A 57,671-nucleotide genomic window follows, 5' to 3' on the forward strand; every position below is an offset into this window, starting at 1 on the left:
GACAAGGGGTCATTGCTTCAATGTGGTACAAAGAAAAATCTAGTGCTAATTGATCTGCTTGATCCTTTGAATTAATGACCACTCTTTTTTGCTTCCAAAAATCCTGCCATTTGATAGTCGTACTATTTCTTAAATTATCATAACCCTCTGATAAATATTTCTGTACAGTATTAACACTAGCAGCAGAAGGTTCTTCCCGTAACATATCATTAGAGGTATAAACTGAGCTAATCTTTGAAAACTCAACAGTTCGGTCAACTACGAGATCTTGTGTAATCGAGGCTAGAAGTTGATTATTCAACGTAAAATATGAAACTTCACTCTCATCAGGAGTTACACAGCATGTTGCGATAGCAATTTTATGTTTAGTCTCTGTAGTTTGATAAACACCATGCATAATTCTATTATCCATGATTCTTACTAATTCTTCTGTAAGTTCATTCTTTTGTTGACTGACACACTCCGCATTAATACCTGTTTTTATTTTAATCTTGGCATTACAATCTAAAGCTGTGACAGTAATTTTTGAAGCAAGTAAATGTAAATCATCCTTTGAAACAAAACGCTGAAACAAAAAGTGGAATCGATTTCCATCATTATTCTTCCAAATTAACTCTCTTATTAATTCGCCGGTCATCATATTTAATTTTCGATCATAAAATGTAAATTGACCAGTTGCATTCGAAAAAATATCACCATTTATTTCAATTTCCATTCCAATTAGATCTGGAAGATTCACAATCTTTGTCGTTTGACTTGGAGATAACTGATTATAGATTCCTGCTATATACATCCCCCTAGTTTGTCCTTCATAGTCTTCTTCATGACAAGATCTTAAACCTAAGTAACCATTACCTAATGCCATTAAACTTGCATATTTATTAATTAATTGCTCGTCAAATTCTTTTTCAGAAATCATATTTACTTCATTCATATCGTTAAAATCTCACCTTTATAAAAATTCATATAGTAAAAGTTTGCAATAAATCTTCTTATTTTAAACTTGATATTATAAAAAAATAGTGGTTGATTTGTTAAAAATAAGATTACTGACAATAAAAAAAATCGTGTCACTGTTTCCAACACGATTTTTCATACAGTTCTTTATTATTTTTTTGCGAGGGTTAATTGCCAAGATACACCATATTTATCATTCACCCATACAAACTTTTCACTGAATGGATATGATTGCAAAGGCATTAATACTTCACCGTCTTGACTTAATTGTTTGTATGCATTTTCAATTTCTTCATTTGTTTCACAAGTCACATATAATGAAACAGCTGGTGTAAACGTAAATTTATGTTTAACGGTACTATCAATGCACATAAATTGTTGGCCGTTTAATGTGAAAGTAGCATGTATTACTTTCCCTTCAAACTCACCCATATCTGCTCCATAACGCTTAATATTCACAACCTCTGAATCGTTAAAAAGTGACATATAAAAATTCATTGCTTCTTCTGCTTGTCCTTCAAACATTAAAAACGTTGTAATTTTTTGCATTAAAGTCAACTCCCTTTTCATTTATATTAAAAATTCATTGCTTAAACAATCTTAGTTTATAGTGATTTCATTTCTTCGTTTAATTTGTTAAAAATACTGTGAAGATCCTCTTTAGAGATTGTTGAATATAAATCTCCAATACTAATCTCGCAATAACAAACTTCCTCATTAACTGGTCTTAAGTTACCAGTAATACCAATTTTTGTTTCTTCATGAATAGATTGTAGTATGATTTTAACCTGTTCAATCGGAGCATTAAAATGGACATGAAACATATTAGAAACAGGAATAGTTGGTACAGTGTTGATTGCTTGGCAACTATTAAAGAATTTGGCTAACTCTACTGCATCTTCATAGTATTGCCCCATCTTATTTGCTCTTTGATCAAAATAATAATTTGCACTTATTATGTAAGGATAAAGACTAATTAAATCTCCTCCATGTCTTCTTTTCCAAACTTTCGATTCGCCGATAAAATCTCGGTCACCAGCAAGAATTGCTCCCGCTACTCCCCCGATGCCTTTATAAAATGACATATAAACACTATCAAATAAGCTACATAATTCAGAAGCTGTCTTCTTATAGTATGGGAGAATTTCCATTAATCTAGCACCATCTAAATGCAATTTAATTCCCTTTTCACGGCAGTATGAAGAAATTGATTCTAGTGTTTCATATGATGGTAGTTGTCCACCAATTTCTCGTTGTGGTAATTCTAGTAATAAACAAGAGATTTCCTCATCCATTGCTAAAACATCCTCTAACTCAATAACACGACTTTTATCTGCTAGTAAAATAGGCTGTATATTATGTAGTTTTTTCAAACCATCTTCTTCATGAATTTCTAAATGTGATAAAGGATGATAAGCAACTTTATTAATTCCTTTTTGATCACACCAAATTCTTAATGCGATTTGCTGAGCCATTGTTCCGCTAGGAAAAAACACTGATGATTCTTTACCTAAAAACTCTGCCATTTTTTCTTGAAAATCTTCAATAAAATTCCCTGCTCCATAAAGATCGCTTTCTTCACTACCATTGAAGTCATTTAGAGCATCCCTTAGTACTTGAATATTTCTAAATCCATTACCCACTAATTGTTTGTTTGTATTTTTAAACGATTCTATAAAAGGATTAATGTTTTTCAAATTGAAATCTTCCTTCCGACTATTAAATTTACTCTTAAACACTTAAAAAAATTCTATATAAAGACCAATAAATCCTTGAATCTTATAAAATTAGTAATTTAAACGATAGACTAAAAATCTTTCATTTTGATTTTTCATATAAGCATCTGCTAATAGAATCTCTTGTTTTAATTCAAAAGCAGTCTGGTTTTCTAAAAAATAAATATAATCATCCGAACTATAATACAAAATGATTTCAACATTTCTTTTTGTTTGCTCAACTGAAATTAAAATATTATTTACGATATTCATAAAAATTTGGATTGAAAATGGATTAAAAAAATAGAAACAATTATCTAATGGATTAATTTGATAATCTTCAGCCAAGCAGCAATAAAACAGAATCTTGTCTTCATTCACCTTTGATTTCTTTATGTAATTCTTTTTATTCTCAACAGCCTGGTTATAATATTTTTCATTCATTTCAATTCCAACAACAGTAGCATTAAATAAACTATTTATATAGAAATTTAATCTTCCTTTACCGCATCCAAAATCAACTATTCGGTCATTGCTTGAGGGCATGTATTGTTTAAATAGTTGTTGTAAAGCGCTATAAGGTGTTGGCTCATATCGATGATAATGAAAAGATTCATTAAATCCTTTTTGCTCTCCCTCTGTTTTTATATTCAGTAAGTTATCATAATACTTATCGTCCATTTTTCCACGACCATTCGAACTAATATTTTGTAAGTATCTTTATCATACCGTTTCTAAATAGTTCAGTCTAACCATACAAAAAGAAGCGTGTTTTAAACACGCTTTAACTTAAACTTCTTACCCGCTCCAATATATTGTAATAACGATAGATCGTCTTCAATAATCCCTATTACATTTACTTTCTCATCGCTTGGTAGATTAGTAAGCATAATTTGTAGCTCTCCTCCATATCTGCCATATAATTCATTATCGATAGTAATAGAACCCCTGTTTCTTATGATCGTATTTACTGGTTTTAGACTTTTCTCGCCAAAGCTACCGTATAATCTAGATTCCATTGATCGAATACAATCGCGTGCAGGGTCTTCGCGATTGGTGTGGACTTGCTCCACAATGGAAAGGGTTTCTTCCTCTTGTGTATACGGTCTATATCTTAATTCAATAAAATCCTTTGTTTTTGAAAGAGCTTCCATCGTATCTATTTTTATGCTAATATCACCAACTAAAACTTTATCAATGTAACAGTTTTGAGTTAGGTCTAAGTAAGCTAGCAGAGGATTAATTCCACGATGTTTTTCTAATGTTGGGAGTCCTTTAAATAGTGGTCCTCTCATTTCATCATTTCCTGGAATAAATGCCATTGTTGAAATACCAGAGTTTTTTAACCATTTGTTTTTTTCGATTAAATAAGTTGTTGCTAATCCGGTTTCTGGGCGGGGATAAAAATTATGCCAAGCCTCTACATTTTTAGTTTGTAATCCGTATTTCAGCAATTCATCTAAAAATGCAGGCGTAAGTGTACTAGCATTAAGAGCAATTTTCATTTCTTTAGAAAGATCTGCTATTTGTTTTTCATCTAATCCGTAATCTACTCGTAGTCCAGTAACACCCCATTTTTGTAATTCGCTGACGTTTGAGTAATCTAACCCTAAATGTGTAAGTGACTTTGCTGAAATATCTGCCATAAGCTCCATTCCATTTTTCATCGCATCTTTACCAAGTAATTGAAGAAGTGTTTTATAAGTCGAAGGGTCATCCTCTGGTATGTGTAATGACGTAAATATTGAATGAAATCCATTTTTTTTAGCTATTTCGATATATTTTTTATTCTTCTCAATATTTTTTTCAGATAAATAGATTGATATACCTAGCATAGTCTTTCCTACTTCCTACTATTAGATTTATACTATTTGGTTATCATTTTAAACTTTCGAAATAAAAAGTCAACACAATCCATTATATACACGAAATTATATTTCATATTAAAGTAATATATTCTTAGTTTGTCTAGTGGTTTCCTATTAATCACTTAAAAACAAAAAAGAAAGACAACATTAAGTTGCCTTTCTTAAGTTCATTATTATTTATAAACTACGATTGATCCAACTGATTTGTCAGTAGATTGACCATTAACACGAACTTTTAAACCATAGTGTCCGATGTTACGACCAGCATCTGGTAAGAATGCATTATTATAGTCTTTGCTATCATTAAATAAAGAGATGCCTTCTTGACTTGGAGAATTCAGTTTTTCTCCTGTAGAATAAGCAATGTTATAACCTGATGTCGGATTTAGTCCGAATGCTGCATCCGCTACATGGAAACGAGAACTTGCTTCAGCGCCATAGTTCCATAATAAATTCGTATCGTCGTGAGCATCAACAACACCTAAGAATCCATCACCTGGGTGAATACCTGACCAGTTTTCTGTAAAGCTATCATCAACATACCATACTACTAAACCGCCATCGTAGCTCATTAAAGAGTTTCCGCGTTTAATATGAGCTAAACCTTCGTCAGCACCTTTATGGTTACGCCACTCTAATAAGTAGTAATGATTTGCATATTTATTTCCATCGAATTTTGAAAATCCTTTTAATGTGAAAGGAGAAGTTGCATTTTCAGCACCATCATCAACAATTGTTGCACCATCTGCTACTACTTTAATATTATCAGCAAAGAATCCAATATTTGAAGTACCCCAGTCAGTTGCAGAACGTAAGCGAAGCTGAATTTTCTTACCTTTATATGCTGATAAATCAAAGCTTTGTGCTTCCCATCCATTTGATTTTCCAGTGAAACCAGGCATTGAATTTAAGATTGTTGGATATCCTTCAGCTACAACATCACTTCTAGTGTGAGTGTTTCCTAATGATTTCCAAGTTGCACCATTATCAGTTGAAACTTGAACAAATGCGAAATCCCATTGTTCTTCCATATCGTACCAAGCGTCAAAAGTTAATGTTGCTGAAGATTTTCCTGTTAAATCTACATTCGTTACCATGCTGTTATCCATTTCGTCTGCTTGTCCACCCCAGTATTCATAAGTGCCAGCAGCCGGTTTATTGACTGGTAAAACTTTTTTCGGTAAATTCACTTGAACAGCTTGGTTGTTTTGGCCAAGTGGTGAATTTGCTTGATCTAATAAGAATTGAGTACCTTTTGTCGATACATCTTCCCAATTTACTACAGTTGGGTTAGTCCATTTTCCACCTAAAGTTGATTGGAAATATGATTTTGCCCAAGGAGAGAAACCTGTTGGCTCTGTTCCAGGAATTGTTCCTGCCCAAGAACCAGCTGACATGATTGACCAATATTCAACAGCTTCACCAGCACCAGAGTAAATTGTATCATACTCATCTGGTAATCCTAAATCATGACCATATTCGTGTGCAAATACACCTGTTGCACCGTCTTCTGGCATCATTGTATAGTCATAGAATCCTGGTAAGCCACTACCAAGTCCATCTGGATCTACAAATTTAGCAGAACGGTGAGACCAAATTGCATTGTCTCCTTGTGCTCCACCGCCAGCTTCTTGTCCCATACCTGAGTGGATGATTTGAAGGTGATCAACTAAACCATCTGGCTCCCAATAGTTACCGTCTCCATCTAAATCATGTGGATCTTCTAAATCGTAATCTTGTAAAGGAACGCCTGCAGCTTTTGCAGCAGCATAAGCATCAATTACTAATTGTTTTGATCCACCTGGTGTTACGTTATCATGTCCAGTTTTAGAATCTTTTCCGTAATATGCTGCAGTTCCTGGTACTTTTAACCAGCCATATGCTTTACCATCAACTGTATAAGTTCCACCAGATTGTTGTTCATAATATTGTTTTTGTGAAAGGAAATTTTCTCCATTTGGACCTTTCACACCATTTTTACCAAAAATCATATCTTCATAGTGTTGTTGAGTAAAATCTGGGTACCAGTTGTCTGTTTCATTCTTCTTAATATTGTTATGAGGTAGATCAGAAAACTCTACCATTAATGTTAAAAGTTTACCCTTCTTTTGAATACCTGGTGAAGCTGACTCTTGAACTGGATCAGGAGTACCTTTTAATTGACCATTTTTCTTACCGTTTCCGTGTAATAGGCCATTATTGAAGTCTTTAAATTCACCGTGTTTAGCAGCATCTGCTTTTTTTACTTTGCTTGCAATTGGATCTTTTTCTGTTACTTGATCCGCTTGACCTTTAACCGCTAAATAACTTTGTAATGCAGCTTGTTTCTGTGCTTCAGAAGCATTAGCAGAAACTACACCACGTTTAACTAATGCAGCTAATAACTTTTCGTCATTAACTAACGATAAATCTAAAGTACTTTTTGAATGCTTAGCTAATGCACTATGTACTTTACTTAAGCTTTCAGATGATGCTGTTTTTAATGGAATCCCAGAAAATAAAGTTCCGGCAACCATTACTGATGCAAAACTAGTTACTACAAACTTGTTCAAAATAAGCCCCCCTTAATAATTTTCAAAGTACATTTTAATAATATTCTAAAAATTCTTAGGATTATAGAGGGTTTTATTCATCAAATACTTACAAAATTCATAATATTTTTACAAATTTTTTAATTTACCACATAAAAGTACGTCGAATTTCGTCAGTTTTTATAACTTGCTTTTTTATAACATCTATCTTTAGTCTTATATTAATCTTTTTAACTAGTTTTTATAATTAGCACTTTAGAATTATTAAAATTGAATTAAAATATAAAATTTAAAAATAATACATGTAATTGTAACTATTTAATGTAAATTTCTCTTTTCAAATTTTGACATTTTTTTCCTTATCACTATAACAAAAAAGAAGATAAGTAAATTTTTTTTTACCTATCTTCCTTGACTAGATTCAGATTACCTTCTTAATTTTCCTGCTTCTTCACTATACTCATGAAGTTTACTAGATACTTTATTACCGATTCGATTAAAGCATATGACATATAATGAATCGATTATATTTTGTTGTGCCATTTTAGAGGCTATACTTCCTATTCGAATATCTTGTTCCATATCAGGTGTGCAAAGCTTGATATCAGCTTCCTTAAATAACGGAGACTTGCCAAGCTTTGTAATCGCAATGATCGTTGCTCCCTTTTTCTTAGCAAAGCGAGCAAGCTCTAATACATCCTTAGTTTTCCCAGAATTAGAAACAGCTACAAAAATATCGCCTTCTTCCATATGACCTACTAAAGTGATCACCATATGGAAGTCAGGGGACATAATCGCATGGTAGCCAATTTTCCCAAATTTATATGCTCCGTCCATAGCTGATACGGCTGAACCGCCTACTCCATAAAATATAATTTTCTTAGCTTTTACAATTTCTTCGGTTGCTTTATCTAATTCTCTTTTATCTAGAGTTGATACCGTCGCTTCAATAGCCGCTTTATTTACATAAGTTACTTTATTAAATAAATCATACGGTGTGTCTTTCTTATCCATTACAGAAAAATCATTAATATTCATTTCAGCTACAGTCAAATCTCGAACTAATGCTATTTTAAAGGCTTTAAAACTACCAATTCCAATTGTTTTACAAAATCTAACAACACTTGCTTCGCTAGCTCCAGTATTGTTAGAAATATCTTTAGTCGTTAAGTTGGGGACAATTTCAGCATGCTCCATTATATAAACAGCGATTTTCTTTTCGGCTTGCGTAAATCGATCCATATAATTTTCAATTTTTGATAAGATTGTTAAATGTTTCATTTACTAAACACCTTTCTGCTAAAAAACATACAAAATACTATTATTCTCTATTATGAACCAAATGTTTAGAAAATCATATTAATAACCAAATTAATGTTGTTTTTTAGTACTTTTTACATTTAAAAACTTATAAAAAATAAAAAAGTGTAGGAAAAATTCTTCCTACACTTTTTTTATCGTTATTGCTGTACAGTAACTGTTTGTGGTTTTACTGATACTTTAAAACCATCTTTACTAGATACATCCGCAGATATTGTATACGTACCATTTGGAACACTTGCTTCTGGAGTCCATTTTAAATGGATTTCATTTTTATCTTGTACATCCATTGAATCAATTACATTACCATTTGCATCTTTAACATAAATTTTCCAATTTACATTGTTATTTGCAAATGCATTGATTCCTGCAGGTGTTTTTGCATTTACATTTTTATTCGGAGACACACTGAAGTAGCTAACAAGCATTCCTTCGTTAATATAAGAAGGGTCTCCCCAAACTGTATAACTTTGGTTTAGTGCATAATCTGCTCCTAATACTACAACACTCTTAGGCTCTTCTTTTACTAGAGTAGATGTTTCACCTTGAGCCAATGGCTTATACTTGCCGTTATACCAAACAATCGCACCATTAAAGCCACTTCCAGCATCATCCGCTTTGAACGAGATTTCGTATTGTCCATTTTTAGGTGTTACTTTTATATCCGAAACAACTGGAGCAACTGAGTCAATATGCAATGGAAGTTTTACGATTTGTGGCTTAGCACCATTATAATCAAGCGTTGTTTTGATTACATAGTTATAAACGCCATCTTTCACCACTTGACCATTTTGATCTTTCAAATCCCAACCATATCCAGTATTCAAATAGTCTCTAAAAGACATAATGTTTTTACGGAATTTCCATGGCTTACCAGTATATTCACTAAAATCACCTAAGTATTGTAGTAATTCACCTTTATCATTTTCTACGTACATTTCAGTTTTAGCTAAGTTACGTAGTACTGTAAATGATGGATATACTTCTTTCAATGGAGTATTAGGAGACATTACAATTCGATCCATATTAAAACTTCCTGTTCTTGGATCATAACCTAATGGGAATACCCCTTCTGCTCCTATTTCATCATTCCAAAGAGTTGTATAGCCTAAGAATGCATCTTTCTCATATGCTGCTGGATCAATGTTTTTTGGTTGATCCCATTTTCCATAATACCCCATGTAAGGAACTGATAACGGAACTGCTGAATCGCTATTATTTCCAGAAGGAACTAAACGTACATAACCCTCGACAAATGAACCGTCTTTTAAGCTTGATGGAAGTTGAATCTGAACATCAAGATTTTTTTCTTGTCCCGGTTTAATTTTTAATGTTTTTCCTACTGTGCTTGTTACTGTTTCACCATTTACAGTTGCCTTAGCACCTTGTACACGCTCACTTTTTAATGTTAAAAATTCTTTTGAATCTAACTTCCCATCATTGTCTAGGTCAAATTCTTTTGTTTCTCTGCCATCTGTATATACATCTACATACACTTGATACTCTAAATCTTTTACATTCAGATTTTGAAGCGCTTCTGCATTTAATTTGAAGTGAATATTATTATTAACTTCTTTTAATGCAACTGCTCCTGCTTGCTCAAGTGGCGTTTTCTCTCTTGTCACAAGTACAGGCGTTTTAATTGCATTTTGAATTTGCATTAGACCAGAGCCTTGTACACGAGGTGAATATGGTACTTCATTATTCGTACTAGGATCTTGAATTAGTTTAGAAGTATTCATTAAAGCAATTTTTGCTTTTAAAGCTGTACTTTCCGAATGTTTTAATCCTTTTTCATATAGTGATTGTAATACTAATGCCGAACCACCAGCAACATGTGGTGATGCCATCGATGTACCACTCATTACCTCATAGCTATTACCTGGTATCGTTGAGTAAATATTTCCTCCTGGTGCAGATATTTCAGGTTTAAAGTCTAATGTATGTGGAGCCCCATAGGAAGAAAAATATGACATCGTATTCTTATCTGGGTTATCAACATATACCCCTTTAGACGGTTTCATTTTTACAACATAACCACTTTTAAACTTAGTAATTAATTCATTCCCTATCGCTTTACTTGTTGTAGCTGCCTGAACATTAAAATAAGGACTCCAATAAACTAATGGATAGTCGACATCTACATCAGCTGGAACAAGAATGATTGCTTTTGCGTTCTTTTTCTTCGCTTCAGATTGAATATAATTGTAAGTAGCATATCTTTCATTTGGTTTTGCTATAACAATTTTTCCTGTTAAGTCAGGAAGATTTTTGAAGTCAGCCGTTTTACCTTCTCCAACATATACCATTTCATATGATTCTAATGGTGATAATACTTTTGATAGGTTAAAGTTATATTGTGATTGGTCTTGGTATGGAAGCTGTATCCCATTTTCCTCTTTTAGCGTATTCATATGTATACTTGAATTTTCATATGAAGCCACAGATATCGCAAAAGGACTTACACCTGGTTCCCCAACTGTACCAATATCCGGATTTTCAGCATATGGTTTTAAAGAAGATTGTAGCAAATTATTTTTTGTACTATAAGCAGAGTTTCCACCCGCGACGATTACAAGCGTACCTTGCTCAGTTGCTTCACGTATTACTTTTTGAATTGGATCATCTTCTTCACTAACAAATCCTGAGTCGGTACCTAAACTCATATTAATAACATCTGCGCCCATCGTTACAGCGTGCTCGATACCTGCTATGATATCATCTTCATACGCACCACCGTTTCCGTTATCAGAGAATACTTTTTCTGCTAATAACTGAACGCCTGGAGCAATACCTTCCACACCATCATTAGACTCATCTCCGTTTGCACCTACTGTACCAGCAACATGCATTCCATGCTCATTCCCGGCAACACGCGGAATAACATCTGTATCATGATCTGCCCAGTCATAACCTGTTGGAACTTTATCGCTATACCAAACATCTCCTACACTTGTTTCTGCAAGTTTGCTTTTAATGTTATCTTGATTCCATTTTTCTTTTGCTTTCCCTTTATCAGTGATTGTCATGTCTTTATGTGTATAGTCAATACCTGTATCGACAATTCCTACTAACAATCCTTCTCCTTGATATCCGTAACTTTGCCAAACTTTTTGAGCTTGTACTAATTCTTTACTTGCTCCCATTGAAGGTTGGAACTTTCTTGCAATATGTACATTCGTCACGCCTGGTGTTTGTTGAATTTCTTTTAAGTTACGATATTCTGTCTCCAAACTAAAACCATTAAATCCTTCATAAAAGCGTTGATTTATTTTAGGTACGGATCTTTCCTTTGAAATCTTTGAAATGACTTGATCTTGTTTTTCTTTAAAGCGCGCTTTTTTAGTTTGAGTAGATTCATCAGAAGTTGTTGGTTGTTCAACCTCAACGATTACGCGAACTTTTTCATTTGGTTTATAAGCATGAGCATCATTTAAACCCTTATAACCGAATGGGTCTACAGCTTCTTCCCCAGTTTGTTTTTGTTCTTCAGCAAAAATCTTTTGACCCTGCTTTGCAATCTCATCTAAACTTGGAGCCGGCACTTGATTTTCATTTGTTCCTTCAGCAAATCCAGTTGATGTAAATAACATTGAAGCTAAAGTTGTCGTTGCAAGGACTTTGTAAGGAAAGCTTTTTTTCTTTTTCATCTTTAATCTCCTCTACAATAAACTTTAATGTTCTGAATCTATTAAAAATAGATTCAACCAAACTGATTTAATTAATTGCTAATGCTTTACTAAGAAACTTGATACTAGTTTAATTTTAATTACGTTGCCCCTATAATCATATTGGGTTATTCAACCGGACTTTTGGCATATTCAATTTGGAGAGAACTTAAAGAATTCAAGTAGAAAAAAAGTGGATTTTGACATATTCAGTCGAGGATGTTCGAAAAAATTTTATTAACTTGGGAAAATTGTATTAATTAGGTTATGACAAATTGTAGTTATATTAGTTTGTATTAGATAAAAAAAGCATTTTGCCATTTTCAATTGGGGTCATTATTTTATGAATAGGTAAAAATATGCTATTAAAAGTAATCTGAACAATCAGATTTTACCATCTTTACGACAAACTTCTACTTATTTTCCACCTGAACATTGGAAGGTTTGGTAAGTTGATAGATAATGAAGCATTTTTGTGTAAAAATTGTTTTTAGCTTATCAATGAAGTAGATTTCAGAAAAAAATACTTCAATATAGGAAGTATTTCAATGGTATCAGATGCACTTTGATTGTTTTGGATGTACTTTTTGGTTATGCTTTTGTTTTAATTGCTGTTTATTTGAGGTTCCAAGATTTTAATTGCCATTTCCCATTTTTAATTGCGATTACACGAATTTATTTGCCATTTCCCATTTTTAATTGTGATTACACGAATTTATTTGCCATTCCTCATTTTTAATTGTGATTAACGAATCTATTTGCCATTTCCCATTTTTAATTGCGATTACATGAATTTATTTGCCATTCCTCATTTTTAATTGTGATTACACGAATTTATTTGCCATTTCCCATTTTTAATTGTGATTACACGAATTTATTTGCCATTTCCCATTTTTAATTGCGATTACACGAATTTATTTGCCATTTCCAATTTTTAATTCCTCCCCTAACGATTAATACAATTTCCCATCTCAAAAAATCAGAATTTTTCATACAATTTACAATTCTTAGTTTGTTAAATTACCTTTTTTTGGATAGAATGGATTTGTAGGCTTTTAAAGTCTTAATACATAACATTAGGAGTGAAAAAAATGCCAATCGATGTTTATTTAAATTTTAATGGTAATACACGTGAAGCAGTTGAATTCTATGCGTCTGTATTTAACACAGAAACACCAAAAATTATGACTTTCGGTGAAGCACCCCCAAATCCAGAATACCCACTACCTGAAGAAGCGAAAAATTTAGTTATGCATACTAGACTGAACATTAGCGGTAGCAATGTTATGTTCTCTGATACTTTCCCTGGTTTCCCTTTTAACCAAGGTAATAATATTCATTTATCTTTTTTAAGTGAGGACTTAGAAGAACTTAGATCTGTCTTTACTAAATTAAGTGATGGCGGTAAAGTAGAAATGGAACTTCAAGAAACATTTTGGAGTAAAGCTTATGGTAGCCTAACAGATAAATTCGGGATTCATTGGATGTTTAATCACGGTACTGGTGAATTTTAAATTATAGATAAAAAAAGGAAATGAACCCTGTTAATAGGATTCATTTCCTTTTTTTACATATTTCTACTACACTTCCTCATTTGAGAAATCTCTCATCTTGCTCCTAACTCTATATTTCTTTTCATTCAGAATATTTACTATATAATAAAGTATATTTCTAGTTCTCTAAAAGTAGGTGAAATTTTATGCAAATACTATTAAAACGATTATCACAAAATAGAGAAAAACTTAGCCAGCTTGAAAAACAAGTATTGGATTATATTTTACAAAATACGGATTATATTACGAAGCTGAATCTTGATGAATTATCAAAAGAGCTTTATGTATCTACAGCAACAATTAGTAGAACATGCCAGCAATTAGGCTTTCGTGGGTTTCAAGATTTAAAATATACCCTTTCAATGGAAACAAATAAAGTTCAAAGTCCAGTTTCCTCTACCTCCTATCTACTTAATACTCATATAGAGAGAATGAAAGAAGAAATGGAAAAAACATTGGAATATATTGATGAAGAAAAGATTAAACTAGCTGCTAATTATCTAAAGCAAAGTACACATGTAGAAATATTCGGAGTTGGTAACTCCCTTCCCGCTTGTGTCGACGCTTCTAGAAAACTCATGTTTGCAGGAAAGTTATGTAATGCGCGAACTGATTGGGACGAGCTACGTAGTGCTGCAAATAGTTTAACTGAAAATGATTTGGCCATACTAGTTTCATTTAGTGGGGAGACTTTACATATGTTAGAATTTGCCCATATTTTAAAGAAACGGAATGTTAAAACGATCGCCATAACTGGCAGCCACTCAAATCGTTTACAAAAAGAAGTTAATCTATCTCTTCAAGCTTATATTACAAGCACATACTTTGGTGAGCTTGATATGACATCAAGGTTTCCATTAAGTATGGTACTAGATTTCATTATTATTGCCTATTTAAACGAAATGAAAATATGTTAGGTATTTAAAAGAGACAGAAGTCGTCAATTACCAGACCACTACTGACTCTTTTTCTTTATGAACTTATTAAGCTACTTAAAGTAAGCAATATACAAAAAATGTACACGCTTACATAAACACCTCAAACGGTTGTTAAACAATTTTGCCGTGAGTATTCTTAAGACATAATAAAAAACGAAGGAGCTAAAAACATGGCAAAGAAGAAGTCCGTTAAATCACAACTTTGGGAATTTTTTCAAGGGCTAGGTAAGACCTTTATGGTGCCTGTAGCATTATTAGCCTTTATGGGTCTTATATTAGGGATCGGAAGCTCATTTACTAGTCCGACAACTATTGAGACATTCCCATTTTTAGGAAACTCCGTACTCCAAGTTATTTTTAGCTTTATGTCCACTATTGGTGGATTTGCATTTTCATACTTACCAGTTTTATTTGCAATGGCAATTCCGTTTGGACTTGTACGATATGAAAAAGGTGTCGCTGCTTTCTCGGGATTTGTTGGTTACGTCATCATGCACTTATCGATTAATTTTTATTTAACAGAAACAAATCAATTAGTAGCGGTAGATAAAATGCGCCAAGCTGGTCAAGGTATGGTTATGGGCATTCAAACAATTGAAATGGGCGTATTAGGCGGTATCATCGCTGGTATTATTGTCTATTTATTGCACAACCGCTTTTATAGTATTAAACTTCCAGATGCATTTGCATTTTTTGGTGGTGCTCGCTTTGTTCCAATCATAACGACACTTGCATTATCAGTTGTTGGGATCATCATTCCGATGATCTGGCCGATTTTCGCAATTGCTATTACAGGAATCGGAAGTTTAATTCAAAAATCTGGCGTTTTCGGGCCATTTTTATTCGGTGCTGGTGAGCGTTTACTACTTCCATTTGGTCTTCACCATATTTTAGTTGCAATGATTCGATTCACAGAGGCTGGTGGTACTGAAGTCGTTAATGGTCAAACGGTTTCAGGAGCTCTAAATATTTTCTATGCACAATTAAAAGCCGGTGCTCCGATCAGTCCATCAGCGACAGCATTCTTATCTCAAGGAAAAATGCCAACATTCATGTTTGGTTTACCTGCAGTAGCGCTTGCGATTTATCATACTGCCCGTCCAGAAAATCGTAATAAAATTAAGGGGTTATTAATCTCTGGTGTTATTGCAACTTTTGTAACCGGTATCACTGAGCCAATTGAATTCTTGTTCTTGTTCGTTTCTCCACCTTTATATTTCATCCACGTTATTTTAACGGGTCTAGGTTTTATGGTAATGGCTTTATTACATTTAACAATTGGTAACACAGATGGTGGAATATTAGACTTTATTATCTTTGGCGTTTTACAAGGAGTAAAAACAAAGTGGTATCTTGTACCTGTAATAGGGGCAATTTGGTTTACCGTATACTATTCAGTTTTCAGATATGCAATTTTGAAATTTAATTTAAAAACTCCTGGTAGAGAAGAAAAAATTGATGATCAACAAGGTGAGGAACCATTGGTGAAAGGCACAAATGCCCAAGCATTAAAAATTCTCACTGCTTTAGGTGGCAAAGAGAACATTCAATCACTAGATAACTGCATTACAAGATTAAGACTTGTTGTAGATAATATGAATATAGTTAATGAAAAAGTTCTAAAGGATTGTGGTGCACTTGGTGTTGTAAAGTTAGACGAACACAATTTACAAGTCGTTATTGGTCCACAAGTTGGTATTCTTAAAACACAATTAGAAAAATTATCATCTTAAATAAATTGGGGTTGTACGAAATGAAATACAAATTTGATCAGATATTTGATCGGACCGGTACTTATTGTACACAGTGGGACTATATTGAAGATCGATTTGGAGTGCCAGATTTACTACCATTCTCGATTTCAGATACTGACTTTCAAAGTCCAGATGAAATAATACACGCTATAGAAAAAAGAATGAAACACGGTATATTTGGCTATACGCGATGGAATCATACTGAATTTAAAGAAGCAATTATAGATTGGTTTCGTAATCGATTCTCTTGTGAAATAAAAAAAGATTGGATTGTTTATAGTCCAAGTGTCATTTATTCAATTTCAAAACTAATCGAATACTTGACGAATGAAGGTGATCATGTCGTTATCCAGACTCCGGCTTATGACGCTTTCTTTAAAGTCATTCAAGATAACAATCGTTTCATTTCTGACAATCAATTAATCTACGAAAATGGCAAGTACCGAATCAACTTTAAAGATTTAGAACAGAAACTATCTCACGAGCGTGCCAAGGTCCTTCTACTGTGTAGCCCGCATAACCCTACAGGACGTGTTTGGACAAAACATGAATTAGAAATAATTGTTGGCTTATGTAATAAACATAATGTATTTATTATTTCAGATGAAATTCATATGGATATTGTACATGATCCTTATTCCCATAGTCCTATTATAAACACTGGCAGTGACTTGAGAAATGTGTGTATATGCACTTCCGCGAGTAAAACGTTTAACACTCCTGGACTAGGTGGATCATATATGATTTTACCTAATGAAACGTTAAAACAAGCTTTTCTTTTATCATTGAAAAATCGAGATGGCCTTTCATCCGCAAGTATTTTTGGGACGTTAGCGACAATTGAAGCCTACAAAACTTGTGAAGAGTGGGTTGATGAATTGACTGAATATATTCATGATAATTTAAAAACAGTAGAAGACTTTATTAACGAACAACTTCCGAATCTTAAATTTACAGTGCCAGAATCAACATACCTAGCATGGATTGATATTTCCGGGCTACCTTTTTCTAGCGAGCAATTACAACATGCACTTGTTCATCATGCAAAAGTTGCCATCATGCCCGGTGAGACCTATGGTGAAGTTGGTAAAGGATTTATCCGTATGAATATTGGATGTCCCAAATCTAAAATGATTGAAGGATTAAATCGTCTAAAAAAAGCAATAGATTACTTAGAAAGTAATACCGAATGTTGAAATATAAAATGGTCAATAGGGAAACGGACATTAAATTGAACTTATTTATGAAGAAATGATCATTTTTGGGATGGTTTATTAATGGTTTTAAATGTTAATATAGTAATGATTTTTTTCAGAAGTTAAAATATTATGATCTAATTTTTAGAAAAACAAATTCAGTTGATTAGTTTAATTAAAGTTCGTATTAGTTGACCTACAAGCTGATTAATACACAACAGTTAGATTACTCTAGGTAAAAGCTATTTGATTAGGGTTTATTGCAGACTTTTTTTATGATTAAGTTGATTGGAACGGAAGGGTGCTCGACTCCTATGGGATTAGCGGGAAGGCTGAGACCCCGCAGGCTTGCCGAGGAGGCTAAAGAATCTCGCCCCATGGAAAGCGAGCCATCCTGTAGTGGAAATCAACATCACGCTAATCCTCTTAGGAAATTTGGTAATTTAATTGGCAAGGATGTTTTTCAACAGCGTGGATTACTTAGAACGTAATAATTAATTAACTTAATGACCCTCTAAAGTAGAAGATTAGTAAACTACTTTTAGAGGGTTTTTCATTTTTAGAAAATACTTAAAAATCCCTTATTCAATTTTGTGAACAAGTAGTTATTAATGAGCAGATTAACATATATTCTATTAAGTCGCTTTTTTTAGAATATAAATTAGGGAATTGTTAGAATGACATCCACTAAAGTTATTAAGCCATTCTCAATGAACTGGTATGTCTTACTTTCGTTTGCTGTACTTGCTGGAATTAGTCAAATGCTTTGGTTAAATTTTGCACCTCTAATTTCATATTTAAAATCGCATTATGAAGTTTCAGAATCAGATATTAATTGGTTATTAATTGTATTTCCATTAATTTATATCGTATTTTCTATTCATTCAGGTAAAGTAATAGATCGAGCTGGCTATCGATTTAGCATTTTTCTAGGTGGCATTTTCATGTCAGTTTTTTCTACTATTAGAATTTTTGATTCAAGCTTCTCGTTTTTACTAATTGGTCAAATAGGAATTGCGATTGGCCAACCTTATATTTTAAATGCAATATCAAGATTAGTAGTTGATTGGTTTCCGAAAAATAAACAAGCTACCGCCACTGGCATAGGTACAGTCGGTATGTTCGTCGGTATGGCAGTAGCCTTAGCAGGGACACCGCTTCTTGTAGATCTGTTTGGATTCCAAGCCACATTAGTCATCATGGCAATTATAACTATACTTGCAACACTCGTCTTTTACTTCATCGGTCATCATAATTCAGATTTCAACCGAAATTCCAGTACTTCAGGAAGTTTTAGTACTACATTTAAATTATTGAAAAATAAAAATCTTTTACTACTAAACATTGTTTCCTTTCTAGGCTTAGGAGTCTTTAATGGACTAACATCCTGGCTTGAACAAATCTTAAAACCGTACGGAATTTCATCAGAACAAGCCGGAATTATAGGAGGCACGGTAATAGTCGGTGGCATTATTGGTTCGATCGTTATCCCGCTGTTTTCAGATAAAATTGGTAAAAGAAAGCCCTTCTTATTAGTCACTATAATCGGCTCCCTACTATTAATCTATCCTGTTTGTACTTCAGGGAATTTTACTGTTCTAATTGTAATAGGCAGTGTACTTGGATTCATATTTTTACCAGCCTTTGCTTTGCTATTGTCTGCTACAGAAGAGCTAGTTGGTGACAAAGTTTCCGGTGAAGCTACAGGACTACTTTTAATGGCAGGGAATTTAGGAGCTGTTATTGTAATTGGAGCAATGCAGCTAATTAAAGGCGAGCAGACAACGTGGAATCATTCAGTTTTTTTCATGCTAATCTTAATGCTTATTGGATTTTTCCTTATGATTTTATTTAAAGAAAGAGCTTGTTTGGTAGTAGATAACAAGAAAAATGCTAACGAACATAAGTAAAAAAAGCATTGGAATCCATATATTCCAATGCTTTTATAGTTAAATTAAGACTTAAATTCTATTTTCTCCAAATATAACCCACCCGGATCTGCAAGATTACTCACTTGAGCACGATCCTTTAAGTCAATTATTTTTGATATATTTTCAGCTTGTAGTCTACCTGCTCCAACTTCAATTAGTGTTCCTACGATTTTTCTTACCATATTGTATAGGAAACCATTTCCGCTTATTCTTATTTGAAGAAATCCGTCTGTCTTTTCAAAATCAATCGAGTAGATTTCTCGTACCATCGACTTCTTTTTAGATTTGGCATTTGAGAACGCTGTAAAATCATGTTCACCTAAAAAGTACTTGGCTGCAGCCTTCATTTTTTTAAGATCTAGTTTCTCTTCTACATGCATACTATATTTGCGCATAAATGGATTCGTATATTCCTCATTCCAAATTTTATATATATACGTTTTTGAACTAGTATTATATCTTGAATGGAAACGGTCAGATTCAATCGAAACTTCCTTTATACTAATATCTCTAGGTAAATAACGATTTAAATAACTTTTAATTTCGATTTCAGGCAGGTTCTCTTTTATTTTAAAATTAGCAACCTGTTCAAATGCGTGTACACCTGCATCAGTTCGACTACTTCCAATAATTTCAATTTCTCTTCCTACCATTTCTGATAGTACATTCTCAATTTTACCTTGAATTGTATTTTCACCATTACCAAGCCTTTGCCAGCCTTTATAACGGCCTCCATCATATTGAATGACTAATTTATAATTGTTCATCTCTTGCTCCTTTATCTAACTCTATGTATGTACTATTTTGTCTTTAACGTTAAGATTTTAAAGTACTTATCTTTTTTACTTCCTGCTCTTAACACTTTACCACTTTTTTATTACATATCCTATTTTTAGCCTATTGGCTCTAAGTTCATAACTTTTTTCACTTTTTCACAAACTACTTTAAGACTATATAGTAGAAATAAGACATTTTACATTATACTAATAGTAACAATTTTTAAGGGAGTTTGACATGGTACTTGATGAGTTGGCACTAAAGATTATTAATGAAGTTAGAAAGTTAATACATGAAGATATCATTATTATTAATACAGATGGCATCATAATAGCAAGTACAGACCCAGCACGAACTGGCACATTTCATGAAGGCTCATTAATTGCAATTAATGAAAGAAAAACATTCACAATCACATCTGATGATGAAAATCGTTTAAATGGTGTGAAGGCTGGAATTAATCTTCCTATTTATTTTCAAAATGAAATAGTCGGAGTAATTGGCATTACAGGAAATCCAGAGCAAATTTCCCCTTTTGGAGAAATGCTTCGTAGAATGACAGAATTATTGATTAGAGAAAACTATTATACAGATCAAATTGATTTGCAACAAAGAACGCTTGAAGCGTTTGTATTTGATTGGATTCAAGATATTGAGTGGGATGATTATTTTTATGAACGTTCTACTATGCTAAATATCGATTTAAATTATATTAGGCAGGTTATTATTTTTGAATGGGAAAATACCAAAATGGTCCCAATCGATACAAGACAACTAATAATTGATTTGGCGAATCGTAATAAAGATGACGTATTTGTTCGTTGGGGCAATAATCGAATTGTATTTTTGATGAAAGTTGACGATACGAATAAAGATATTCATATACTACAAAGAATACATGATTTATATGAGATCATAAAAAGTCGATTAAACTCACCCATTTCTGCAGGCGTTGGGCAACAAATCTCTCCAAAACAATTGCATCAATCATATCATCAAGCGGATCGAGCATTAAAAGTTGCATTAAAATCAAGTTCAATTATTTTTGATGAAGATTTAACAATTGATTTAATTCTACAGGAACTTTCACAAGAGATTAAGAAAACATTTATAGAACGGACAATTGCACCTTTATTAAGTGAAGAAGATTTATTTATTACAATCAAAGAGTATTTAAATCAAAATCAATCTCTTAAAAATACCGCACAATCCTTACATATTCATATAAACACACTTCTATATCGCCTAGGTAAAATTACTGAATTAACGAAATTGAATCCAAAAGATATCCAAGATTTAGTTAAATTGTATATCGGAACATACCTACTAGATGATTCTACAAAAAAACACCGATAAATGGTGTTTTTTCTGTATGTTCCTCTATAGTAAATTCATCTATTTACTCTTTATACTTGAATTAAGATAATGGGGGGAATTTATTTATGATTACAAATGACATTGCACAAAGTTTCATAGCAATTGTTGGAAAAGAAAATTATGATGATTCAAAAGTGGAGAGACTCGTATATTCTTACGATGCTACACCAAATTTGCAAGCTCTTCCGGATGCAGTCATTAGTCCTCGTTCTACTAAAGAAGTATCCGAAATCGTTAAAATATGTAACGAAAACCACATTCCAATCGTTCCTAGAGGTTCTGGAACGAATTTATGCGGTGGTACTTGTCCAACAGATGGCGGTATCGTGATCTTATTTAAACACTTAAACAATATTCTCGAGATAGATGAAGAAAACTTAACAATTACAGTTCAACCTGGTTTAGTGACTCTTGATATGATCAATACAATCGAAGAAAAAGGTTTATTTTATCCACCAGATCCAAGCTCAATGAAAATTTCTACAATTGGTGGAAATATTAATGAAAATTCAGGTGGTTTACGTGGATTAAAATATGGTGTAACACGTGATTATGTAATCGCACTTGAAATCGTATTAGCAAACGGAGACATCATTCGAACTGGTGGAAAGCTAGCAAAAGATGTTGCTGGATATGATTTTACTCGTTTATTTGTTGGTTCTGAAGGAACTTTAGGTATTATTACCGAGGCTACATTAAAGCTTATTCCGATGCCAGAAACGAAAAAAACAATGCTTGCATTATATGATAGCTTGGAAGATGCAGCCAAAACGGTTTCTAAAATTATCGCTAATAAAATTATTCCTACTTCCCTAGAATTTATGGATCAACCTACACTAGAAGTTGTTGAAAACTTTGCGCAGATTGGGCTACCAACCGATGTAAAAGCTGTCTTATTAATTGAACAAGATGGTCCTAGTGAAGTTGTAAACAGAGATATCGAATTAATAAAATCAATTTGTCAGCAAGAAAAATGTATTTCAGTTAGCGTAGCTAAGTCCGAAGAAGAAGCAGTAGCATTACGTACGGCTAGACGCTCTGCTCTTTCAGCTCTTGCACAATTAAGACCAACAACAATTTTAGAGGATGCGACTGTCCCTCGTTCTAAAATTGCTGAAATGGTCTCTGCAATTAATGTGATTGCTGAGAAACATAATGTAAAAATTTGTACATTCGGTCATGCAGGAGATGGAAATCTACACCCTACTTGTCCTACGGATGCTCGTAATCACGAAGAAATGGAACGAGTAGAAATGGCATTTGCAGAGATATTTGAAAAAGCAATTGAACTAGGTGGCACGATTACAGGTGAACACGGTGTTGGAATCGTAAAAGCTCCTTATCTAGAATTAAAGCTTGGTAAAGAAGGCATTAACGCAATGCTCGCTGTCAAATCAGCTTTAGATCCGAATCATATTATGAACCCAGGCAAAGTCTTTGCAAAAGACAGTCGTAAAAGAATGGTGGTGTCAAAATGACAACACTTCAAGAACAACAAGCTATCGGACAACAATTTAAAGAGCGTATGAACGAAGACGAGCTTTTAAACTGTATGCGATGCGGTTTTTGTTTACCGAGCTGTCCAACATATATTGAATCCGGTCAAAAAGAATCACACTCACCACGTGGTCGCATCGCTTTAATGAAAGCAGTAACGGATGGATTAATTGAACCAGATGAAGATGTGGAACGTACACTTGAGCTTTGTCTTGGATGCCGTGCATGTGAGCCTGTTTGCCCTTCTGGTGTGAAATACGGTCATCTACTAGAAGAAGCTAGAGATATTATTGCTCAACACAAAAAACATTCACTCCCTGCACGAGCTGTTCGTAAAGTTGTATTTAAAGAACTTTTCCCGCATCAAAAACGTATGAGACTTGCAGTTGGTTTATTAGGTTTATATCAACGAACAGGCCTTCAAGTCGTAGCAAGAAAAGCTGGTATTATGAAGTTGATCCCAAACAATTTATCTGCAATGGAAAAGGTTTTACCAAAGGTCCCTACTATGAAACAAATGAAGTCACGCCCTGACTATTTGCCACCATTAAAAGAAAAAGTAAAGAAGGTTGCATTTTTCTCTGGATGTTTAATGGATACAATGTTCTTAGAAACAAACAATGCAACGATGAAGCTTTTACAATTAGCTGGTTGTGAAATTGTCATACCAAAAGACCAGGCGTGTTGTGGTGCATTACATGGTCATAGTGGTGAAAAGTCCATTGCAAAAGATATGGCAAAGAAAAACATCGAAGCCTTCGAAAATCTCGGAGTAGATTATATCATTACAAATGCAGGTGGCTGTGGTGGTTTCCTAATTGACTATGATCATCTTCTTAAAGATGATCCAAATTGGAAAGATCGAGCTCTTGCGTTTAAAAATAAACTAAAAGATATATCAGAAATTCTAGTAGAAGTTGAGTTTCATAACAAAGTGAAATTAAGTTTACCAGAACAAATTATTACGTATCAGGATTCATGCCATTTAAGAAATGTCATGAAAACCGCTTCTGCTCCAAGAACATTATTGAAGTCAATTCAAAATATATATTATCACGAAATGAAAGATGCAGATCGTTGCTGCGGCTCAGCTGGTATTTATAATATCGTCGAATCCGAAATGTCAATGCAAATACTAGATTACAAGATGAAACAAGCAACAAAAACACAAGCTACTACAATTGTAACTGCTAACCCTGGATGCTTATTACAAATGAAGCTAGGTGTAGATCGAGAGAATCAATCAGAACATATGGAAGTTGTACACATAGTTGATTTACTTTTAAAAGCCGCTGAATATAAAGCAAATCAATTCTAAAAAAAACACAAGGAAATTAATTTTCCTTGTGTTTTTTATTACCCTACTATACGTTTTGATTTTATAAAATCAAAGGGCCATGGAAAGAATCCTTGGATCCCATGTAAATATTAATGACTTACAACTGTATATTTTGCAGCAGCACTTGTATTTCCTGCTTTATCTTTTGCAGTTACAGAAATAACTGTTCCTTTTTTCTGTGCTTTGATACTAACTGAATAAACTCCACTAGAGTTAGTTGTTGCAGATCCTAATACAGTAGTACCTTTTTTAACTGTCACAATTGAACCTTTTTCAGCTTTTCCAGTAACTTTTAAATCATTGTCGTCTACACGATTAATCGTTGGTTTAGATGGTGGGATTACATCAACGACAGTTACTGTAGTCGCTACGCTTGTATTTCCTGCAGCATCTTTAGCAGTTACCGTTAATTTTGTCCCAGCCGCTTGAACCGCGATTTTCGCTGAAAACGTTCCAGTAGTTGTAGCCTTTACAGTCGCTAGTGTTGTTGTCCCTCTTTTAATCGCAACAGTAGAACCAGCTTCAGCTTTACCTGTTACAACTACATCATTATTATCAACTCTGTTAACAGTTGGTTTTGCAGGCGCAATTACGTCTACAACCTTTGTTGTTCCAGCCACACTCGTATTACCAGCAGCGTCTTTAGCATAAACACTTAACGTTACTCCAGCTTTTTGAACAGGAATCTTAACTGAATAAGTTCCAGTAGATGTCGCTTTTGTAGGAGTTCCTAATACTGTACTACCGTTTTTAACTGTTACAGTAGAATTCGCTTCAGCTTTTCCAGTTACAACTACATCATTGTTATCAACTTTATTTACAGTTGGTTTAGTTGGTGCAATAACATCAACAACTTTTGTTGTCCCAGCAACACTCGTTTTCCCAACAAAGTCTTTAGCATAAACACTTAACGTTACTCCTGCTGTTTGAACTGGAATCTTAACTGAATAAGTCCCATTATATGTTGCTTTTGTAGGAGTTCCTAGTACCGTACTACCGTTTTTAACTGTTACAGTAGAACCGGCTTCGGCCTTACCCGTAACAACTAGATCATTATTATCAACTTTATTTACAGTAGGTTTACTTGGTGCATCATTTAATAATGTATAGACTCCATAATAATCATCTTCGGTATTATCATCGTATTCATCATTATCATCATCCCATGCAACTACATAATATGTACCAGCTTTAGCTTGATAGTATTGTTGTTCAAGATCAGTATCTTCATCATAATCGTAACCTAAATCAATTAGTTTATTATCTTCAACAAAATCTTTTTGATAAATGCCCATTGCTAATACAATATGTTCAGAACCAAAAGCAGATCCACCTAAAGTAATTTTCCCATCGGTAGGTACAACGATTTTATAAAGGTCTACATCATCCAAAGGAAGCAATTGACCGTACATATTTGCTCCAATTGGTAAATCATTTGCTACATCAAAATCATCATTTACTTCTTGTTCGTCCAGTTCTTCAATCTCATTATCTAGAGTAGTATAATTTAATAGATTTATAGATGATTTATTAGTAAAGCCAGTAAGATGTGATTTTAAGTTTAGACCATTAAATGTATGTAACTCCTTTGCACCTTTCGGAAGCAGCTTTTCAACGTGGCTCTCACTGCTTTTCTTTAATAAATTATAATAGTTTCCTTCAGCATGAGCAGTTGTGAAAGAAAATGGTGAAGCTAATAAACCTAAAGTTGCTAAAGATAAAATTCCCTTTTTCATCATAATATTCTTTCCCCTTTGTATTTCGTTCGTTATAGTGAATCTCTTATTAGTATCCTTTAATAATTAGCTATGTGCAATACAAATTTTGCATTATACTAACAAAACTTTATGACCACCAAACAGTGCTCCGGCCAAAGTAATTGGACAACACCAATCACAATAGCCTTTTCCTTTTTTCTGCCTTCCCAAGCAGCTTTCTAATCCTCCTTTGTATTTTTGTTGTTAACCATATTCTACCAACTCACCCTTTCATTTTTTTGAGCACCCAACTGCTCATCATACTAACTGTCTTAAAAATAAAAAGCACAAAGAACTTAGATTCCCTTGTACTTTTTATATAAATTGCCTATCTCCTGTTTTAGCCTTGAACCTTACTTTTATTTTTTTAACGAAGAAATAGCCGTTCTTGTTTGATCGATATACTGAATTGTTTGATCGTACTCTTGTGTCGCGACCGCCATAAATAAAATATCGATGACATGTAGTTGAGCCATCCTTGAAGACGTTGCTCCACTACGAAATGTTGCTTCCCTATGTGGAGAATTAAATAATTTAATGTCCGCTAAGTTTGATACAGAATTGGAACCAAAGCCAGTGATACTAATGGTGTTCACGCCGTTTTCCTTTGCAATTTGAAATGCTTTCTGGACCTCTAGCGTTTCGCCAGAAAATGAAATTCCTACTAAGACATCATTCTCCTCGTGGTTCGCTATTTGAACAGCTAACAAATGCAAATCAGTAAATGCAGAGGTGTATTTTTTTATACGTAAGAACTTTTGTTGTGCGTCTAAGGCGACAACCATTGACCCACCTACACCGAAGAAATAAATATTTCTCGCTTTTGTTAAAGCTTGAACAGCTTCCTCTAAATCACTCACATTAATAATATCACTAGTATCTTTGATAGCCTGGATATTGTTATTCATCATCTTTTTAATAATGGATCCAGTTGATTCCCCTAAATTGATATCTCTTGATCCTACTTCTGTTGTCGTGATAATATCACCTGCAATTCGCAGCTTAAGCTCTTGAAAACCCTTTAGACCAAGTGAACGACATAATCGAATAATTGCAGAATTACTTGTTTGACTTCTTTCTGCAAGTTCAAAAACTGTATATTGAATCGATTTTTCTGGGTTTTCAATTATATATTTAGCTGCTCTTCTTTCAGATGGTGGAAGCTTATACAGCATTTCGTTTAACATGATTAAACCGCCATTTAGTGCATTCATTTAATCTACTCAACTCTCTTTTTATTTATATAAAATGATGAATTATAAAAATCTTTATCCGGCGTTTATTGCTTCTTTAACCGTGTTGACCACATGATTACAACAAAATTATATAGTATAAAATGAAAAATCTGAATCATATTTTGATATGAAATAGAAAAGCGACATACTAGTGAAAAAAATGACTAGTTGTCGCCTTCTAATTAATTTTTTACTACTTTGCTAATAAAACCACTAGCTTTATTCAAACTAACAATTGCTTCATCATAATTCATTCCGGTTAAAATCATAATGATTGCTACTTTCGTTTGATTATTTGCTTTCAGTAAGTAATTACTTGCCGTTTCATAATCACAGCCAGTAGCTTCAACGATTATTCTTTTTGCTCGATCAACTAGTTTACTATTCGTTAATTGCAGGTCTACCATTAGATTTTTATATACTTTTCCAATACCAATCATTGAAGCTGTCGAAATCATATTACAAATTAATTTTTGAGATGTTCCAGCTTTTAATCGTGTAGAGCCTGTCAACACTTCTGGACCATTATCTACTTCAATTTTTTGGAGGGCAACCTCTCCAATTTTTGAATCTTTATTACATGCTACCGCTACAGTTTTTGCCCCAATCTCGTTTGCATACTTTAAAGCACCAATTACATAAGGCGTTCGTCCTGATGCTGCAATACCGATCACAATATCATTTTTTGTAAGTGATATTCGTAATAAGTCTGCCTTACCAAGCTCTTCGCTATCTTCGGCACCTTCAACAGCTTTAATAAAGGCCCTCTCTCCGCCTGCAATTAATCCAATGACTTCACTAGGATTCGTTCCAAATGTAGGTGGACATTCAACTGCATCAAGCAGACCAATTCGTCCGCTTGTACCAGCACCTGTATAAATTAAACGTCCTCCGTTTTGAAATGCTTCAACAACTAGTTGAACTACCCTTGAAATCATCGGAATTTGTTCTCTAACTGCTAGAGCCACCTTTTGGTCCTCTTCATTCATTATATTTAAAAACTCATCAACGCTTAGTTGATCTAAGTTACTCGTACGCTTGTTTCTAATTTCAGTTGTTAAGTTCTCTAACACAATTACACCTCAATCATAAAGCAGGATTTTTTGTACTACCTGTTCTTCCTGTTTTAGCTCACTTAATTATTCCTTACGTGAATTTATTTCTTTCATGGCTAATAGATATCCTCCGAAGGTCGAAGAGATTTCGTTCGTATAAAAGGTTACTGTTGGATAGTGCTCATGAATTGTTTGAATAAACGTTTTCTGAACGACGGGTATTTTACTTAAAATACTTCCTTTTATTGCAACTCTTGGCTCTTCTCGAAGATTTAACTTTTTTATGGCTTGAATCGTCGTTTTCCCAAGAAGTTGACCTGCTCTTTCTAGAACAGACAATGTCATTAAATCACCTATGTTGGCCATTTCAACTATAAATGGAACATGTGAAGCAATCTCGGCTTTTGTATTGTGGTAAATATATTTTTTAAGTTCTTCTGCTTCTTTTAACTGCAATTTTTCCAGCATTTTCAAAGATAAATAACTTAATGGGATACCCTCATCAAATTCCTGTGTAATCTTTTTAAAGATTTCCATGCAAATCCAATATCCGCTTCCTTCATCCCCTAGAAGATGTCCCCATCCGCCTGCCGTTACAGTACGCTCTTTATGTATTCCAATACAAATTGAACCCGTGCCAGCGATTGTTAATACACCACTTTGTCCATTTAGTAATGCTGCATGTGCAATTTGTGCATCATTAACAATTTTAAATGGGATATCAAAAGCATCTTTTAATGCTTTTTCTAAAGGACCCCGGTCTTTCACTCCACCAATTCCAGCAATTCCTAAAAATAAGAACAGGCAATTCTCTTTTGATAAAGGGCTCAAGCAATTTTCAATTGCTTCTATAATGTGATTAATTCCATCTTTTTCATTGATTAGTAAATTACTAAAACCAGAATAACCTTGACTAATAATTTCACCTTCTAAATTATAAGCAATAGCTTCTGACTTCGTTCCTCCACCATCAAGACCTATAACATATTTCACTTAAATTGCCCCCTACCTTCTTTCGTCTATTCTATGACGATATGAATCGATTATTTCTCGGCTAATTTTTTATGTAAACGAATGATATGCTCTATAAGCTTTTGTTCACTCATTGCAGTCATTAAATGATCTTGAGCATGAATCATTAATAGCGACTTTTCACTTGGCTGACCATTTAATTCAGCTTGTATTAAAGTCGTTTGTGTTTTATGTGCATGACCAATTTCTTTATGAGACTCTTCGATTAAGCGATCTGCTGTTTCAAAATCATTTTTTTCCGCAGCCTCTAATGCCTCGTAAGCTAGTGATCTTGCATTCCCACCGTGTGATATAATTTCAAAAATTTCTTGTTCGTTAGTCATCATCATATTCATACTCCTTAATTTTTGTTTTGCTATCCTTATCGAGCTGCCAATTCTTCTTTATAAAATAATGGTAAGTATTCTTTATGAGCATCTAAAAGTGCATCTAGTACATCCTTTGCAGCTTCATCACTCGGAACTAAAGGATTAATCGTTAATGCCAATAATGCTTTATCATAAGAACCAGTAACAGCTGCCTCGGCTCCAACTCGTTCAAATGATTTAATCTGCTGAACTAATCCATTTATTTGAGGTGGTAATTCACCTACTGATATCGGAATTGGACCTTGCTTTGTAACGATACAATTTACCTCTACAGCCGATTCATTCGGAATTCCCTGTATTGAACCATTATTTTGAACGTTTAATACTTGGATATCCTTTTTATCGTTATAAATAGATGTAATTAAGCTACAAGCTGCATCACTATAATAAGCTCCACCTCGTTTTTCAAGCTGAGGCGGTTTAATAGCTAAATTCTCATCTTTATATAATTTAAATAAATCATCTTCCAACTTCTTAACAACCTCTGCTCGAGTAGTACCTGTTTTGAAAGATTCTAATTCTTCGTCTAATATATGTTTCGTTTTGTAATAGTAACGATGGTATGGACAAGGAAGTACACCTAATGACATAAGAAATTCTTTTTGCCATGGTAATGGAGCAATATTTTTCATGGTCATTTGTATTTCTGGATTTGCTAATAGCTCTAAGACATATTCAGTCACTTCTTTTCCATCAACATAAACATGAAGTCCATATACCATATGGTTTAATCCTGCAAAATCAATATGTACACGACTAATATCCACTTCTAACAATTTAGCAATCGTCATTGTCATATTAATTGGTACATTACAAACTCCAATTACCTTTTTATGTTTACTATATCGAAGTAATGCTTCTGTAACCATTCCAGCTGGATTTGTAAAGTTAATCAACCATGCATCAGGACAAAGTTGCTGCAATTCTTCAGCAATTTCAAGTAATACAGGTATTGTTCTTAAACCTTTAAATAGACCACCTGCACCATTTGTTTCTTGACCAATCATACCGAATTGTAAAGGTATACGTTCATCTTTAATTCTTGCCTCAAGTAAACCTACTCGCATTTGAGTCGTTACAAAGTCAGCATCCTTTAGCGCAAATTTTCGGTCTAACGTTAAATGAATTTCCATTGGAACTCCAGCTTCTTTTACCATTCGTTTAGCTAAATTACCAACAATCTCTAACTTTTCCTTCCCTGCTTCTATATCAACTAGCCATAACTCACTTACAGGTAGCTCGTCATATCTTTTAATAAAGCCTTCCACTAATTCTGGGGTATAGCTAGAGCCGCCACCTATTGTTACGATTTTAATACCTTTATTCATGATTATCTCACCTCATAATATTTTAAGAACTCAATATAGTATTCTTTTATAGTGGGAATAACAGAAAATAACTCATTATTGTACAAACAGCCGTAGAAACTAAAATAAATTTTAACGCTTGACTCTTATTCTTGTATTTCCCTTCAAGCTTTAAAACAACAAAAGGCAATCCAATACTACAAGCAATACTATTTGCAATAAATAATGATGTCTGGTAGGCAAATCCTATTTGTTGAAAAAGAGGACAAAGTAATAAATTGATGATTATTACGAGGGAGAAAAATATAATTGCACTTTTATAATTAAACTTTATAAACCAACTAGATTCTTTCAATCTGATCACCCTTTAAATTTAATAAAGAAAGGTCGAACTGTTCTAGAAAACAGTCCAACCTTTTTACTTTTATAATGAAATACTAGTATTTTTTTCAGTTACAGTCTCTACATTTTCTTCTTGTGCAAGCTTATTATCATAAACTTTAAAAAATGGTAAATACACAAAGAATGAAATTGCGATGTTAATGAATACTAGTACAATCGCTCTCCAGTCTCCTCCAGTAGATAAATATGCTCCAATAGGTGCAGGTAAAGTCCAAGGAACCATTATATAAGTAGGTTTTACAAACCCTGCAACAGTAGCAAAATATGATAGTGTTGCTGTAATAAATGGTGTTAATACAAATGGAATAATTAAAATTGGATTTAACACGATTGGTGCACCAAAAATTACTGGTTCATTAATATTAAAGATACCTGGAATAATCGCTGATCTACCAACAGCCTTTGTATACTTCGATTTTGAGAAAAATAACATTGCTAGTACTAGTCCAATTGTTGCTCCTGAACCGCCAATCCAAATAAACCATTGGAAGAAAGTTTCTGGTGCTACGTGAGGAATAGCATGTCCAGCCGCAACCGCTTCAGCATTTTTTGCTAAATATACTTCCCAAAGTGGTCTTGCCACCGTACCAACAATCGAGTCTCCATGAATACCAAAAATCCAGAAGAACGTAATAAAGAATACTGGTACTAATACTCCTCCAAGACTGTCCCCAGCGCTAACTAAAGGAGAGATTGCTTTATCAACTAAAGTATGTAAATCAATTTTAAGCACAACAGTTACTAAAGTTAATACGAATACAACAAAAGCAACAGGAATTAATGATTCAAACGAGCGAGCCACTGATGGTGGAACTGAATCTGGCATTTTAATCGTAATTTTCTTTTCCTTAAAGAACCTCAATGATTCAACAGCAAAGATTGACGTACACATTGCCACGAATAATCCGTGACCACCCATATTCCCCATCGGTAATACCATTCCAACTTTATCATCTAATTGAGGTGTTAAAGTTAATAAGAATGCTGCAGCCGATAATTGGGCACCTGATAATGGATCTAACTTGTAGTTTTTCGCTAAGTTATATCCAATACCATAAGCAATATATAGCGACATAATATACATTGTTAAACGATATGGAATTAGAATCTCAAAAATATGCTTTTTTGCCCAAATTGAGATTGCCCATTTTTCTGGTAATGGAGGAAAAGCAATAATTAAAAATAAAGAACCAATAATAATAAAAGGTAGTGCAGAAATAACTCCATCACGAATTGAACGCAAATGTTTTTGCTCAGAAATCTTTGCCATTGGGCCAGAAAGATTTTTTTCCATAAAATTAATAAAACCGTTCATGATTCTCCCCCTTTTTCATTTTTAATGTCTACTAAACTTATTTCTTAGTAATCTCTTGAACCATCGTTAATAATTTTGGTCCTCCCAGTGGTGTGTAAGCCATAGGCGGTATTACTTCACATGGAACGTTCGCTACATCTGCCTCAGCTTTAAAGCTATCAAAACGATGACGTACTTGTGGAGCAACCATCGCTACGTCCCAACCGTTTTTAACCTCTTCACCGAATTCTTGGGTTCCTACTGCTAGGACTTCCATTTGGATACCATTTTTTTCTGCTTCTTTTCTTAACGCATTCACAACAATTGCACTAGACATTCCGCCTGCACATACAAAAAGTACTTTCATTTTATTCCTCCTAGATCTAGATAAATTGTTTTTAAAAAAATACTGAATACACAAAATACTGAAAACGTTTTCTATAAAGTTATTATATTCCCACCAAAAATAAATTTCAATATTTTCCGAAAAAAAGTGAAATAAAATTTCAAAAAGATGTAAAAAATTTTTTCACATCTTCTTAAATATTAATCATTTAGTTTTCCTTAAACTGAAACTTACTCCAAGGATGTAAGAAATCTAATAGGAAGATTTCTTCCTCTGCAATGCGTCCAACCACATTCGTTTTCCCTGAATTCTCCATATCCTGTAGTGCTATTTGCAATTCACCTTTATACTGTCCATATAATTCATTTTCTATTAAAATATCGCCTCTACGAATAGGTGGAGTATAAGTAAGTTTAAACTCTTCATCTCTATATTTAACGCGAGACTGAGTTGAACGAATTAAGTAATCTGATACGTCCCCGCGGTAAAAATGAAACTCATCTAAAACAATCTTTTTCTCTAAATCTGTAATTGAATCATGTAAGTCAATATTTAGTGTAAATAAGTCTTTACCGTTCTGATTTAGCTCCGCAAGTTGTTTGAACTCTTCTTCAGATGCATAAGCATTTGCGATAATAACATCATCAATTAAGTCTGAATAAAATAAATGTTTCGCTTGCGTTACGACTGATAAATTACGGTGCATCTCTAAAGTACAAAGACCTTCTGATACTGGCCACGGTCCGTATGTTGCAGCTTGTGAATTAATAAATGCTGCTGTACGAATACCATGCTTTTTAAACTCTTCGCTACATTTTACGAAATGTGAATAGCTTAAACCTGCATAACGATGAGGATAAAAATTATGAGATCCGATTAAATTAGATTGATTAGGCTTATAGGCTAAAATATTTTCTAGATATTTCGTAGCATTACTCATGTTAATTTCAATTTTTAATCCATATGGATTATAAGTCATAATAGACTCTTCATTCCCAGTAAATCCCATATCAAGTCTAATTCCATAAGCTCCTAAGTCAGCAAAAAATGATAAATCATTATATGAAATATTTAATGTACCAAATACTCGAGGGGCAATATCAACAATGACTTCCATTTCTAAACTATTTGCATAATCAACTATTTCTTTGAACTCTTTTATAATCTGTTCCTTGTCACCATTTACTGATAATAAACATGTAAAGATTCGTTTAAAACCATATTGATGAGCTAATTTAATATAAGCCTTATCTTTTTCAACAGTTGAGTGCTCTGGATAAATTGAAATCCCTAATTTTTTCACGATGAATCCTCCTAGTATGGTATTGGTGTAATATTTCCTAAAACAACTAAACGATTTGCTTTTGTTGCTCCAGGTACATTACTTGGTAAACCGTTTAAAGTTTCATTTGCTAATATCGCAAAGGCAATTGCTTCTTTTGCATCCGAAGAAAAACCAATATCTTCTTGAACTATTACTTTGGAATCCACACCTAATAATTCTTGAAGCATACATAGTAGCGTTTTATTATGACTACCTCCGCCACCTACAATTACTTCATCAATTGGATGGTCTGGTAAAATATACTTTTTATAATTTTCAGCGATCGATTTTGCAGTAAACATCGTCATTGTAGTCACTAAATCAATTGGTGAGAGATCACTAAACTCTTCCAATATTTCATCAACAAACTGTGTACCAAATAACTCTCTTCCAGTTGTTTTAGGTATAGGTGCTAAAATATAAGGAATACTCATGCATCTTTCTAGTAATCTCTCATTTACATTACCTTTAGCAGCCAAATCTCCATTTGCATCATATGGAACATTAAAATAGCGCTTACAAATTTCATCAATAATCATATTACCTGGACCTGTATCAAAGGCTACTAAATCATCGATTGTAGAATTCCTTGGAATGATCGTAACATTACCAATCCCACCAATATTTTGTAGTAAACGCGTTTTAGTTTTACTTTTATAAAGTAATAACTCAGAATGTGGAACTAACGGCGCTCCATATCCACCAGCTGCCATATCCATCACTCGAAAATTAGAAACTACTTTCGTTTTTGTTTCATATGCAATAACTGCTGGCTCACCTAACTGTAATGTAGATTGAATGAATTCCCCATGAGCTTCAGGCTGGTGATAAATCGTTTGACCATGCGATCCAATAAATTCAAGTTGATCTAATGAAAATTCGTTTTTATTACAAATTTCCTTTACTGCTTCTGCAAAAGCATAGCCAAGCTTAAAGTTTAAACTACATAAATGCTGAGCGTTTGAAGAAACAAGTGTAATCGCATCTTGAATTTCTTTTAATAAACCTTCCTCAAGAGGAACTGTCATAAAATCAATCATTCTTACCTCTGTCTCAGGTCCACATCCAGTGATTTCTACTAAAGCTGCATCGATTCCATCTAAAGATGTACCCGACATTAACCCAACTGCATATCCCAAATCATTCACTCCTTCATATTTTTATTAATAATACCTTAAAACAGAATTTCAAATTTGTAAAAGAAAAGAGTGAAAGTTTATTTAGAATTTTTCAAAAAATAATTGTAGATGTTTTTTAGAAATTAGCAAATAGAAAAAGATTTTTACAGACTGATTTAGTAGCTACACATCTACCAAGATTCATTTCATATCTAGCATAAAAATTTTCCGCATAATGCATTATTACTCATTTCACTCTCTCTCATAAAAATAATACTTAAAGAAAAAACCAAATAAAACTAATTACTAAAAACCCATTCATCACTTTGACAAATAGGCATAATTATCTTCTAAAAATTAGTAACTAGTAAAAAAGTATTGATTGAACAACAGAATAATTATACAATTCTTTACATAATCAAACATAAATTCTACCTAACAATAAGGAGTATCTAAGATGAAGCATTTAGAAACACAAATAGATGAATTAGCAGATCAATATTCTACGAGACTAATAGAGATCCGTAGACATTTGCATATGTATCCCGAATTAAGTAATCAAGAATTTCAAACAACGAATTTTATCAATCAACAATTAGAAAAAGCTAATATCAAAAAAATTCAGTTGAATAGTCAAACAGGAACTGCAGCCGAGATCAGTGGCAATTCAGGGCCGATTGTTGCCCTGCGAGCTGATATTGACGCACTTCCAATTCAAGAAGAATCTGATTTGCCATTTCGTTCAGTTATTGATGGAATCGCTCATATGTGTGGACATGATGTTCATACAACTATTACACTCGGAGTTGGATTTATTTTACAGGAATTAAAACACCTGATTCCTGGTACAGTTCGATTGATTTTTCAACCTGCTGAGGAGTCTGAGGGTGGCGCTGAGCAAATGATCGCTGAAGGCTTACTTAACGATGTAAAAGCTATTATCGGACTTCATAATATGCCGGATCTTCCAGTTGGTACGATTGGAATTAAAGAAGGCTTCCTAATGGCAAGTGTAGATGATTTTGAAATTAAGATTAAAGGGAAAGGCGGTCACGCAGCACTTCCTGAAAAAGCAATTGATCCGATCGTAATAGGCAGTGCAGTCGTCAACCTTTTACAAACTCTAGTTAGCAGAACAATTTCTCCAAAAGACTCTGCTGTCATAACAGTTGGATCGTTTCAAGCTGGGAATACAAATAATGTAATCCCTGAATTTGCAGTTTTAAAAGGCACAGTGCGAACTTCAAATGAAACAATTCGAAAGCAAATTCAAGAAAACTTTCAAACACTAGTTCAAAATCTTGTACATTCACTTGGAGGAGAAGTAGAAATAGATTATCAAGTATTACTGCCACCAGTATTTAACCATTCAAAAGTTACTTCGGTAGTACGAGAAGCAGCAATCTCAACAGTCGGAGCAGAAAATATTGTGACTGCAGAATCGACAATGGGCGGAGAAGATTTTTCATTCTATCAACAAAAAGTGCCTGGTTCTTATATATGGTTAGGCTCTGGAAATAAAGAAAAAGATATAACGTATGGATGGCATCATCCAAAATTTATGGTTGATGAAGATGCAATAAAAATTGGTGTAAAACTAATGGCCCGATCAGTATTAAATCTATTGAGGGATACAACTCTTGATAAGTAATAGACAAAAAGTGAAATCATTGATCGAGCAATGTTTTCACTTTTTTTTTCATATATTGGCTTGAAAGTGTTTTATAAACACTATGAGGTAGGTCTAATAGATTAGTTGTCATTCCTAAATATAAGTATAGCGAGCATAAATCCGAAAATTGTAACTAAACCACCAAATACACCGAAAATATATCGATTATGAAAATAATCCTCAAATATTATAGTTATAGTTGCATAAAAGGCACACGCAAAAGCCATTCGAGAAATACTCATTTTTCATTTTAAATATTTTCTCATTAATTTTCTCCCTCTTTAAATTGCTATTTATTTATTCTATTTAATTGATAAATAAACCTTTCTTAATGAAAACTATAGCGCCTCTTAGACCAATAAAAATTTAAAAAACAAACATAAGATACTCCAATTTACCTAATTCTTTTACTAACTCTTCCTGCTTTTAATTTAATATTTTAGGACATTCATTAATATAATTACCATGTAGAGTTTATAGGGGGGATTATATGCCGGATTTTGTACAAACTGCCAATTTTGAGCATTCGTTCTGGTTACATGTGTTAAGAGATCATTCTCAATTTATATTGGATGCATTACCGTCTAAGCAAGAGGAAGAAATTAAGATTGCAAAATCATTTTACGTAATTTTTAATAATTTATTTACTAGGGTAAATAACAATGAAAATATGAACGAAATTACAATTCAAGCAGAAAAAAGTGCTTTAGCATTGCGCGATTTTAAACTTTCATTGCTAACGAAACATATAACTGACGCTAATTTTACGATTTACTTAACACCTACATTTTTAAACCATATGGTTAATGAATTGGAAGAATATTTATTAGTACTATCTTACTTAAAACAAAATCAAACCCCACCTATCTTCAATGAACTTCATCATCATTTATTATGGGTGCTAGATGCGGCAGGTCATGCAGATGCCATTTATACGAATCTCGATGGTACAGAAAATATGCTAAGAAAGAAAAGTCATGAATACACAAAGCATTTTGAACACTTTTATCTAAAAGCAGTAGAACTCACCGGATATTTACGTACTAAACTAAGTACATTTCCTGCATTAAAAAGAATGAACCAAGACGTAAAATTAGAAATTCAGCTATTTCAAATATTTCTAAAAGAAATCGAAGAATTAGATATTTCTAGCCAAATGTTGAGTAACTTTTCCGCTTTAATGGCAGATCATATGTACAGAGAAGAAATGTATTTCTTAAAAAAATTAGAAGAATCTTCATCCATTAATAATTAATTTTTTGAAAATTAAAGCACTCTATTAAACACGTAATATGATGTGTTTAATAGAGTGCTCTTTTACTTTAATGAAATTATTGTTTTATTGAAATCCAGTTATTTTTAATTACTTTAATGACTGCATTTAGGCGATCTGGTACGTCTAATTTCATCAAAATATTGGCGACGTGGTTTTTGACTGTTTTATTCGAAATAAATAATTCCTTACCAATTTGGATATTTGAAAAGCCCTTTACTAAAAGGTGAAGTATTTCGTATTCTCTATTTGTAAGTAGTTCTTTTATATATGAATCATTGGGCGGCATAAAATGGATTGAATTATCCTTAAGAAACTTGTACTCTTTTATCAATTCATTCGTAAAGCGATTGTCTACCATGAATTGTCCACCCTGCACTAGCTTAACAGTATTCACTAAATATGCCTCGTCAACATCTGTTAAACAAATACCTTTTACTCCTACATTCAATAAACGATCTATTTCATAAAAGTCTAAAGAGTTTTTAATGGTAATAATTTTCGAAGAATCATCATGTAACATAATACTTCTTGCATGCCTTACCATTTCTTCTCCCGAAACTTGAGTTATAAGAATTGAATTACTTACTTCCTGCAACGAAAAACTATCTTCTAAATTAATTTTAATAGCATTTATTCGATTAAATTCTAATATTGTACGAATACCCGCAACGAAAAGCGAATTTTCAACAAAAATAACAGTATTATTATTTCTTGGATGATTTGGAACTAATTTTGCTAACATTACTGCCACCTCCAATTTGCAAATTTTTTATAGCAACATTTGTATTGTACATATTTGAATTGATTAAATAAATTAAATATTTTTGAAATTAAAGTTAAGTACTTCTTAAACATAAGATTATTTTTATTAAAATTTAAACTAAATCGTTAAAATAAAGGATTCAAAAACTTACGGTCTTATATTATGATATCTATGTACAGATATTTTTTTATTACTATAATTTTCCCAAGGAAATATTTTACTTTGCAACGTTTCAACTTCTTGCTTTTTTAGTAAAAAGAGATTTCGAACAAAATTTAAGAATTATTTTAATAATATAAATTTACCTATGTACAAGATTTTCCAGTAAAAAAGGTGTATCATTAAACTGTTTTCTTATCTTAAGAGTTCCTTCATACCATATCCACAATATAATTTTATTAGCTCCTCAAAATTAATGAAATTACTAAATTTTAATCAACGATGTCCACTATCTTTTAAGTTTTTATGTTCTTAAATTACTACATGTTTTAGAATTTTTTATTATTAGGAGATTACTATGAATTTCGAACAATTAGAGTATATTGTTTATGTAGCAAGTGAAAAATCAATATCTAAAGCTGCCGAAAAGTTATATATCTCTACATCAGCTATAAGCCAATCTATTTCACAACTAGAAAGAGAGTTAAATATAACAATATTTAATCGTTCAAGGATAGGAACTACTCCTACTCCTGAGGGAAATATTGTAATAATGAAAGCAATAAATATATTATCGAATATTAAGCAATTAAATGAGGAACTTTTTAACTTAAATATAAAAAAAGAAAAACAGTTAAAAATCGCTGCAGCAACAGCATTTTTTGATATTTTTCAAGAAGCAGTAACAAACTTCAATTTAGAAAATCCTCAAATCTCCATTGACGTTGAGGAAATGCTTCAAGAGCAGTTACTAAAAAGTTTTAATCCAGATCGTTATGATGTTGGTTTTCTACCAATAGAGAAAGAAGAATTAGATAAATATCCAAAATTGGGTAAAAAGTTAATCAGTAGAGCTAGAGTAGGTATAGTAGTTGGAAAGAATTCAAAATTATTCAATTATGAATATGTAACACCTGCAGATTTAAATAATGAGAAAATAGTAATATTAAAAAATACAAAAAATGGCATAGTAAAAAAGTTTTCAAAATGTATTACGAATCATGTTATCTTAACTACAAATAACCCTAGACTACTATTAAACGTCGTTAAGGAAAGTGCTGGTTTTTCATTTATTCATGAGTTTACAGTAAAAAACTACCCTACATTTCGTAATGATGAACTCAAAGTAATACCGATTACATATACTGATGAAACTAATTACATCTATCAGGATATATGGGCTATTTATTCGCGTGAACATGGACTATCAAGTTCATCCAGTGAGATTATTAAACACATATTATTTCAGTTAAATAAATAATGAAAAGGAATAGGAACAACCCATCTAAAAGGCTTTCTATTCCTTTTTCATATTATTTATAAGTAACAAATGCAATCTGAACAGATATAATTTATAATAAGTAAAAAGTTTTCATGATTTCTTTAGGAGGTGATCTATTATGACAAGTACTGTTAGTTTGTCAGATAAATCAACATCCCATGCAAAGCCTAGATTTAGAAAGGCGATACTTTGCATGGGCAGGTTTTACTAATCGCCCAAGTAAGCAGTTCTGATTCAACGGCTTTGCACCTTATTTACTAAATAAGAATAAGGGGCTGGCAAAGATGGCATATATAAAAGCGACTGCTATTTTACCTGAAAAGTTATTATTGGAAATACAAAAATACGTACAGGGAGAAACACTTTATATTCCAAAAACTGAAAAAGTCCACAAAAAATGGGGCTCACGTTCAGGAACAAGAAAGCTAATTGATAATCGAAATAAAGCAATTAAAGAAGCATTTAAAAACGGTCAATCAATTGAGCAACTAGCGAAAGAATATTTTCTCTCAATCGAAACGATAAAAAAAATTGTATATACTAAATAAATCAAAAAACACTGATTAATATCAGTGTTTTTTTCATGCTGTTGAAAACAACCTTATCAATTAAATTACCAAATTTTCGTAAAAGGAGTAGAGTGATGTTGATTTCCACTACAGGATGCTCGCTTTCCATGGGGCGAGATTCTTTAGCCTCCTCGGCAAGCCTGCGGGGTCTCAGCCTTCCCGCTAATCCCATAGGAGTCGAGCACCCTTTCGTTCCAATCAACTTGTTCATCAAAAAAAGTTTACAATAAATCCTAATCAAATAGCCTTTACTTAGAGTAGCCTAAATGTTGTATATTAATTATTAATCAGCTTGTAGGTCAATTAATATCGAACATTAATTAAACTATTAAATTGAATCTGTTTTTCTAAAAAATTAGCTCATAATATTTTTAACTTCTGAAAAAAATCATTACATTTGTTATTGGATTCATGAAATTGCTCGAAAATATTAACATATAAAACCATTAATAGATCATCCAAAAAATGATTAATTTCATCATTAAATAAATGTTCATTAATGTCATTTTTCCCTATTGACCATTTTATATTTCAACACTCTGACAAAACACTGAATCAATGTTTTTTTATGGCAACTTTGTTTATTAGATAAACTCAACATATATAAATTCGCTTTTTTGATGTAAATTAAAGATGTTAAGTTATAAATCGAACTTTTCTCTCAAATTAGGAGTGATATAAATGAAACCTTTTATTAGAACAGAACAATATAATTTTATTAAACATCAACTTCAAGTCTTAACAAATGGACATTCTACAGTAAATGATAAAACTGTTTTAAATGCTTTACATTCACTAGTTAATGATAGAATTCTAAGTTTATTTCCTGAACTAACTGAAGAGCAACATCTACTCTTCAATCCAATTAGCACAATTAAAAATTCTGATCAAGCAGATGTTTTACTGAACCAACTAAAGCCTTATATAATTCCTTTTAAAGAAGTATCAGAACAATCCATCAAAAAGCTATTTCCAAAAGCAAAAAAATTAAAGCTTCCCTTATTACAAAATATTGATTTAGTTGAGACAACATATATCGGATGGGATGACTTAGGCTCGAATTCTAAGTTTATTGTCACATATTTAAATGACAAACTAATTGGTTTACAAGGTACCTTTAATCCTATGAAAAAAAGAGGCAACTGCACAATATGTAATAAATACGGTGACTTAGGATTATTCATGACAAAAACAAAGGGAAAAATTGAAGGTACTTTTACACAAAGAGGAAATTACATTTGCAAGGATAGCCAAGTATGCAATCAAAATATTATGTCGCTAGATAAACTGCATGATTTTATTATGTTGGTTAAGTAGCGAAAACTAAAAAATCGCTTAGTGCTACAAACCTAAGCGATTTTTTATTATTTATCATTTATTCTACGTTAGTATCTGTTGATTTCTTTTTAGAGAGAAACCAACCACCTAAAGCGATTAATAGCATGACTGACCAGAAAATCGTATTCCAGATTGGTCCTTCAACGAAATGATGTGAAATAATGTGTAGAGATGGATGTGCCAAAGTATGCATTAGTAGTTTAACCCCTACCCATCCAACTAAAAGCATAGCTGCTGTTTCTAAACTTGGACGTGTTGTCAACAATTTAACAAAAATACCTGCCGCAAAGCGAATAACAATTAAACCGGCAATTGCTCCAATAACAATGACAATAAATTTAGCACCATCCATGCCACCTATATTACCCATTTTTGTATTAGGTAGATCAATGACTAGCGCTACTGCTGCTAAAATAGAATCGATCGCAAATGCAATATCTGCTAATGATATTTGAGCAACTGTCATCCCAAAGCTTTTTTCCTTTTTTCCTTTATCATCATCATGCTTTTTAAATAAATGCTTTAATGCTATGAAAATTAAATACGCCGCTCCGATTGCTTGAACCTGCCATACATTAAAAAGAAATGAAATAATAAAGATGGCACCGATTCGAAAAATAAAAGCTAAAAGTAAACCAATATTGATCGCTTTCTTTTGTTGTTCCTCTGGTAAATGTTTTGCCATAACAGCAAGTACTAGTGCATTATCGGCCGATAATAACCCCTCTAATAAAATTAGAATTATTAATACCCAACCGTACTCTAATAACAAAGTTGGTTCCATGTTTTCCCCCTATTTAATTTACTTTTAACTTATTTTTAACCACTTTTTAATTATATTCCCTTTTTTATAAATTCCTTATCCAAATTTTTGAATATTCTAGTACAATTTTCACCATTCACACCTTTATCACCTTCAAGATAGTTGACTTAGTCAACTTTATTAGTTTATATTATTAGTAATCTAAAATTTCAGAATATTAAAGGTGAGAAAAATATGAATTATGTTGAAAAAATACGCAAATTTAACAGACATTATGCTAATGTATTGGGAAAAATTGATCAAGAAATCTATAATCACCCTTTTCCATTAACCGAAGCTAGAATCATAACGGAAATCAACGAGAACCACGGATGTACTGCCACAGATATTATCGAAAAACTCGGCATTGACCGTGGTTATTTAAGTCGCATTATTCAACGATTCGATGATGAAAACATCATTTCAAAAATCCAATCACCTGAAGATAAACGTCAATATACACTTCATTTAACAGCAAATGGAAACGAAATCTACAATAAATTAGTTAATGATGCGAACATTGGAGTAGAAAGTATGATTCAAAGCCTTTCTACTCCTGAAGTAAAAGAGCTAGTTAAATCAATGGAAACAATTGAATCCATTTTCTCTTTAAATCAGACACCTAATCCTGAAATTTTGATTCGACCATTTAAACCTGGCGATGTTGGGTATGTCGCTTATATTCATGGAAAGATTTATAGTACAACCTACCAATTTGGACGTGTATTTGAATATTATGTAATGAAAGGATTAAGCGAATTTTTATTGAATCCTAATGGAGGCGAACTTTGGGTCGCTGAAGTAAATGGAGAAATCGTCGGATCAATTGCTATTACAAAGACAAATGAGTCAGTAGCACAACTTAGATGGTTTGTATTAGATGAAAAATCCCAAGGATTAGGTATCGGTAAAAAGCTAATCGAAACAGCACTCAACTTCTGTAAGGAAAATCAATTCGAACATGTATTTTTATGGACTGTAAGCACATTAGAGACCGCCCGTCATCTTTATAAAAAATATAATTTTACTTTAACTGAAGAAAAGCCTAACTTTGAATGGACTGGATCTGAGTTAATTGAGGAAAGATGGGACTTAGTACTTTCATAAAAAAGTAATGATATAAGATTATACGGGATAACTTTTAGACGTTAAGACGGAGAAAATAATGAAAAACAAATTGATAAAGATTATAAAAATATTTTCAATCATTGTAGGGATTATAACAGCTATCTGTTTAGCTGGTTATTATACTTTAGATTATTTATTTGGAGATATGTGCGGAAATGAAATTACCCATAAAGAAGTTTCTCCTAAAGGCGATAAGGTAGCTTATATTTTCGAAAGAAATTGTGGTGCTACAACTGGATATTCGTATCATCTTTCTATAATGGATTCAGATCAGAAGTTAACGAATAATTCAGGAAATACATTTGTTTCAGACGATTTATTTAAAATAGATTGGATAAATAATAAGAAAATACAAGTTAATTATCCAAAGTCCACTAAGACGTACGAAATGGATCAACACGTAAACGGAACTAAAATTATCTATGTAGGAAAATAATGTTATTTTTTCAATAATAAAAGAGCATCGATTAAGATGCTCTTTCTACTTATATTGCCATATCTACACAAAACCTAAATAACTTTTTGTAATATAGGGATAAATGATTTTGCCATTTAAACTGTACTTATTAAATAAATTTGTAAGTGCAGTTCGATATGGTTCAAATTCTTTTTCCCCACTTAATGGAGAAAAAGAAGAAGATAAGTTTCTACCTAAAAATCCTTCTAAATCCATTTCCAAATCATTTCTATAAACCAGCGTTTCATAGTTCCCGTTTTTAAAAAATTGGTTAGTAACATTTGGGGGCTCTTCTATTCCACCACTAAACCCATTAAACTTAGGACAAGTTGCTTTGCAAATCTCCTGCAATTCAGTCATTAATGGACTTAATAAATCTTTACTATTCCAAACTAGAGATACTTTTGCATTCTCTTTTAGGATCCGTTTGCATTCTAAACGGAAATTTTCTTTATCAAACCAATGAAATGCTTGCGCTACTGTTATTAAATCAACGCTATTATTTTTTAAAGATGTATTTTCAGCTCTTGCATTAATTGACTTATATTGATCGTATTCCTTCAAGGCCTTCTCTGCGATTCCTCGCATATCATTATTTGGTTCAATTGCTAAAACAGTTAACTTTTTTTCAAGTAAAAGCCTAGTTAAAATACCCGTACCTGAACCAATGTCTGCAATAACACTCCCCTCATTTAAATGATTTTCTGAGAGTAAATAATTGATATATTCTTTAGGATAACTTGGGCGAAACTTCGAATATAGATCTGCCTTACCAGTAAAATTTTCAATCAATACAAAACACCTTCTTAAAAAATGTTTTTTAGGTTAAATTTGATGAGCATGAAGTCTAGCAAATATCCCATCTTCCTGTGATAGTAGTTCTGTATGCGTACCATCTTCAGCAATTCCTTCTTCAGTAATGACTAAAATACGATCTGCTTTTTTAATTGTACCTAATCGATGGGCAATGACTAATGTTGTTCGATCTTTTGATAAATCATTCAATGCCTCTTGAATAATTGCTTCTGTCTCTGTATCTAATGCTGAGGTAGCCTCATCTAATATTAGGATTGGTGGATTTTTCAAAAACATTCTAGCAATTGCTAATCGTTGTTTTTGTCCTCCAGAAAGCTTTAATCCTCTTTCACCAATTTGAGTTTCATAACCATCAGGCAATGAAGCAATAAAATCAGTTAAGTGGGCTTTTCTAGCTGCTTCTTCTATTTCTTCATCGGTTGCATTTAACTTACCGTAAGCTATATTTTCTTTTAATGTACCTGTAAATAAAAAGACATCCTGTTGTACGATTCCAATATTTGATCGCAACGATTCTTTCGTTATGTTTCGAATATCAATTCCATCAATTGTGATCGCACCGTCTAAAACATCATAAAATCTTGGAATTAATGAGCAGATTGTTGTTTTCCCTGCTCCTGAAGGTCCTACAAAAGCAATTGTTTTACCGGCCTCAATAGAGAAGGAAAGATCATTTAAGATTCTACGTTTGTTTTCGTAACCAAAAGAAACATTTTTGAACTTAATATCCCCTCTTAGATTAATTACTTCAATTGCATCAGGAGTATTTACAATGTCTGGCTCGTTATCAATCAATTCAGTAAAACGTTTAAAGCCTGCCATACCCTTTGGATATAATTCAAGTAAAGCACTAATCTTATCAATCGGTTTAAATAAAATGTTTAAATATAAAATAAACGCTACTAATTCTCCATACGATAAAATTTTCGTAAAACTTAACCAAGCTCCAAAAACTAGAATAACAAGTGTCATTAATCGAGTAGATACATAGATTCCTAGTAAATTCATACTCATAACTTTATAAGCTTTTAGTTTCGTTTTACGGAAGTATTGGTTATTTTTATTAAATCGTTTCATTTCATATTGTTCATTCGTAAAAGATTGAACTACCCTCACGCCTGAAACACTATCTTCAACTTGTGAATTTACATTCGCAATATTTCCATACATTTTACTCCATGATTTATTCATTTTCATGTTTGAGTAGGAAATCAACCATACTAAAAATGGAACGATTATGATTGCTACTAATGCAAGCTTCACATTAATTGCTAGCATAATCCAAAATGCACCGATGAAGGTCATAATTGCAATAAATAAATCCTCTGGACCATGGTGCGCTAATTCACCAATATCCATTAAATCATTTGTAATACGGCTCATTATATGACCAGTCTTCGTATTATCAAAGAAACGAAAAGATTGACGTTGAACATGATTAAATAACTCACGACGCATATCAGTTTCAATATTAATACCAAGTTTATGGCCCCAATAATTTACTACAAATTGCATACCAGAACTTACTAAGTAAAGTACTAAAAGTCCAATACTAATTGAGATAATTTTACTCCAATTCCCTTCAGGCAGCAGTTTATCAATAAACCAAGACACTGCTAGAGGAAATCCCAGCTCCATTAATCCAACTAATATTGCACAAAAAAAGTCTATATAAAATAGCTTTTTGTGCGGGCGATAATAACTAAAAAAACGTTTAATCAAAATACAGCACCTCGAATTCTATTGATTAATCTAGTCGTTAGATGTTAATACCTTACCACATGTGTTTTAAGTGTGCTATCATTTCAGAATTTTCCAACTAACCAACAAAAATATCGGAAAACTGAATTCATTAAACAAGTATAAAAGACCAATAGTCTCATACTTTAATAAAGTATGTACTAATTCATTTACCTGTTTAAATGTCGAATTGTGCTTTTAAATATTTTGTAAATTCTAAATAAAATGTGTTTTATTTTCAAGATTACTGTGTTACGATTCAACTTGTGTGTTACTGGATATTTTTACCATAAAGGGGGATAACTTGAATGTCGTGGTTTACAAAATGGGCCTTTAATAATAAAGCCGCCATTACCTTTTTATCAGTTCTCATTTTATTAATTGGAGTACTAAGTTACAAAAAGCTTCCGATGGAATTCCTACCTGCTGCAGACCAACCAATTGTTTCTGTCATTGTTATGGGCCAAGGTACTGATTCGAAAACAATGGAGGATCAAGTAACTACTCCGATCGAAAATGCCGTCTCTGGTGTGAAAGGTAAAAGTCATATTTATTCGAGCACAAGCAATGGTTTTTCAAAAATTGATGTATATTATGAATCAGGAACAAATATGAAGGATGCTAAACAAGAAGTCCAAGAATCTTTAAATAAAATCACTCTACCTCAAAATGTTAGTAAACCTACAATTGTACAATTAAACACTTCCATGATCCCTATCGCAGATGTTGCAATCACTTTCGAGGATGGATTAAGTCCAAATAATATTGATTTTGCAAACAAAAAAGTTATTCCATATTTCAAAGACATAAAAGGCGTAGCTGACGTTCAAACATATGGTACAGAAAAATCTTTTGTTTCTGTAAAAATCGATAATGCGAAGCTCACGCAGAATAAAGTATCACTAGAAACAGTCATGGGTATTATTCGAGGCCAAAATTCTGCAGTTTCAGTTGGCGAAGGTATTATAAATGATAAAACTAGTAATATAAAAGTTGTTGGGAATTTAGATAATATAGACAAAGTAAAGAGTCTTATGGTCGCTGATCATGTTAAATTAGCTGATATTGCAACTGTTGAAGTGAAAAAGCCAGCACACAATCTAACAAGAATCAACGGAAAAGACGGGTTATTATTAATCGTCACAAAGGATAGTAATTCTAATGCTGTTAGTATTACAAAGGATGTAAGAGAAGCTACTAAACACTTAAATAAGAAATATAAAAATATGAATTCAGATGTCATGGTCGCAACATCGGATATGGTTAAAACTTCTGTACATGCAATGATTAAGGAAGTTTTACTTGGTGCATTATTTGCTACGATTGTCATCATGCTATTCTTAAGAAATGTACGTTCAACACTAATTACCATTGTTTCAATTCCGCTATCGCTATGTTTAACATTATTTTTACTTGCAGAGTCTGGTATTACACTGAATGTTTTAACACTCGGTGGAGTAGCTGTAGCAGTTGGACGATTAGTTGATGATAGTATTGTCGTTATTGAGAATATTTTTAGAAAAACTCAATCAGAGAAATTTTCTGTTCAAATGATTATTGATGCTACGAAAGAAGTCGGAAGTGCAATCACAGCCTCAACTTTAACGACTGTTGCTGTATTTCTACCAATAGGAATTATTAGCACGGGGCTTAAAGATTTTATGCTTCCTTTTGCTTTAACCATTACTTACTCTTTATTAGCTTCATTATTTGTTGCATTGACGGTCGTTCCATTATTAAGTGCATTCTTCCTTAAAAATGCTAAATTAAAAGCACATAATCCTTCATTACGATATAAAAAAGTTCTTACTTGGTCATTGAATCATAAATGGGTAATTGTTGTCGTTTCATTATTATTATTTGTCGGCTCAATTGGTACTTATTTCGCTATGCCAAAAGGGGCAACAGATAATTCTTCATCAGATTTTGTTCAAACAACTTTAACGTATCCGAGTGATACACCAGTCGAAAAAGTAAAAGAAAACACTCTTAAACTAGAAAAGTATATTCTTGAACAAAAAGGGATAAAAGGAGTTTACACTCAATTAGGTAGTACAGCTGATGCTGCAAAATATGGAGATGTCCGCTCTTCTACTCAAGCAATCTATTTAATTACATTAGACGATAAAAAACTTACTGACCAAGTCGTAAAAAAAATCAACACGCAAAAGTCTAACTATGCAGATGCAGAATTAACTACGATGGCATCTAGTTTATTTGGAGGTTCTAAAACCCAAATTACGATCGATGTGGTCGGAAATAATTTAAATGATTTAGAGAATACCGCAGGCGAAATTAAAAATAAGATTAAAAATATTGATGGAGTTAAAAAGGTAACTACAAATGAGGAAGATAAAAAAACTGTTTATTCTTTAGAGGTTGACCCTTCCAAAGGTAATGCAGAGCAACTATCACAACAATTATTTGTTATGTTGAATCGAACTCCACTTGGTACAGTTACAATTGATCAACAACCGACTGATGTTTATCTTGAACCAATATTAGAACCTAAAACTCCTGAGGATATAAAATCAGTACCGATTATGACGAAAACTGGAATGATTCCAGTATCATCAGTAGCTACACTAAAAGTAGAAGAAAAGTCTTCTAATCTATATCATAAAGATGGCGATCCGTATTTAAGTATTTCTGCCGAAGTAAAGCCAGATAAGCTTTCAAAAATTAATGCAGATTTAAATAAAGTTATTTTTGGAGATAAAAAATCAAAAGGCATGAAAATTGCTGATGGTGTAAATGTATACATTGGTGGGGCTCTTGCTCAACAATCACAAGATTTCTCAGATCTATATATGATCATGCTTGTCTCAATCGGATTAGTTTTCCTAATCATGATTATTACATTTAAAACATTCCGTGCACCAATTGCTATACTATGTTCTCTACCTTTAGCGGCGATTGGAGCTGTGCTTGGATTAATTATAAGTCGTATATCCGTTGAACCAACAGCACTATTAGGAGCACTGATGCTTATCGGAATTGTCGTGACAAACGCAATCGTATTACTAGATCGAGTAAAACAAAAGGAAAAACAAATGATTCTTCGTGAAGCAATTATCGATGCTGCAGTAACTCGTATTCGACCAATTCTTATGACGGCTGTAGCTACAATTTGCGCAATGCTACCATTATTATTCAAAAAAGCCGAAACTGGTAGCCTTGTATCTCAAAGCCTTGCAGTTGTAGTAATAGGCGGACTAACTGTTTCAACATTATTAACACTAATTGTCATCCCTGTTATTTATGAGTTACTTTATTTTAGAAAGTCTAGAAAACAGCGTAGACAGCAAGATACTAGTAAGCCAGTAAGTTTGTAAATAAATAAGGATATCTCAATGTTTTTGAGATATCCCCTTTTTTTTTTTGATAGAGATCAGTTACAAACACTTTGTGAACTCGTTTTAATTCAAATATATACAAAAAACACAAGGAAAACTGAATTAGCCTTGTGTTTTTTGTATTTCGCCATCAACTTCCTGGAGGTTTTGGATCATCTTCCTGCTTATTTGATGCGTAAATTTCATTGTTTGGCGAATGATGACTTTGAATCGTATTTATTCCTACACTCACCAGAACAGTAATAACTAAGGAAAGAGCGATAAGTTTAATCTTCTTTTTCATCTGAGAACTCCTGTATTATGTGTCTTCTTCATTTGATGTAAACTGATTTGTAAATACTTATTAGCTAAAAGTGTGTCGCCTTGTCTTTGGTAATATTCAGCAATTCGTTCACTGTATTCATAAACCTTCATTCGATTACCATGTTTCTCCATAATTGGTAAGCCGTCTGCCACTAAATACAGGATTAGTGCCTTCTCTTCATTTTTTGCTTCAAAATATAATACTCGTAATTTCACATATTCTATTCTTGTTGTATCTTCGAATGACCCTAGTTCTTGTTCTAACATATTCACAACTTGTTCATTTTTTTGTAGCTTTAGCAAATGAGTAGCAATATTACCTATTGTAAGGTAATAACTCTCAGTATATTTCTCTATTAACGCAAGGGATTTATAATAACACTCCAACGCTTTTTCTGAAAAATTTTGTGTCCCATATAAAAAACCTAAATTATGCCAAGCCATTTCTTCAATTGTTGTGTTTTGAATTAATTCTGCATCATCTAGTATTTCTTTTAATAAATTTTCTGCTCTTTCATATTCACCTGTTTCAGTTAAATGGATTGATAAAATAGTTTTCACATCTAACATTCTAATAATATTATTTCTTTTTTTGAAAACTTCAAGAGCATTATTACCGAAATAGATTGCTAATGCAGATTGTCCTAATCTACAATGCATTAAGGATTTTAAATAATAATATTCAGTAATGTCGTCACGATACTGTTTTCTTAAATCTTTTACCTCTTCCAGTAAGTCTAAAGATTTAATAAAATTGTTCCTTTTATGATTAAAAATTGCATTTAATACATTCCAAACAAATAGTTCAAACTCAGAAAACATCTTCGTATTTTGACCCATTTTTTCAATTAATTTCTCTGCCAAATCGACCTGATTTAAAAACAAAGTATACCTTAGCATGTATAATTCATATACATAAAGCAATTCTGTATATTGGACGAACTCCTTATATTCCGTTAGATCTAGATAGAGTGTATTTGCTTTTTTATGATGCAGTCGTTCAATTGCATCATAGAACTCCTGTAGTTTTATTTTAATGTGACTAACTTTATTTTTTTCATCTTCAATTGATATACCTAGCTTCATACACAATAAGTTTAAAGTTTCGATATTAACCTCTTTTGAGTTGTTCTCTATCTTACTTAAATGAGAAATTGAACAAATTCCATCACATAGTTGTTCTTGTGTCATCTGTTGTTTTTTTCGATGGTAATTAATAATTTTTCCAATTTTCATAGGTATTTTCCTTAAATATTATTTTAATATTGTTAATATTCATTATAGTGTAAAACTACTCCTATTTCATCTTACATTTTTTCCCATGATTATAAAACTCTAATTATATATATATACTAAAAAAAGCATAGAGCCTAATACAGACTCTATGCTACACGCTATAGAAAAAAGATGTTGTCAGTTAAATAAGTAGAATCATGTTGATTTCCACTACAGGGTGCTCGCTTTCCGCGGGGCGAGACCTGAGCCTCCTCGTCACGTTCGTTCCTGCGGGGTCTCAGCCTTCCCGCATATCCCACAGGAGTCGAGCACCCTTTCGTTCCAATCAACTACTCAAATATAAAAAACTAATCTTATTAACCAATAAAAATTCCGATGAGAACCCCAAAATACTCCTGATCTTAAATTTAATAATGATTTTGTTTAATTTTTGAACAAGTGAATTTACAATCAGGTCAATTAAAAACGTAAATATTTGATTTGCAAGAGTCAACGCATTGAATAAATTTATCTTAATTCAGACTCTATGCTAGTTAATTAAATTACTCTATAATAAATCAATCACTCTTGGTAGTTTTACAGTAGATAAAATTAGTGTCTCTTTTACTCGATCTTTGGCGTAAGAAGAATTGTTTAGTATCTCGTGATCAAGATATCCAGGATGGCACATGACTTCAACAGATTGACCGTTCTGAACCCGTGTTAATATCTTTTCAAAATAATCATCTGTCACGCCTTCCCCATAGAAATCATGAAGAAATACATCCGTAAAAGGAGCGACTCCTTGTAAAGCATTTTCAGAAATACGTCTAGCACTTAAATTATATTTTTGAGCTAACTTCTGTACGACTGGTAAAAACTCAGGTACGGTATGAACATGGTGGTGGCTATCAAAGTGGGTTGGTTTTAGGCCCGATTCTAAGAATTTTTCTATTTGTGCAGTCCATTCTCTTTCTAATTCATCCAGTGATATATTTTTATCTTCAAAGAATTCATGTCTACTTTTAAAATTACCATGTTCATTAACAAGTGTTGGAACATCATTTAAAAGGGGCTTTCCACATGTTAGAACAAGATGGATTCCTACTTGAAGGCTTGGATTTTCTTTTGCTAGCTCTACTGCGTGACTTACGCCGGACATATTCATCATCATCGTAGCTGAGTTAACAACCCCATTTTTATGTGCATCAATTATTCCATAATTAATTCCCCTTGAATAACCAAAATCGTCTGCATTCACAATTAATTTAATCATTTAACTTTCACCTCTTTAAAAAATTGAGGTAAGTATTTTTTATGTGCTTCTAGCATTTCATCAACAATTTCCTTAGCAACTTTATCCGATGCCACTAACGGGTTAATCGTTAATGCTAGAATTGCCAAATCATAATCACCTGTTACCGCTGCTTCACAAGCTACTCTTTCAAATGATTTGATTTGTTGAACGAGCCCTCTTACAGATACCGGTAAATCCCCCATTACGATTGGTTTTGGGCCATCCTTTGTAATGACACAGCTAACCTCTACTGCTGAGTCATTAGGAATACTAGCAATCGAACCATTATTCATCGTATTAACTGGTTGAATATCACCTTTATCATTATATATAGAAGAAATTAAGCGAACCGCCGCATCACTATAATAGGCTCCTCCGCGTTTTTCGAGCTGAGGTGGTTTGATTGAGAGGTTTGGATCTTTATAAAGTTCAAAAAGATCATCCTCTAATTTTTTAACAACTTCAGCACGAGTCCCTACAGTTTCGGCATTTTTTATATCTTTTTCAACCATTTCACGAGTTTTATAATAATAGTTATGATAAGGACAAGGTAGTGCATTTAAAGCACGAAGAAACTCAGGTTCCCATCCATATCCTTGAATATTCTTAACAAAACTAGAGTTTTCTGGATTCGTTAATAATTCAATGACTTGTTCTTTTACACTTTCACCGTCAACAAACACATCTAATCCATAAACCATATGATTTAATCCAGCAAAATCAATCCGAACACGAGAATGCTCAACATTTAATAATTTGGCAATTCCCATTTCCATTCCAATTGGGACATTACATAAACCAACTACTTTTCGATGGTCGGTGTAACGAAGTACCGCTTCAGTAACCATACCAGCGGGATTCGTAAAATTTACTAACCACGCATTTGGACATAGATCCCTCATATCTTTTACAATATCTAAAATGACTGGAATTGTTCGCAAACCTTTAAATAATCCTCCTGGTCAATTTGTTTCTTGACCAAGTACACCATATTTTAAAGGTATTCTTTCATCCTTTGCCCTCGCATCTAACAAACCAACGCGAAATTGCGTTGTAACAAAATCAGCATCTTTAAGTGCCTCTTTTCGATCAAGTGTCAAATGAACTTCTACTGGAAGACCTGCCTTTTGAAACATTCGTTTTGCTAATTGACCAACAATCTCTAATTTCTCTTTGCCTTCTTCAACATCTACAAGCCATAGCTCTCGTAATGGAAGCTCATTGTACCGCTTAATAAAACCTTCCACTAACTCTGGAGTATAACTAGATCCTCCACCAATTGTCGCAATTTTGATTGATTTTCCCATCCTATGTAGCCTCCTTTTATTGGTTGCTTACCTCTTGCCGCAGTTCAATAATCTCCCTTGCTAAATCTTTAAGTGTCATTGCTGTCATTAAATGATCTTGTGCATGAATTAATAGAATTGGCGTATCAAAATCTTCTCCACCAGCCTCTGCTTGAATCAATTGAGTTTGAAAGCGATGTGCTTGACTAAACTCGCGATCTGCCTCTGCAAGCTTCTCAAAAGCTAGCTCAAAATTCTTTTCTTTTGCTGCATACATTCCCTCCATTGAAAGACTTCTAGCATTTCCACTATGCAAGATTAACTGAAAGGAAAGGTTGTACAATTCTTCTTTTGTCACTAGAATCACACCCTTTACTAGAATGTAAGAATACAATACCAAGAGCCTGCCTATAGGCAAGCTTCCAGTGTGTTTACACAGAATCAAAAATCTAAAGGTGCCCAGACAAATTGAAAGCGAGCGCTTAGCAGGTAGTCTGGGCAATCCCCTTTTTTGCTTTTCTTATTTTGGTGAGCCTTGTTCAGTTTGTAAATTTTGTTTATCCCACATTCTAAAGAATGGGAAGTAAATTAAGAATGCTATAACAAGATTAATCAATTGCATTGCAGAGCCTCTCCAGTTACCTCCAGTTGCTAGCCAACCGCCGATAATTGGTGGAGTCGTCCAAGGAATTGCAATACCATGTGTTTTTGGAGCAAATCCCGTTTTCATTCCTATATATGTGGTTACAACAAGTACTAATGGCGTTAGAATAAATGGAACTAATAGCAATGGATTCATTACGACAGGGGCACCGAATGTAATTGGTTCATTAATATTGAAAATACCAGGTCCAATCGATAGCCTTCCTAGTTGTTTTGCATGCTGACTCTTTGCAAATAATAGCATCATAAGTGCAAAACAAATTGTTGCACCAGAACCACCCATGTAGATGAAGATATCAAAGAATTGTTGTGTAACAACATTTGGCATTGCATGATGAGCTTGAAGAGCTAAACGGTTTGCATCAGTTGCTGCTAACCATACTGGACCCATTACACCACCAACAATTGCCGCACCGTGTAAACCAACGGACCATAATAACTGAATTAATAATACAGCAATTAACGCGCCAGCTAATGAACCACCAAGTCTACTAAGTGGATCTTGTAATAGATCCCCAACGACATTGTGTAAAGTTTCATAGTGTGTATGTTCAATTAATAAACGAATAATCCATACTAAGAGAATAACTAGAAATGCAGGGAATAATGCAACGAATGATTTACTTACACTAGGTGGTACACCATCCGGCATCTTAATAACAAAATTCCTTTGAATTACCCATCTATAAATTTCAGTTGAGAACAACGCGATTATAATAGCAACAAACAGACCCTTACTACCTAAAAATGCCATAGGGAGTACTCCGCCTACTTTAATAGCAGCAGTTGCTCCATCTGGTGTAAACATTGTGAAGTATGGTGTTGATAAAATAAATGAAGCAATCGAGATCGCACCAGCATTCAACGCATCTACTTTGTAATGTTCAGCGAGTCGATATGCGATACCAAATCCTGCAATGAGCGCCATTATATCAAATGAAGCACTTACCGGATAAAGAAGCTTTGTTTGCCAAGCGGCACCAAATGTTTTTGCCATAAAATCCGGATATCCGTCAAACGGTAAGAAGCCTAAGATTAAGAAAATAGAACCGACAATAATAAGAGGCAGTGTTAAAATAATTCCATCACGTAATGCTTGCAAGTGTCTTTGACCTGCAATTTTTCCAGCAATAGGCATTACTTTCTCTTCTAACGTTTGAGTAAAGTTGGCCATCATAAATCACCCCTATATGAAATTATGAACCTATTAAATCGATTGCAAATTTCAGGACCTCTGCTCCTTTACACATCCCGTAATGAACCGGATTGATGGCATCAACTGGTATTCCTTTTTGTAAACCTTCTTTTTTTAATTGTGGGAGTAGGTACCTTACTTGGGGCCCTACAAGTAATACATCTGCTTGATCAAGATGATTTTTAACATCATTAGCACTCACTGCCCAAATCCTTGCATCGATTCCTTCAGATTTTGCAGCAGCTTCCATTTTTGTAACTAATAAACTTGTAGACATACCGGCAGCACAACATAATAATATGTTCATTTAATCCCCCTTTCTCTCTAAAGGAAACGCTTACAATACAATTAAACTTCTACTAACAAGCAGAATCTACCCCTAACCTCTCTCCCTCTAGAATTTTAATCTCAAGAAATATATATTCACCATTTTGGACAATAGGACAAATCTAAAAAATATTTTTTTTTAATTGAACGCTATAAATTACTACTCCTAAAGTCGCTTAAAATAAAGCTTTGTACAAGCCTAAAGTATGATAACTAATCAAACTTAACTGACAGGGTTTTACAATTAAAAGATCTGAAAAAAGTCTCGTATTTGTACTATATAATGCATGTATTTTGAACTGAAATACTAGTTTGGAAAACCGATCATCTTTAAATCTAGTAACAAGAAAAAGGAAATGGTTCTAACT

47 protein-coding genes and 1 pseudogene (1 of these 48 only partly in view) are annotated in these 57,671 nt (G+C 33.0%); 16 read left to right on the top strand and 32 right to left on the bottom strand.

The genetic code is table 11. The features are described 5' to 3' along the window. The 8 genes from BED47_RS20990 to BED47_RS24465 form a co-directional block, all read right to left on the bottom strand. Window positions 1-934, bottom strand: partial view of a glycoside hydrolase family 65 protein gene (locus tag BED47_RS20990; RefSeq protein WP_084007026.1) — the beginning only. 1,289 nt of this gene lie to the left of the window's left edge; only the first 934 of its 2,223 coding nucleotides appear in the window; the start codon lies at window positions 932-934; the stop codon falls past the left edge of the window. 173 nt (window positions 935-1,107) lie between these two features. Next, window positions 1,108-1,506: a VOC family protein gene (locus BED47_RS20995; RefSeq protein ID WP_069035273.1), complete on the bottom strand. Its 399-nt coding sequence runs from the start codon at window positions 1,504-1,506 to the stop codon at window positions 1,108-1,110. A gap of 56 nt (window positions 1,507-1,562) precedes the next feature. After that, complete coding sequence (locus BED47_RS21000) at window positions 1,563-2,654, bottom strand: threonine aldolase family protein (protein WP_069035274.1); 1,092 nt, start codon at window positions 2,652-2,654, stop codon at window positions 1,563-1,565. A gap of 90 nt (window positions 2,655-2,744) precedes the next feature. Then, the gene (locus tag BED47_RS21005) at window positions 2,745-3,353 is read right to left on the bottom strand and encodes a methyltransferase (protein ID WP_069035275.1); all 609 of its coding nucleotides are present in this window, start codon (window positions 3,351-3,353) and stop codon (window positions 2,745-2,747) included. A 92-nt stretch (window positions 3,354-3,445) separates the two neighbouring features. Further along, complete coding sequence (locus tag BED47_RS21010; RefSeq protein ID WP_069035276.1) at window positions 3,446-4,507, bottom strand: DUF871 domain-containing protein; 1,062 nt, start codon at window positions 4,505-4,507, stop codon at window positions 3,446-3,448. A gap of 206 nt (window positions 4,508-4,713) precedes the next feature. After that, window positions 4,714-7,092 (bottom strand): immune inhibitor A domain-containing protein, encoded by a 2,379-nt coding sequence (locus BED47_RS21015; protein WP_069035277.1) that lies wholly within the window; start codon window positions 7,090-7,092, stop codon window positions 4,714-4,716. A gap of 405 nt (window positions 7,093-7,497) precedes the next feature. Then, window positions 7,498-8,352: a MurR/RpiR family transcriptional regulator gene (locus BED47_RS21020; protein WP_069035278.1), complete on the bottom strand. Its 855-nt coding sequence runs from the start codon at window positions 8,350-8,352 to the stop codon at window positions 7,498-7,500. A gap of 179 nt (window positions 8,353-8,531) precedes the next feature. Beyond that, entirely contained in the window at window positions 8,532-12,041 is a 3,510-nt protein-coding gene (locus BED47_RS24465; protein WP_069035279.1) for a S8 family serine peptidase, read from the bottom strand. Window positions 12,042-13,150: 1,109 nt separating this feature from the next. Between BED47_RS24465 and BED47_RS21030 the strand changes: the two genes are divergently transcribed. From BED47_RS21030 to BED47_RS21050, 5 genes are all read left to right on the top strand, one after another. Then, window positions 13,151-13,573, top strand: coding sequence for a VOC family protein (locus BED47_RS21030; protein ID WP_069035280.1), 423 nt, complete (start codon window positions 13,151-13,153; stop codon window positions 13,571-13,573). Window positions 13,574-13,758: 185 nt separating this feature from the next. After that, complete coding sequence (locus tag BED47_RS21035; protein WP_069035281.1) at window positions 13,759-14,529, top strand: MurR/RpiR family transcriptional regulator; 771 nt, start codon at window positions 13,759-13,761, stop codon at window positions 14,527-14,529. Window positions 14,530-14,720: 191 nt separating this feature from the next. Beyond that, on the top strand, window positions 14,721-16,283 hold the full coding sequence (gene malX, locus BED47_RS21040; protein ID WP_069035282.1) for a maltose/glucose-specific PTS transporter subunit IIBC: 1,563 nt from the start codon (window positions 14,721-14,723) through the stop codon (window positions 16,281-16,283). 20 nt (window positions 16,284-16,303) lie between these two features. Next, window positions 16,304-17,500, top strand: coding sequence for a MalY/PatB family protein (locus tag BED47_RS21045; RefSeq protein ID WP_069035283.1), 1,197 nt, complete (start codon window positions 16,304-16,306; stop codon window positions 17,498-17,500). Between the two features lie 677 nt (window positions 17,501-18,177). Continuing rightward, entirely contained in the window at window positions 18,178-19,410 is a 1,233-nt protein-coding gene (locus BED47_RS21050) for an MFS transporter (RefSeq protein WP_069035284.1), read from the top strand. 44 nt (window positions 19,411-19,454) lie between these two features. Here the strand turns inward: BED47_RS21050 and truA are convergent, their stop codons facing one another. Further along, a complete protein-coding gene (truA, locus tag BED47_RS21055; RefSeq protein WP_069035285.1) occupies window positions 19,455-20,198 on the bottom strand; it encodes a tRNA pseudouridine(38-40) synthase TruA in 744 nt (247 codons plus the stop codon). A 247-nt stretch (window positions 20,199-20,445) separates the two neighbouring features. Between truA and BED47_RS21060 the strand changes: the two genes are divergently transcribed. The 3 genes from BED47_RS21060 to BED47_RS21070 all read left to right on the top strand — a co-directional run bounded on the left by BED47_RS21060 (window position 20,446) and on the right by BED47_RS21070 (window position 24,400). Further along, window positions 20,446-21,564: a CdaR family transcriptional regulator gene (locus BED47_RS21060; protein WP_069035286.1), complete on the top strand. Its 1,119-nt coding sequence runs from the start codon at window positions 20,446-20,448 to the stop codon at window positions 21,562-21,564. Between the two features lie 86 nt (window positions 21,565-21,650). Then, on the top strand, window positions 21,651-23,063 hold the full coding sequence (gene glcD / locus BED47_RS21065) for a glycolate oxidase subunit GlcD (RefSeq protein WP_069035287.1): 1,413 nt from the start codon (window positions 21,651-21,653) through the stop codon (window positions 23,061-23,063). Continuing rightward, the gene (locus tag BED47_RS21070) at window positions 23,060-24,400 is read left to right on the top strand and encodes a (Fe-S)-binding protein (protein WP_069035288.1); all 1,341 of its coding nucleotides are present in this window, start codon (window positions 23,060-23,062) and stop codon (window positions 24,398-24,400) included. Before glcD ends, BED47_RS21070 begins: the two co-directional genes overlap by 4 nt. A gap of 110 nt (window positions 24,401-24,510) precedes the next feature. Here the strand turns inward: BED47_RS21070 and BED47_RS21075 are convergent, their stop codons facing one another. The 11 genes from BED47_RS21075 to anmK form a co-directional block, all read right to left on the bottom strand. Then, a complete protein-coding gene (locus BED47_RS21075) occupies window positions 24,511-26,160 on the bottom strand; it encodes an Ig-like domain-containing protein (RefSeq protein WP_069035289.1) in 1,650 nt (549 codons plus the stop codon). 377 nt (window positions 26,161-26,537) lie between these two features. Next, entirely contained in the window at window positions 26,538-27,392 is an 855-nt protein-coding gene (locus BED47_RS21080) for a MurR/RpiR family transcriptional regulator (protein WP_069035290.1), read from the bottom strand. 203 nt (window positions 27,393-27,595) lie between these two features. Further along, window positions 27,596-28,486, bottom strand: a complete 891-nt coding sequence (murQ, locus tag BED47_RS21085) for an N-acetylmuramic acid 6-phosphate etherase (RefSeq protein WP_069035291.1) — start codon at window positions 28,484-28,486, stop codon at window positions 27,596-27,598. Between the two features lie 66 nt (window positions 28,487-28,552). Then, window positions 28,553-29,461: an N-acetylglucosamine kinase gene (locus BED47_RS21090; protein WP_069035292.1), complete on the bottom strand. Its 909-nt coding sequence runs from the start codon at window positions 29,459-29,461 to the stop codon at window positions 28,553-28,555. A gap of 50 nt (window positions 29,462-29,511) precedes the next feature. Further along, window positions 29,512-29,829, bottom strand: coding sequence for a PTS lactose/cellobiose transporter subunit IIA (locus BED47_RS21095; RefSeq protein WP_069035293.1), 318 nt, complete (start codon window positions 29,827-29,829; stop codon window positions 29,512-29,514). A 32-nt stretch (window positions 29,830-29,861) separates the two neighbouring features. Then, window positions 29,862-31,196 carry a 6-phospho-beta-glucosidase gene (locus BED47_RS21100; RefSeq protein ID WP_069035294.1) on the bottom strand — a complete coding sequence of 445 codons (1,335 nt, stop codon included), beginning with the start codon at window positions 31,194-31,196 and terminating at the stop codon, window positions 29,862-29,864. A gap of 46 nt (window positions 31,197-31,242) precedes the next feature. Next, window positions 31,243-31,530, bottom strand: a complete 288-nt coding sequence (locus tag BED47_RS21105) for a hypothetical protein (protein ID WP_069035295.1) — start codon at window positions 31,528-31,530, stop codon at window positions 31,243-31,245. Window positions 31,531-31,599: 69 nt separating this feature from the next. Beyond that, entirely contained in the window at window positions 31,600-32,892 is a 1,293-nt protein-coding gene (locus tag BED47_RS21110) for a PTS sugar transporter subunit IIC (RefSeq protein ID WP_069035296.1), read from the bottom strand. A gap of 37 nt (window positions 32,893-32,929) precedes the next feature. After that, window positions 32,930-33,238: a PTS sugar transporter subunit IIB gene (locus tag BED47_RS21115; protein ID WP_069035297.1), complete on the bottom strand. Its 309-nt coding sequence runs from the start codon at window positions 33,236-33,238 to the stop codon at window positions 32,930-32,932. Between the two features lie 187 nt (window positions 33,239-33,425). Then, window positions 33,426-34,520, bottom strand: a complete 1,095-nt coding sequence (locus BED47_RS21120) for a DUF871 domain-containing protein (RefSeq protein WP_069035298.1) — start codon at window positions 34,518-34,520, stop codon at window positions 33,426-33,428. A gap of 11 nt (window positions 34,521-34,531) precedes the next feature. Continuing rightward, window positions 34,532-35,680, bottom strand: a complete 1,149-nt coding sequence (gene anmK / locus BED47_RS21125; protein WP_286143760.1) for an anhydro-N-acetylmuramic acid kinase AnmK — start codon at window positions 35,678-35,680, stop codon at window positions 34,532-34,534. Between the two features lie 436 nt (window positions 35,681-36,116). On the opposite strand from anmK, the gene BED47_RS21130 reads away from it, so the two are divergent. Together BED47_RS21130 and BED47_RS21135 are read left to right on the top strand one after the other, a co-directional pair. Next, window positions 36,117-37,310: a M20 metallopeptidase family protein gene (locus BED47_RS21130; RefSeq protein WP_069035299.1), complete on the top strand. Its 1,194-nt coding sequence runs from the start codon at window positions 36,117-36,119 to the stop codon at window positions 37,308-37,310. Between the two features lie 511 nt (window positions 37,311-37,821). Then, window positions 37,822-38,586, top strand: coding sequence for a DUF2935 domain-containing protein (locus BED47_RS21135; RefSeq protein ID WP_069035300.1), 765 nt, complete (start codon window positions 37,822-37,824; stop codon window positions 38,584-38,586). A gap of 76 nt (window positions 38,587-38,662) precedes the next feature. Here BED47_RS21135 and BED47_RS21140 read toward each other — a convergent pair whose 3' ends face one another. Continuing rightward, complete coding sequence (locus BED47_RS21140) at window positions 38,663-39,349, bottom strand: response regulator transcription factor (protein WP_069035301.1); 687 nt, start codon at window positions 39,347-39,349, stop codon at window positions 38,663-38,665. A gap of 538 nt (window positions 39,350-39,887) precedes the next feature. Here BED47_RS21140 and BED47_RS21145 point away from each other — a divergent pair. Together BED47_RS21145 and BED47_RS21150 are read left to right on the top strand one after the other, a co-directional pair. Beyond that, window positions 39,888-40,790, top strand: coding sequence for a LysR family transcriptional regulator (locus tag BED47_RS21145; protein WP_069035302.1), 903 nt, complete (start codon window positions 39,888-39,890; stop codon window positions 40,788-40,790). A 305-nt stretch (window positions 40,791-41,095) separates the two neighbouring features. After that, window positions 41,096-41,359 (top strand): CD3324 family protein, encoded by a 264-nt coding sequence (locus tag BED47_RS21150; protein ID WP_069035303.1) that lies wholly within the window; start codon window positions 41,096-41,098, stop codon window positions 41,357-41,359. A gap of 1 nt (window position 41,360) precedes the next feature. Here BED47_RS21150 and BED47_RS21155 read toward each other — a convergent pair whose 3' ends face one another. Further along, entirely contained in the window at window positions 41,361-41,552 is a 192-nt protein-coding gene (locus BED47_RS21155; protein WP_069035304.1) for a hypothetical protein, read from the bottom strand. A gap of 509 nt (window positions 41,553-42,061) precedes the next feature. On the opposite strand from BED47_RS21155, the gene BED47_RS21160 reads away from it, so the two are divergent. Further along, window positions 42,062-42,697, top strand: coding sequence for a FusB/FusC family EF-G-binding protein (locus BED47_RS21160; protein ID WP_069035305.1), 636 nt, complete (start codon window positions 42,062-42,064; stop codon window positions 42,695-42,697). A 58-nt stretch (window positions 42,698-42,755) separates the two neighbouring features. Here BED47_RS21160 and BED47_RS21165 read toward each other — a convergent pair whose 3' ends face one another. After that, window positions 42,756-43,502, bottom strand: coding sequence for a TerC family protein (locus BED47_RS21165; RefSeq protein WP_069035306.1), 747 nt, complete (start codon window positions 43,500-43,502; stop codon window positions 42,756-42,758). 213 nt (window positions 43,503-43,715) lie between these two features. Here BED47_RS21165 and BED47_RS21170 point away from each other — a divergent pair, with 213 nt between their 5' ends. Both BED47_RS21170 and BED47_RS21175 read left to right on the top strand, forming a co-directional pair. Continuing rightward, window positions 43,716-44,627, top strand: a complete 912-nt coding sequence (locus tag BED47_RS21170; RefSeq protein ID WP_069035307.1) for a bifunctional helix-turn-helix transcriptional regulator/GNAT family N-acetyltransferase — start codon at window positions 43,716-43,718, stop codon at window positions 44,625-44,627. A gap of 58 nt (window positions 44,628-44,685) precedes the next feature. After that, window positions 44,686-45,084, top strand: a complete 399-nt coding sequence (locus BED47_RS21175; protein ID WP_069035308.1) for a DUF5412 family protein — start codon at window positions 44,686-44,688, stop codon at window positions 45,082-45,084. Between the two features lie 63 nt (window positions 45,085-45,147). Here the strand turns inward: BED47_RS21175 and BED47_RS21180 are convergent, their stop codons facing one another. Beyond that, the gene (locus tag BED47_RS21180) at window positions 45,148-45,897 is read right to left on the bottom strand and encodes a class I SAM-dependent methyltransferase (RefSeq protein ID WP_069035309.1); all 750 of its coding nucleotides are present in this window, start codon (window positions 45,895-45,897) and stop codon (window positions 45,148-45,150) included. A 33-nt stretch (window positions 45,898-45,930) separates the two neighbouring features. After that, window positions 45,931-47,643: an ABC transporter ATP-binding protein gene (locus BED47_RS21185; RefSeq protein WP_069035310.1), complete on the bottom strand. Its 1,713-nt coding sequence runs from the start codon at window positions 47,641-47,643 to the stop codon at window positions 45,931-45,933. A gap of 326 nt (window positions 47,644-47,969) precedes the next feature. Here BED47_RS21185 and BED47_RS21190 point away from each other — a divergent pair, with 326 nt between their 5' ends. After that, window positions 47,970-50,996 (top strand): efflux RND transporter permease subunit, encoded by a 3,027-nt coding sequence (locus BED47_RS21190; RefSeq protein ID WP_069035311.1) that lies wholly within the window; start codon window positions 47,970-47,972, stop codon window positions 50,994-50,996. 151 nt (window positions 50,997-51,147) lie between these two features. On the opposite strand, the gene BED47_RS23835 is transcribed toward BED47_RS21190, so the two are convergent. The 7 genes and pseudogenes from BED47_RS23835 to BED47_RS21220 form a co-directional block, all read right to left on the bottom strand. Beyond that, the gene (locus tag BED47_RS23835) at window positions 51,148-51,300 is read right to left on the bottom strand and encodes a hypothetical protein (protein WP_175403534.1); all 153 of its coding nucleotides are present in this window, start codon (window positions 51,298-51,300) and stop codon (window positions 51,148-51,150) included. After that, the gene (locus BED47_RS21195; RefSeq protein ID WP_069035312.1) at window positions 51,297-52,556 is read right to left on the bottom strand and encodes a helix-turn-helix domain-containing protein; all 1,260 of its coding nucleotides are present in this window, start codon (window positions 52,554-52,556) and stop codon (window positions 51,297-51,299) included. The genes BED47_RS23835 and BED47_RS21195 overlap by 4 nt, the downstream gene beginning before the upstream one ends. A 547-nt stretch (window positions 52,557-53,103) precedes the next feature. Beyond that, on the bottom strand, window positions 53,104-53,811 hold the full coding sequence (chbG, locus tag BED47_RS21200) for a chitin disaccharide deacetylase (RefSeq protein ID WP_069035313.1): 708 nt from the start codon (window positions 53,809-53,811) through the stop codon (window positions 53,104-53,106). After that, window positions 53,808-55,139, bottom strand: a pseudogene (locus BED47_RS21205) (6-phospho-beta-glucosidase). Before BED47_RS21205 ends, chbG begins: the two are co-directional and overlap by 4 nt. Window positions 55,140-55,155: 16 nt before the next feature. Then, complete coding sequence (locus BED47_RS21210) at window positions 55,156-55,512, bottom strand: PTS lactose/cellobiose transporter subunit IIA (RefSeq protein ID WP_439097800.1); 357 nt, start codon at window positions 55,510-55,512, stop codon at window positions 55,156-55,158. A gap of 126 nt (window positions 55,513-55,638) precedes the next feature. Further along, window positions 55,639-56,955: a PTS cellobiose transporter subunit IIC gene (gene celB / locus BED47_RS21215; protein ID WP_069035315.1), complete on the bottom strand. Its 1,317-nt coding sequence runs from the start codon at window positions 56,953-56,955 to the stop codon at window positions 55,639-55,641. Between the two features lie 22 nt (window positions 56,956-56,977). Continuing rightward, window positions 56,978-57,283: a PTS sugar transporter subunit IIB gene (locus BED47_RS21220; RefSeq protein ID WP_069035316.1), complete on the bottom strand. Its 306-nt coding sequence runs from the start codon at window positions 57,281-57,283 to the stop codon at window positions 56,978-56,980. Window positions 57,284-57,671 lie beyond the last annotated feature (388 nt).

Origin of the sequence: Gottfriedia luciferensis (assembly GCF_001712755.1) — a bacterium.
Lineage (GTDB): Bacteria > Bacillota > Bacilli > Bacillales > Bacillaceae_G > Gottfriedia > Gottfriedia luciferensis_B.

Bases quoted from the DNA above. Each gene is read 5' to 3' on its own strand.
- BED47_RS20995 (WP_069035273.1), bottom strand. From the start codon at position 1,506: ATGCAAAAAATTACAACGTTTTTAATGTTTGAAGGACAAGCAGAAGAA.
- BED47_RS21005 (WP_069035275.1), bottom strand. From the start codon at position 3,353: ATGGACGATAAGTATTATGATAACTTACTGAATATAAAAACAGAGGGA.
- BED47_RS21010 (WP_069035276.1), bottom strand. From the start codon at position 4,507: ATGCTAGGTATATCAATCTATTTATCTGAAAAAAATATTGAGAAGAAT.
- BED47_RS21020 (WP_069035278.1), bottom strand. From the start codon at position 8,352: ATGAAACATTTAACAATCTTATCAAAAATTGAAAATTATATGGATCGA.
- BED47_RS24465 (WP_069035279.1), bottom strand. From the start codon at position 12,041: ATGAAAAAGAAAAAAAGCTTTCCTTACAAAGTCCTTGCAACGACAACT.
- BED47_RS21030 (WP_069035280.1), top strand. From the start codon at position 13,151: ATGCCAATCGATGTTTATTTAAATTTTAATGGTAATACACGTGAAGCA.
- BED47_RS21035 (WP_069035281.1), top strand. From the start codon at position 13,759: ATGCAAATACTATTAAAACGATTATCACAAAATAGAGAAAAACTTAGC.
- malX (WP_069035282.1), top strand. From the start codon at position 14,721: ATGGCAAAGAAGAAGTCCGTTAAATCACAACTTTGGGAATTTTTTCAA.
- BED47_RS21045 (WP_069035283.1), top strand. From the start codon at position 16,304: ATGAAATACAAATTTGATCAGATATTTGATCGGACCGGTACTTATTGT.
- BED47_RS21050 (WP_069035284.1), top strand. From the start codon at position 18,178: ATGACATCCACTAAAGTTATTAAGCCATTCTCAATGAACTGGTATGTC.
- truA (WP_069035285.1), bottom strand. From the start codon at position 20,198: ATGAACAATTATAAATTAGTCATTCAATATGATGGAGGCCGTTATAAA.
- BED47_RS21060 (WP_069035286.1), top strand. From the start codon at position 20,446: ATGGTACTTGATGAGTTGGCACTAAAGATTATTAATGAAGTTAGAAAG.
- glcD (WP_069035287.1), top strand. From the start codon at position 21,651: ATGATTACAAATGACATTGCACAAAGTTTCATAGCAATTGTTGGAAAA.
- BED47_RS21070 (WP_069035288.1), top strand. From the start codon at position 23,060: ATGACAACACTTCAAGAACAACAAGCTATCGGACAACAATTTAAAGAG.
- BED47_RS21075 (WP_069035289.1), bottom strand. From the start codon at position 26,160: ATGATGAAAAAGGGAATTTTATCTTTAGCAACTTTAGGTTTATTAGCT.
- BED47_RS21080 (WP_069035290.1), bottom strand. From the start codon at position 27,392: ATGAATGCACTAAATGGCGGTTTAATCATGTTAAACGAAATGCTGTAT.
- BED47_RS21095 (WP_069035293.1), bottom strand. From the start codon at position 29,829: ATGATGATGACTAACGAACAAGAAATTTTTGAAATTATATCACACGGT.
- BED47_RS21100 (WP_069035294.1), bottom strand. From the start codon at position 31,196: ATGAATAAAGGTATTAAAATCGTAACAATAGGTGGCGGCTCTAGCTAT.
- BED47_RS21110 (WP_069035296.1), bottom strand. From the start codon at position 32,892: ATGAACGGTTTTATTAATTTTATGGAAAAAAATCTTTCTGGCCCAATG.
- BED47_RS21115 (WP_069035297.1), bottom strand. From the start codon at position 33,238: ATGAAAGTACTTTTTGTATGTGCAGGCGGAATGTCTAGTGCAATTGTT.
- BED47_RS21130 (WP_069035299.1), top strand. From the start codon at position 36,117: ATGAAGCATTTAGAAACACAAATAGATGAATTAGCAGATCAATATTCT.
- BED47_RS21135 (WP_069035300.1), top strand. From the start codon at position 37,822: ATGCCGGATTTTGTACAAACTGCCAATTTTGAGCATTCGTTCTGGTTA.
- BED47_RS21140 (WP_069035301.1), bottom strand. From the start codon at position 39,349: ATGTTAGCAAAATTAGTTCCAAATCATCCAAGAAATAATAATACTGTT.
- BED47_RS21145 (WP_069035302.1), top strand. From the start codon at position 39,888: ATGAATTTCGAACAATTAGAGTATATTGTTTATGTAGCAAGTGAAAAA.
- BED47_RS21150 (WP_069035303.1), top strand. From the start codon at position 41,096: ATGGCATATATAAAAGCGACTGCTATTTTACCTGAAAAGTTATTATTG.
- BED47_RS21155 (WP_069035304.1), bottom strand. From the start codon at position 41,552: ATGGGATTAGCGGGAAGGCTGAGACCCCGCAGGCTTGCCGAGGAGGCT.
- BED47_RS21160 (WP_069035305.1), top strand. From the start codon at position 42,062: ATGAAACCTTTTATTAGAACAGAACAATATAATTTTATTAAACATCAA.
- BED47_RS21165 (WP_069035306.1), bottom strand. From the start codon at position 43,502: ATGGAACCAACTTTGTTATTAGAGTACGGTTGGGTATTAATAATTCTA.
- BED47_RS21170 (WP_069035307.1), top strand. From the start codon at position 43,716: ATGAATTATGTTGAAAAAATACGCAAATTTAACAGACATTATGCTAAT.
- BED47_RS21175 (WP_069035308.1), top strand. From the start codon at position 44,686: ATGAAAAACAAATTGATAAAGATTATAAAAATATTTTCAATCATTGTA.
- BED47_RS21190 (WP_069035311.1), top strand. From the start codon at position 47,970: ATGTCGTGGTTTACAAAATGGGCCTTTAATAATAAAGCCGCCATTACC.
- BED47_RS23835 (WP_175403534.1), bottom strand. From the start codon at position 51,300: ATGAAAAAGAAGATTAAACTTATCGCTCTTTCCTTAGTTATTACTGTT.
- BED47_RS21195 (WP_069035312.1), bottom strand. From the start codon at position 52,556: ATGAAAATTGGAAAAATTATTAATTACCATCGAAAAAAACAACAGATG.
- chbG (WP_069035313.1), bottom strand. From the start codon at position 53,811: ATGATTAAATTAATTGTGAATGCAGACGATTTTGGTTATTCAAGGGGA.
- celB (WP_069035315.1), bottom strand. From the start codon at position 56,955: ATGGCCAACTTTACTCAAACGTTAGAAGAGAAAGTAATGCCTATTGCT.
- BED47_RS21220 (WP_069035316.1), bottom strand. From the start codon at position 57,283: ATGAACATATTATTATGTTGTGCTGCCGGTATGTCTACAAGTTTATTA.